39 protein-coding genes, 1 tRNA gene and 1 other RNA gene are annotated in these 40,460 nt (G+C 48.7%); 18 read left to right on the forward strand and 23 right to left on the reverse strand.

Annotation, left to right across the window (positions count from 1 at the left end):
* Window positions 1-6 precede the first annotated feature (6 nt).
* Window positions 7-82, forward strand: a tRNA-Lys gene (locus M988_RS13455).
* A 46-nt stretch (window positions 83-128) separates the two neighbouring features.
* Window positions 129-252: non-coding RNA, RtT sRNA (locus M988_RS13460), on the forward strand.
* Between the two features lie 100 nt (window positions 253-352).
* Here the strand turns inward: M988_RS13460 and M988_RS13465 are convergent.
* Both M988_RS13465 and M988_RS13470 read right to left on the reverse strand, forming a co-directional pair.
* Entirely contained in the window at window positions 353-1,024 is a 672-nt protein-coding gene (locus M988_RS13465) for a hypothetical protein (RefSeq protein ID WP_064574554.1), read from the reverse strand.
* A 267-nt stretch (window positions 1,025-1,291) separates the two neighbouring features.
* On the reverse strand, window positions 1,292-2,008 hold the full coding sequence (locus M988_RS13470) for a winged helix-turn-helix domain-containing protein (protein WP_008812860.1): 717 nt from the start codon (window positions 2,006-2,008) through the stop codon (window positions 1,292-1,294).
* Between the two features lie 479 nt (window positions 2,009-2,487).
* Here M988_RS13470 and pgaA point away from each other — a divergent pair, with 479 nt between their 5' ends.
* From pgaA to M988_RS13490, 4 genes are read left to right on the forward strand one after another with little or no spacing between them, the layout of a single operon-like run.
* A complete protein-coding gene (gene pgaA / locus M988_RS13475; RefSeq protein ID WP_064574556.1) occupies window positions 2,488-4,425 on the forward strand; it encodes a poly-beta-1,6 N-acetyl-D-glucosamine export porin PgaA in 1,938 nt (645 codons plus the stop codon).
* Entirely contained in the window at window positions 4,422-6,536 is a 2,115-nt protein-coding gene (gene pgaB / locus M988_RS13480; protein WP_064574558.1) for a poly-beta-1,6-N-acetyl-D-glucosamine N-deacetylase PgaB, read from the forward strand. The genes pgaA and pgaB overlap by 4 nt, the downstream gene beginning before the upstream one ends.
* Window positions 6,533-7,810 (forward strand): poly-beta-1,6-N-acetyl-D-glucosamine synthase, encoded by a 1,278-nt coding sequence (gene pgaC / locus M988_RS13485; RefSeq protein ID WP_064574560.1) that lies wholly within the window; start codon window positions 6,533-6,535, stop codon window positions 7,808-7,810. The genes pgaB and pgaC overlap by 4 nt, the downstream gene beginning before the upstream one ends.
* Entirely contained in the window at window positions 7,791-8,195 is a 405-nt protein-coding gene (locus M988_RS13490; protein WP_004096175.1) for a hypothetical protein, read from the forward strand. Before pgaC ends, M988_RS13490 begins: the two co-directional genes overlap by 20 nt.
* Window positions 8,196-8,235: 40 nt before the next feature.
* Here the strand turns inward: M988_RS13490 and M988_RS13495 are convergent, their stop codons facing one another.
* From M988_RS13495 to zipA, 3 genes are all read right to left on the reverse strand, one after another.
* A complete protein-coding gene (locus tag M988_RS13495) occupies window positions 8,236-8,457 on the reverse strand; it encodes a DUF3820 family protein (protein WP_008812854.1) in 222 nt (73 codons plus the stop codon).
* Window positions 8,458-8,525: 68 nt separating this feature from the next.
* The gene (gene ligA, locus M988_RS13500; protein ID WP_064574562.1) at window positions 8,526-10,562 is read right to left on the reverse strand and encodes an NAD-dependent DNA ligase LigA; all 2,037 of its coding nucleotides are present in this window, start codon (window positions 10,560-10,562) and stop codon (window positions 8,526-8,528) included.
* A 78-nt stretch (window positions 10,563-10,640) separates the two neighbouring features.
* Entirely contained in the window at window positions 10,641-11,663 is a 1,023-nt protein-coding gene (gene zipA, locus M988_RS13505) for a cell division protein ZipA (RefSeq protein ID WP_039189513.1), read from the reverse strand.
* A 231-nt stretch (window positions 11,664-11,894) separates the two neighbouring features.
* Here zipA and cysZ point away from each other — a divergent pair, with 231 nt between their 5' ends.
* From cysZ to M988_RS13535, 6 genes are all read left to right on the forward strand, one after another.
* Window positions 11,895-12,680: a sulfate transporter CysZ gene (gene cysZ / locus M988_RS13510; protein WP_082919461.1), complete on the forward strand. Its 786-nt coding sequence runs from the start codon at window positions 11,895-11,897 to the stop codon at window positions 12,678-12,680.
* A 188-nt stretch (window positions 12,681-12,868) separates the two neighbouring features.
* Window positions 12,869-13,837 carry a cysteine synthase A gene (cysK, locus tag M988_RS13515; protein WP_008812850.1) on the forward strand — a complete coding sequence of 323 codons (969 nt, stop codon included), beginning with the start codon at window positions 12,869-12,871 and terminating at the stop codon, window positions 13,835-13,837.
* A gap of 400 nt (window positions 13,838-14,237) precedes the next feature.
* On the forward strand, window positions 14,238-14,495 hold the full coding sequence (gene ptsH, locus M988_RS13520) for a phosphocarrier protein Hpr (RefSeq protein WP_000487600.1): 258 nt from the start codon (window positions 14,238-14,240) through the stop codon (window positions 14,493-14,495).
* Between the two features lie 50 nt (window positions 14,496-14,545).
* Complete coding sequence (ptsI, locus tag M988_RS13525; RefSeq protein ID WP_004096190.1) at window positions 14,546-16,273, forward strand: phosphoenolpyruvate-protein phosphotransferase PtsI; 1,728 nt, start codon at window positions 14,546-14,548, stop codon at window positions 16,271-16,273.
* Between the two features lie 46 nt (window positions 16,274-16,319).
* Window positions 16,320-16,829 (forward strand): PTS glucose transporter subunit IIA, encoded by a 510-nt coding sequence (gene crr / locus M988_RS13530; RefSeq protein WP_004096191.1) that lies wholly within the window; start codon window positions 16,320-16,322, stop codon window positions 16,827-16,829.
* Window positions 16,830-17,032: 203 nt separating this feature from the next.
* Window positions 17,033-17,602: a hypothetical protein gene (locus tag M988_RS13535; RefSeq protein ID WP_008812849.1), complete on the forward strand. Its 570-nt coding sequence runs from the start codon at window positions 17,033-17,035 to the stop codon at window positions 17,600-17,602.
* A gap of 121 nt (window positions 17,603-17,723) precedes the next feature.
* On the opposite strand, the gene cysM is transcribed toward M988_RS13535, so the two are convergent.
* The 11 genes from cysM to M988_RS13590 form a co-directional block, all read right to left on the reverse strand.
* Complete coding sequence (cysM, locus tag M988_RS13540; RefSeq protein WP_064574565.1) at window positions 17,724-18,605, reverse strand: cysteine synthase CysM; 882 nt, start codon at window positions 18,603-18,605, stop codon at window positions 17,724-17,726.
* Between the two features lie 120 nt (window positions 18,606-18,725).
* Entirely contained in the window at window positions 18,726-19,820 is a 1,095-nt protein-coding gene (cysA, locus tag M988_RS13545; RefSeq protein WP_008812847.1) for a sulfate/thiosulfate ABC transporter ATP-binding protein CysA, read from the reverse strand.
* On the reverse strand, window positions 19,817-20,695 hold the full coding sequence (gene cysW, locus M988_RS13550; protein WP_008812846.1) for a sulfate/thiosulfate ABC transporter permease CysW: 879 nt from the start codon (window positions 20,693-20,695) through the stop codon (window positions 19,817-19,819). Before cysW ends, cysA begins: the two co-directional genes overlap by 4 nt.
* Window positions 20,695-21,534, reverse strand: a complete 840-nt coding sequence (gene cysT, locus M988_RS13555) for a sulfate/thiosulfate ABC transporter permease CysT (protein ID WP_004096198.1) — start codon at window positions 21,532-21,534, stop codon at window positions 20,695-20,697. Before cysT ends, cysW begins: the two co-directional genes overlap by 1 nt.
* Window positions 21,534-22,538 (reverse strand): sulfate ABC transporter substrate-binding protein, encoded by a 1,005-nt coding sequence (locus M988_RS13560; RefSeq protein ID WP_064574567.1) that lies wholly within the window; start codon window positions 22,536-22,538, stop codon window positions 21,534-21,536. The genes cysT and M988_RS13560 overlap by 1 nt, the downstream gene beginning before the upstream one ends.
* 217 nt (window positions 22,539-22,755) lie before the next feature.
* On the reverse strand, window positions 22,756-22,959 hold the full coding sequence (locus M988_RS13565; protein ID WP_064574569.1) for a hypothetical protein: 204 nt from the start codon (window positions 22,957-22,959) through the stop codon (window positions 22,756-22,758).
* Window positions 22,960-23,111: 152 nt separating this feature from the next.
* On the reverse strand, window positions 23,112-24,011 hold the full coding sequence (locus M988_RS13570; protein WP_039189500.1) for a Dyp-type peroxidase: 900 nt from the start codon (window positions 24,009-24,011) through the stop codon (window positions 23,112-23,114).
* Window positions 24,012-24,262: 251 nt separating this feature from the next.
* Window positions 24,263-24,847 carry an RpoE-regulated lipoprotein gene (locus M988_RS13575; protein ID WP_008812843.1) on the reverse strand — a complete coding sequence of 195 codons (585 nt, stop codon included), beginning with the start codon at window positions 24,845-24,847 and terminating at the stop codon, window positions 24,263-24,265.
* A 124-nt stretch (window positions 24,848-24,971) separates the two neighbouring features.
* Window positions 24,972-25,421 carry a DUF2919 domain-containing protein gene (locus M988_RS13580; RefSeq protein ID WP_008812842.1) on the reverse strand — a complete coding sequence of 150 codons (450 nt, stop codon included), beginning with the start codon at window positions 25,419-25,421 and terminating at the stop codon, window positions 24,972-24,974.
* A gap of 77 nt (window positions 25,422-25,498) precedes the next feature.
* A complete protein-coding gene (locus M988_RS13585) occupies window positions 25,499-25,924 on the reverse strand; it encodes a GNAT family acetyltransferase (protein WP_004096212.1) in 426 nt (141 codons plus the stop codon).
* Between the two features lie 72 nt (window positions 25,925-25,996).
* The gene (locus M988_RS13590; protein ID WP_064574573.1) at window positions 25,997-29,143 is read right to left on the reverse strand and encodes a beta-galactosidase; all 3,147 of its coding nucleotides are present in this window, start codon (window positions 29,141-29,143) and stop codon (window positions 25,997-25,999) included.
* A 288-nt stretch (window positions 29,144-29,431) separates the two neighbouring features.
* Between M988_RS13590 and amiA the strand changes: the two genes are divergently transcribed.
* The 3 genes from amiA (at window position 29,432) to M988_RS13605 (ending at window position 31,799) form a co-directional block, all read left to right on the forward strand.
* Window positions 29,432-30,304 (forward strand): N-acetylmuramoyl-L-alanine amidase AmiA, encoded by an 873-nt coding sequence (amiA, locus tag M988_RS13595; protein ID WP_004096216.1) that lies wholly within the window; start codon window positions 29,432-29,434, stop codon window positions 30,302-30,304.
* Window positions 30,305-30,426: 122 nt separating this feature from the next.
* Complete coding sequence (hemF, locus tag M988_RS13600) at window positions 30,427-31,344, forward strand: oxygen-dependent coproporphyrinogen oxidase (protein WP_008812840.1); 918 nt, start codon at window positions 30,427-30,429, stop codon at window positions 31,342-31,344.
* The gene (locus M988_RS13605) at window positions 31,344-31,799 is read left to right on the forward strand and encodes a YaiI/YqxD family protein (protein ID WP_004096220.1); all 456 of its coding nucleotides are present in this window, start codon (window positions 31,344-31,346) and stop codon (window positions 31,797-31,799) included. The genes hemF and M988_RS13605 overlap by 1 nt, the downstream gene beginning before the upstream one ends.
* A 12-nt stretch (window positions 31,800-31,811) precedes the next feature.
* On the opposite strand, the gene M988_RS13610 is transcribed toward M988_RS13605, so the two are convergent.
* From M988_RS13610 to M988_RS13635, 6 genes are all read right to left on the reverse strand, one after another.
* On the reverse strand, window positions 31,812-32,603 hold the full coding sequence (locus M988_RS13610) for a phosphate/phosphite/phosphonate ABC transporter substrate-binding protein (protein WP_064574575.1): 792 nt from the start codon (window positions 32,601-32,603) through the stop codon (window positions 31,812-31,814).
* Window positions 32,604-32,606: 3 nt separating this feature from the next.
* The gene (locus M988_RS13615) at window positions 32,607-33,389 is read right to left on the reverse strand and encodes an ABC transporter permease (RefSeq protein ID WP_064574576.1); all 783 of its coding nucleotides are present in this window, start codon (window positions 33,387-33,389) and stop codon (window positions 32,607-32,609) included.
* Complete coding sequence (locus tag M988_RS13620; protein WP_064574578.1) at window positions 33,389-34,324, reverse strand: ABC transporter ATP-binding protein; 936 nt, start codon at window positions 34,322-34,324, stop codon at window positions 33,389-33,391. The genes M988_RS13615 and M988_RS13620 overlap by 1 nt, the downstream gene beginning before the upstream one ends.
* Window positions 34,321-35,502: an ABC transporter permease gene (locus tag M988_RS13625; RefSeq protein ID WP_064574584.1), complete on the reverse strand. Its 1,182-nt coding sequence runs from the start codon at window positions 35,500-35,502 to the stop codon at window positions 34,321-34,323. Before M988_RS13625 ends, M988_RS13620 begins: the two co-directional genes overlap by 4 nt.
* Window positions 35,503-35,565: 63 nt before the next feature.
* Window positions 35,566-36,498 (reverse strand): glycine betaine ABC transporter substrate-binding protein OsmF, encoded by a 933-nt coding sequence (gene osmF, locus M988_RS13630; protein WP_008812835.1) that lies wholly within the window; start codon window positions 36,496-36,498, stop codon window positions 35,566-35,568.
* On the reverse strand, window positions 36,447-37,532 hold the full coding sequence (locus M988_RS13635; RefSeq protein WP_064574580.1) for a fatty acid desaturase: 1,086 nt from the start codon (window positions 37,530-37,532) through the stop codon (window positions 36,447-36,449). Before M988_RS13635 ends, osmF begins: the two co-directional genes overlap by 52 nt.
* A gap of 372 nt (window positions 37,533-37,904) precedes the next feature.
* Between M988_RS13635 and yajD the strand changes: the two genes are divergently transcribed.
* Window positions 37,905-38,249, forward strand: a complete 345-nt coding sequence (gene yajD / locus M988_RS13640) for an HNH nuclease YajD (RefSeq protein ID WP_004096236.1) — start codon at window positions 37,905-37,907, stop codon at window positions 38,247-38,249.
* Window positions 38,250-38,411: 162 nt separating this feature from the next.
* Here the strand turns inward: yajD and M988_RS13645 are convergent, their stop codons facing one another.
* On the reverse strand, window positions 38,412-39,002 hold the full coding sequence (locus tag M988_RS13645; protein ID WP_008812832.1) for a Yip1 family protein: 591 nt from the start codon (window positions 39,000-39,002) through the stop codon (window positions 38,412-38,414).
* 267 nt (window positions 39,003-39,269) lie between these two features.
* Here M988_RS13645 and nlpA point away from each other — a divergent pair, with 267 nt between their 5' ends.
* The gene (gene nlpA, locus M988_RS13650) at window positions 39,270-40,082 is read left to right on the forward strand and encodes a lipoprotein NlpA (RefSeq protein ID WP_008812831.1); all 813 of its coding nucleotides are present in this window, start codon (window positions 39,270-39,272) and stop codon (window positions 40,080-40,082) included.
* Window positions 40,083-40,176: 94 nt separating this feature from the next.
* Window positions 40,177-40,260, forward strand: a complete 84-nt coding sequence (locus M988_RS23420) for a small membrane protein YohP (RefSeq protein ID WP_087944350.1) — start codon at window positions 40,177-40,179, stop codon at window positions 40,258-40,260.
* Window positions 40,261-40,460: the final 200 nt, after the last annotated feature.

Below are 40,460 nucleotides of genomic sequence, written 5' to 3' on the forward strand. Positions count from 1 at the left end.
TTCTGCGGGTCGTTAGCTCAGTTGGTAGAGCAGTTGACTTTTAATCAATTGGTCGCAGGTTCGAATCCCGCACGACCCACCATTCAGATAAAACAATAAGCGCCGAGAGGCGTTTTTTTGTTTTTGTACCCTGTGCAAAATCGTGAGGAATGAGAACCTGGAGCAGGTTCGAGTCGAACGAAGTAAGACAACGTTGCGTTAGCAACGGCCCGAAGGGCGAGGCACAGCCGAGTCATCCCGCACGACCCACCATTCAGATAAAACATTAAGCGCCGAGAGGCGTTTTTTTGTTTTTGTACATAGCCCTCTCCCGCCAATATGACATCTTCGACACACTCAATTCTATTTATCACTACCAGGCCCAAAGCACCATCCCCAACAAAATCATAACTCCCACAAATACCACCCATCCAGAAGAGCGAACGGGGATTCGCATACTTTTAGGCACCCACCCCTGCGGAATGAGTCCAAAGAGAGGCTTAGGGTCTGTTACTGAGGTGATTTTATTCTCTGTCTCATCAGGTTTCACATTCACCACAGGATTCTGAGCGGCAACAGCCAAATAATTCTCCAACGGGGATCGCACTACATTAGACGCCTGCGAACTAGGACTTAGGCCACCTAGCGCTTTATCCAACCCCTGATTAACCTGTAAAGCATGCTGAATTTCACTTTTACTCATCAGCGCCTTGGCGGTATCTCCAATCACCACAGGTTGAGTACTCTGCATATCAGCCGCTACCGTACGCGTAGCTGCTGTGCCCTCAGGGCGGTTACTCTGTATCAGAGAGGAAGGTTGGGAAGGTTTGGCTCCGGTATTAAGTTGGCGCAGCAGGGTTCTTTCCTGCTGTAACGAAGTCAACGCACGAATCAATGTTTCACGTTGCTGAGGAGAGATGTCCTTTCTATCAAGCAAGTTAAGCAGCTGATCGATTTTAACCGTCAACATGTCTGCCGTAAGCTTCTCGCCATGTAACGTGGATAAAGCATCTGGCCGCGCATTTACCGGAGGTATGATGTTCATAATGCCTACTTGAGATATCAGCTACCGTGTTCTAGAGAAAGACTAGGCTATCCTAGATGGATTTTACAGTCCCTTTCGTACTGTTTCATATACCTATATACGGCAAAAACCACGTATAACTTTAATAATATTATCGATTGCTAAATTAACGTCTTCAGATGAAACATAAAATATAAACTTTACAGATTATAAACTTATAATTTCACATATATTGAGAGGAATCTTATTGCAAATAATATAAATGTTAAAATTAAAAATAAATAGTCACTATTTTTCTACAGTTTCATTTTCAGATAATTTGACCTTAGTACATACAAGTGAAAATTGCTCTTCGCCATGCCATGAATACTTACAAACAAATCTATAATCATCAGAGATGATTGCACTATCTCCCCCTTGTTTGGCTGTAGAGATTAACGAATTCGGAATATCATCGCGTGCTTTACTTTTTAGTAAAATGGGCAATGTTGATGTCCCACCATGCCACAACACTCCACAGATAAAACATAATATCCCAATAGTTACACTTCCACTCCAGCGTTTTATTCCATAGACATCGTTATTAACTTGGCGAATATTTTGCGTTTTAGGCTTATTGACTTCCGATGAAAAGGTACTCTGTTGTTTCTTCTCCGAAACGCTATTCTCTTGATGGGTAGGATCATTATTTACTATCGGCTCCAAAGAGAAAAGTTCTGGATGTTCGATTTGATACCCCATGCGGGGTATCGTTTGAATCAACGTGAAATCCTTATCTCCCAGCTTACGTCGAATTGATTTCATCGTTTGATTAATCGTCGCATCAGCGCTGTAAGTCCCGCTCCAAACATGTGAAATGATCTCACGACGAGTGACACAGAGAGGTGCTCGTTCTAAAAGCAGACATAGCATTTGATATTCTTTACTGCGTAATGTGTGTTCCTCTCCATCTACAGTAACAATTTTATGCGTTAGCGTACTAATCGTTATTTTCCCTTGTTTCATCTAAAGCTCCTACCTGGAAAATCCCTCACATTATCAATATTCACACATGCGAGATAATTCCTATTCATGATGAAGAAAATTTCGTGATTATTTTATTGAAAATGTCATATGAAAATAAAAATACATCCCATTGCCTACATCCATTTTCACCTTCAACTTTCCATTATTATTTTACGCAGATACCGCCTTATAACAAGAGAGCAAAGCATCGCTGAACATTAACATCACAGGATTATACTTTTTTTCACTCCACTATTAATTCGGTGCATGAAATCATTACTAGGATTCTCTCGTTATAGAACAATTGGCTACAAATGAAGTTAAGGGAATTTTCTTAGGTAATTAGTCCATATGCATATATGCACCTAATTCATTAAAGCTAAGATTTTATTTACCACAAATAGCCTAATGAGAAATCATGTACTTTATTTCTGCCTTCACCGCACCGTAATCCAGTAACAACAGAAAAGGTATCGTTTGTGAGTTATTTAAACCCTCGTTGGGAAAACGTGGCGTTTGCGGCCTTCCTGATATTACCCACTGTTCCATATCCAGTCTGCGCAGCTATCGTGGAAGAGCCTTCAGTTTCTGAGCTAATGGCGTTAGGCGCGCCAACGCTGGCCTGGGACAAAATCCAAAAGAAACCACAGCTGAACCAAAAACTTCAAGCAGAAGAAATCGCTCAGCATAGACTGAGCCTTTACCTGCGTTGGGGGTTGGACGAAAGTCGCAATGATAATGGCCCGCAGCGTCTCATCTCTCTCAATGAGACCGTTAATAACGAGCAAGAATTTCTTACGACTTATACACGTAAAAACGCTTCGGCATACCTTCAGGTTCTAGGCGATCAAATCGTCGCATTGAGTGCCAAAGGCGATGCTCGTATGGCTATCGTTCGTGCGGATGAACTCGAGAAACTCACAGCGTTGCCTGCCTACGTCAGCGTCGCTCGCGGCGATGCATTTATGCAGTTGGAACAGCCCGAGAAAGCCGTGGCTAGTTATGAATATGCTTTAACTCACGCTTTACCTGGAGAGATCGACCCGATTCCCACACAAGAAATGCTGTTCTATGCCCTATTAGACTGTGGTCGTTATGAGCAAGCTGAAAAGCTGTTGTCCGATCTTGAGCCTAATACACCGCAATGGGTCAGACTCAGCGCCGCACCTGGCCTCGTAAATCCAGACTACGCTACGGTCAAGAAAATGCGGGCGCAATATACGCTGTACAGCGGAAACATCACGCTGGGCCAACGGCAAATTGACAACTTGGTTCACTCTGCGCCAATGAATGATGACCTGCTTACCACACAGGCTCAAGCCTATCTGCTACGAGACTTACCGACACACTCAGCCCAGGCCTATCGTATTGCACTGAATCAAACGCCAGACAGCCTAGAGGCACGTGCCGGACTTGGCGAAGCCTCTCTGGCACGCCGTGATTTTGAGCTTAGCCAAACCATTTATCAGCAATTATCTCATGGTTTTGAAGATAACCATTCGGTTACCCAGTTTGTTGATCACTATCAGCATGAGCAACTGCCCTATTTTACTTCCGACGCGAGCGGCGGACGTGGTAACGGCACACTGAGCGATTATGACTGGCAAATAGATAGCCACTTATATTCGGCGCCGATTCAGCAAAACTGGCGGCTGTTTGCACATCAATTTACCGGCCGAGGGAAAACAGAAGAAGGCACACCGCTACGCGTACGTAACGGTGCTGGTATAGATTTTCGAGCTACTCAGTGGCTGAATACTTTAGAAATCAACCGTAGCAATGGTAGCGCTGCGAAAACTGGGGTCGCGACCCAACTTAGCTATTTGCCTTCCGACCATTGGCAATTCGATGTTGGATACGATAACAACAGCAATGAACTCGCATGGAAAGCCTACGATAACGGTATCAGCAGCAAGCAAACTACCGCCGCCGTACATTATCAAACCGACAGCACCCGTTCTGCCGAGCTTAGCTATCAAAACCAGCGCTTAAGCGACGGCAATCTTAGCCAGACGTGGCAGGCCTCTGCAACACAGATGGTATGGACGAAACCACGCCATCGACTGGATGCCTCGCTGGCGCTTTCCACCAGCAGCAACCGCTTATCTGATGCTGAATATTTCAGCCCTGAACGCGACTATTCGGCCGGAGTCACCCTGTTACATCAATGGACGCCCTTGCAATCCTCGCGGCGCCATTTTACCCAGCGTACCTACCTCACCGCAGGTGAATATCAGCAGCGTCATTTTGGCAATAGCCTGTTTGCCGAACTCAGACTCGAGCATCAGTGGGCACTCACTGCCTATTCAGAACTCACCTATGGCATCGGAATTAATACTCATCGCTACGACGAATCGCGCGAAAACAGAACCCTTTTTTATCTGTCACTGACACTACCTCTAGGAAGCGCGCTATGACGTCTATTATTCGTTTAATTACCGCTCTTATCTTGAGCATCATGTTGTTTCAAGGCGCTTTTGCCGCTGAACAATTGCCTCCGATTGATATTCAGCCGCCGGCCGATCCCGACGACGGCGTCACCTTTCGCGTATTAGCGTTTCATGACGTGCGAGATAATCTACGTGCCAGCTTTGAAACCTATCCGGATGCCACCGCCATAGATACAAAAACACTGGCCTCGGTGTTTGCATGGCTAAAAGAAAATGATTATCACATGATATCCGTTGACCAAATCATTGCAGCGCGCCAAGGAAAAAAGAAGTTGCCACCGCGCTCGGTGCTGCTTAGCTTCGACGATGGGTATCGCAGTTTTTATACTCACGTATTTCCACTGCTGAAAGCCTACGGATACCCTGCAGTTCAAGCGTTGATTACCGATTGGGTAAATCATCCCGCTGATGAAAAAATCAAAATCAGCGCCACGGTGACTTTACCTGGCGACTATTTTCTCAACTGGGCCGAAGTCGCTGAGATGCAGCGTTCTGGACTGGTCGAGTTCGCCTCTCACACTCACAATCTACACCACGGAATGCTGGCAAACCCTCAGGGTAATGAATTACCTGCCGCTACCGCATTACGCTATTTAAGCGATGAAAAACGCTATGAAACCGAGAATGAATATACCCAAAGGGTCAGAGACGATCTGGCTACCAGCGCTCATCTAATTCAGCAATATACGGGTAAAGCCCCGCGTATCATGGTCTGGCCCTATGGCGCGTATCATCAACCGGTGCAGGCAATTGCTCGTAGTTTGGGCATGCCGATTATGTTTACTCTGGATTCTGGCGCAAATTCCCCTTCCGTTCCGCTAGATAAAATTACGCGCATTCTGATCGGCTATGACACCACCACATCATTGCTCAAGCAGGAACTCAGAGCACCAGCCAAATATAACGGTAATATCTATCCCGTTGAACGTGTCGTGCATGTCGATTTAGATTATGTCTATGACCCCGATCCACGCCAGCAGGATAAAAACTTATCCTGTCTGCTGGATCGTATTAAGGATTTAGCGCCAACCAGTGTTTATCTTCAGGCTTTTGCCGATCCTGACGGCAGCGGCCTGATCAAAGAAGTTTACTTCCCTAACAGCGTCTTGCCTATGCGAGCCGACCTCTTCAGCCGCGTATCGTGGCAGTTACAGACGCGTACTCACGTCAATGTTTTCGCGTGGATGCCAGTGCTCAGCTTTGCTCTGCCGAAAAGCAATCCCGCCGCGGATAAATGGGTAACCTCTACCCACAGCCAGACGCGCGCGAGTATGTCACCCTACCCGCGGCTCAGCCCATTTGAGCCAGACGTCCGCGCGACCATCACGCAGCTTTATCATGATCTAGCACGCTACACGCCATTTCAGGGAATTCTGTTCCATGATGACGCCGCGCTCAGCGATGATGAAGACACTCGTCCTGCCGCGCTAGCCCAATACCGAGCATGGGGGCTACCTGATGACATTAGCAAGATCAAAGCAGATCCCACGCTAATACGCATATGGACAGATAAAAAGACCGATTTCTTGATTAGTTTTACGCAGCAGCTTGCCGGTGAAGCGCAAAAGAATCAGTTCGCCAGTGCCAACATGATGACCGCCCGCAATCTATATGCGCAGCCAGTGATGGAGGAAACGGCTGAACACTGGTATGCCCAAAGCCTGCCAAAGTTCTTGGCTAGCTACGATTACACCGCGCTAATGGCAATGCCTTTTATGGAGTCTTCTGCAACACCCGATCGTTGGTTAACTCAGCTGTATCAGAAGGTCGCTGCGCAGCCTCTGGGTATCCAAAAAACTGTTTTTGAGCTGCAAAGTCACGATTGGAGAAAGAAACAGCCTATTGATAGCCATGTTCTGTTGCACCAACTCACGCTATTACGCGCACTTGGAGCACGGCATCTCGGTTATTACCCAGACGATTTCCTCAACAATCAGCCGAATACTGAAATAATTCGCCCATTGATGTCGGCACAAAGTGACGTCATTGAGCGTAAACCGCTACCCAAATGCCACAGCCAGATAGTGCAAGAGGGAGTTAAAAAGCCAAGCATCAAACAGTGGAGAACGGCACCATGAGCCACTTTTTCACATCCGATATTCCAACGTTACTGTTTGGCTTTGTTTTCTATTATCCCTTTTTCATGGCTTGGCTATGGATGCTAGGCGGGCTGATCTATTTCGTGGCTTACGAGCGGCACGATGATTTCACTCATCCTGATTTCTCTGAAGCAGTCACCCCACGCATCTCGATCATTGTGCCCTGCTATAACGAAGAGCAAAACGTACGTGAAGTCATCAGCCACTTGCAGACTCTCAACTATCCAGACTATGAAGTGCTGGCAGTCAATGATGGAAGCAAAGATCGCACCGGTGAGATCCTCAATGAATTAGTCGCGCAATTTCCAACTTTAGTGGCTATTCATCAGGATAAAAACCAAGGAAAAGCCGTAGGACTGAATACGGCTGCGCAGCTCGCTACCGGGGATTTTATTCTCTGCATGGATGGCGATGCGTTACTTGACGCGAACGCACTGCACTTTTTAGTTCGTCATTTCGTTAAGCATCCGCGCATGGGGGCAGTCACGGGGAATCCACGCATTCGCAATCGCACCTCATTGCTGGGACGCATGCAGGTAGGTGAATTCTCCTCAACGGTCGGACTCATCAAGCGCTGTCAGCAAGTGTTTGGCCGCCTGTTTACGGTATCTGGCGTTATCGCCCTATTCCGTAAAAGTGCTCTTGAAGAAGTCGGTTACTGGAGCGTGGATATGCTGACAGAAGATATTGATATCAGTTGGAAATTACAGACTCATGGCTGGGAAATCAGCTATGAGCCACGAGCACTGACATGGATATTAACCCCCGAAACCCTCATGGGTCTTTATCGGCAACGCCTGCGCTGGTCAAAAGGCGGCGTACAAACCGTATTTAAATATTTTCCTGCCATGTTTACACCGCGTAACCGCATGATGCTGCCGCTGTTTTGCGAGTATGTAGTGAGTATTTTTTGGGCCTACTGCATGGCATTTGCATTCCTGCTGATGTTTGCCGATGTCTTTTTTCTATTGCCAACCAAATGGCAGATCTCGGTCGTACCGGTCTGGAACGGAATGGTGCTTGGGGTGACCTGTCTGCTGCAACTGCTGGTGAGTTGCCTAATCGACCGCCGTTACGATCGCGGAATTTTGAAGTGCTATCTATGGACGATTTGGTATCCATTAATCTTTTGGTTAATCAACGTGGTAACCAGTTTGGTTGCCGTTCCCTCCGTGCTGTTTCGCCGCCAAGGTGCGCGAGCAGTGTGGGTTAGTCCTGACAGGGGTATTCAACATGGAAAATCCGATCATTGAAGTATCAGCCAAAAGCTTTCTCACGGCTTCCAAGGTGAACAAACGCCAGAGAATGCTGCTATATATTTGGTTTGGTTTTGGACAGCCGCTGTTGATTATTGGCGTTTGGCTTGCCATTGTCTTCTTTCTCTACAGCTATCTGCTCAACAGCCACGATTTGCTCAGCAACCTGAACCGGCTGGGTGATTACAGCCTCATTATTATATCGATGGGGATAATTCTGGCGCTGTGGTTTGCGCTGCGCTATCTATGGAAAGTATTGATAATGATGCGTAACCATGAACTACAGCAACGCATTGGTGAAACTCATCCGCAGCAGGCGCACCGTATTGTTAAAGTCATGCATGATGAGGCTGGCAACATTACCCATATCCAGCCACAGTAAAAATCCAAGGTAAAAATAAGGGCAGTTTTCACTGCCCTTCTTAATTTCGCTGACGCTTAAGCGGCTTAACCAATCCTTCTAGCCCTTCAATCTTGATGGCTAACGTAATCTGCATCAATTCACCAAGCTTCCCCTGTGGAAACTCGTCTTTGCGCGCAAACCACAACAGATATTCTTCCGGTAAATCGATCAGCACACGGCCTTTATATTTACCAAAAGGCATCACCATATTGGCGATCTCGATAAGGTTTTCTTTTTCCATGTTTAACCTATTCATCCCCTTTAACTAACCTCCCCTGCTAAAAGGGGGAGGTTATGTATAAGAGATAATTACAGCCCTAACAGCCGAATCATTTCCGCTTCATCAATCACCGGAATACCGAGCTCTTGAGCCTTAGCTAATTTAGATCCTGCCGCTTCGCCTGCAATAACCATATCGGTTTTCTTGGATACGCTGCCACTGACTTTAGCGCCTAACGCAGCCAGACGATCTTTAGCTTCATCACGCGGCATCAGGCTCAGCGAGCCGGTTAATACCACGGTTTTGCCTGCAAATGGGCTATCAATCTCTTCAGCCACAATGACCTGCGGTGCAGGCCAATGGATACCAATCTCGTCGCTGATCAGCTCATCGATCACTTTCTGATTATGCTCTTCACCGAGAAAATGGCGCACATGCTTAGCCACGACTTCACCCACGTCCTGTACGCTTTTCAGCGCTTCAACATCAGCTTCACGCAAAGCCTCGAGTGAGCCAAAGTGTGCAGCCAAATTCGCCGCGGTGGCTTCGCCTACTTCGCGAATACCTAATGCATATAGGAATCTTGCTAACGTCGTTTCTTTCGATTTCGCTAAGGCATTAACCAGATTCGTCGCAGACTTCGGTCCCATGCGATCAAGCCCCGTGAGGATCCCCGCCGTCAGGCGATAGAGATCGGCCGGTGTTTTCACATACTCTTTTTCGACCAATTGTTCGATGATTTTGTCGCCCATACCATCAACGTCCATCGCGCGGCGTGAAACGAAGTGCTTCAGAGACTCTTTGCGCTGCGCACCGCAGATCAACCCACCGGTACAGCGAGCCACCGCCTCGCCTTCCACACGCTCAACGTCAGAACCGCATACTGGGCAATGCTGCGGAAAAACGATCTCCTGTGCATTCTCAGGACGCTGCGCTTCAACGACGCCAACTACCTGTGGTATCACGTCACCGGCACGACGAACAATAACGGTGTCACCAATTCGCAGGCCAAGACGGTCAATTTCATCAGCGTTATGTAGCGTGGCGTTACTCACAATAACGCCTGCGACCAAAACGGGCTCTAGACGAGCCACGGGCGTGATTGCCCCTGTACGGCCAACCTGAAATTCAACGCCGTTAACCACCGTCATTTGTTCCTGAGCGGGGAACTTAAACGCCGTCGCCCAGCGAGGTGCTCGCGCGACAAAGCCGAGCTGTTCCTGAATCTCAATGCTATCAACTTTGATGACGACACCGTCGATATCAAAACCTAGCGTTGGACGATCCAGCTCAACCTGACGATAAAACTTCAGCACCTCATCGCTGCCAGTACACCGTTTTACGCGATCGCTCACCGGTAAACCCCAGGCTTTAAACTGCTGTAAACGCGCATAGTGGCTGGCTGGCAGTTCACCACCGTCCATCAAACCAACGCCATAGCAGAAGAATGTCAGCGGACGTTTAGCCGTGATCCGCGGATCGAGCTGGCGCAGCGATCCCGCTGCGGCGTTTCGCGGATTGGCGAAAACTTTGCCGTCTTTGCGACGCGCTTCTTCATTCATGGCTTCAAAACCGGCTAGCGGCATAAAAACTTCGCCACGAACTTCCACACGCCGAGGGATATTATCGCCTTGCAATCGCAGAGGGATCGCACGGATCGTTTTCACATTAGCCGTTATATCTTCACCGGTCGTGCCGTCGCCGCGAGTCGCTCCTCGAACCAAGACACCATCTTCATAGAGTAGGCTAACGGCCAAACCATCAAGTTTAAGCTCGCAGCAAAAAGTTAATGGCTCTGCGGTTTTCAATCGGTCGTGAACACGCTTGTCAAAGGCTAAATAGCTTTCATCATCGAAAACGTTATCCAGCGAAAGCATAGGCACTTCATGGCGCACTTGGCTAAATGCAGACAACGGCGCGGCACCCACTCGTTGGGTGGGAGAATCAGGCGTGATAAGTTCAGGGTGTTGCTCTTCCAACGCACGCAGCTCACGCATCAAACGATCATATTCGGCGTCGGGGATTTCTGGGGCATCTAGCACATGATACTGATACTCATGATGGCGCAACGCAGTTCTCAGCTGGTCGAGTTGCTGTTGAAGTTGTTGTCCGGTCGTAGAAGTCATAATCCACCATCATTTATTAATGATAAAAAACCCCCGATATACGGGGGTTTCAGTTTACTTGATTATATCGCTTTAGCGTTATTTCGCTGTGTTATCCAACACTTCACGGATACGCGCTTTGTAAATCTCTAGCTTCTGCGGCGTCATCATGCGGCGCTCATCATCGAGCACCACACCACCCACATCGTCAGCGATGCGCTGTGCTGATTGCAGCATCAGCTTAAAGTTCTGGTTAGCGTCACCGTAGGAAGGCACCATCATAAAGAAGGAGATCCCCGGCGTACTGAAATCAGACATATTGTCAGGGTCGAAGTTACCTGGTTTCACCATGTTCGCCATGCTAAACAGCACTGGACCGCTGCCCGCTGGGTTCAGGTGGCGATGGAAAATATTCATCGCGCCAAACTGGAAGCCCGACTGCAATACGCTTTGCAGCAACACTTCCCCCCCGATCACGCTACCATGATGTGCGGCGACGTGAAGAACCAAAACGGTTTCTGTCACTTTTTCCGGTTCAGCTGGCGCTACAGGCTCAGCCTGAGGCGCCTCATCCTCGTACTCTTCATCATCATAAGATGCTGAAACACGAGGTGCGGAAATTTCATCATCGTCTTCAGCATGGTGAGCTGGCTCGTGGCGATGAAGTGAAGGTTCTGCCGGTTGTGAATGACGAATCGGCTTCTGCACTGGCTGGCGATAATCATTGTCATCATCGTCACCAAACAAAGCGTCACCCAACAAAGGATCGCTTGGTTCGTGCTGTTCTCGAACGACAGAGCTTGGCTGCGCAGTGGGACGTGAAGGCGCACGCACCGAATCCAAAGGATCGGGACGGTCATCTTGCGTCTCACTGAACTGGCCAAAAGCAGGCTCTACCGGCTTCTGCACAGGCTTGCTGGAACGCTGAACCCGAACTTCACCGACGCCTTCATCTACTTCAGCCAGTGACTGTTCGTCACGCTGTTTTTTTGTTCGTTTCGCTGGACGATCGCGAAATAGCGAAGAACGTTCTTTACGACTGGTCCACAAGCCGTGCAGTAACAACGCTATAATGGCGACCGCACCAACAACAATTAATATCAGACGCAAATCCTGCATCATCGCAATCTCTGTTGTTTTAATACTATTGCCATAATGGCAAACCCTTAACGCATAACTCTATTTGGCTGTTGATACAAGTGCAAGTCTCGACTGAAATTTACCTTAAGAAAGATGACTTTTCGCACTTTTTTGCTGATTTTTCGGTCGATTCTGAACTGGAAACCCATTTCACTCATAGTTATGATAGCTGAGATTTTTTTTAATATAACTAATACAACTGAAAGAGTAGTTATGAAAAACACCCCAACCGGGTCAATGCAAAGAAATATCCCAAAAAGAACCAGCGGCATACATTACTTTTCGGAAGGCTGGCGGCTTGTTCGGCTACCCGGAATCAAACGCTACGTAGTGATGCCTTTGTTGGTCAACATCGTCTTGATGGGACTCGCATTTTGGTGGCTTTTTCTCCAGTTAGGGGCATGGATACCTAGCCTAATGAGTCATGTCCCCGAATGGTTGCAATGGCTAAGCTATTTGTTATGGCCGCTTGCCGTTATCTCTATTGTTTTAGTTTTCAGCTACCTATTTAGCACAATAGCTAACTGGATAGCCGCGCCATTCAACGGACTATTAGCCGAGCAACTTGAAGGGGTTCTAACAGGGAAACCCTTGCCGGACACCAGCATTTGGAGTGTGGTAAAAGACGTACCACGAATTATGGCCCGTGAATGGAAAAAGCTGGCGTACTACCTGCCACGCGCGATCGTCTTACTAATCCTTTATTTTATTCCTGGAGTCGGTCAAACCGTCGCGCCCGTCCTGTGGTTCCTATTCAGTGCATGGATGATGTCGATTCAATATTGCGACTACCCGTTCGATAACCATAAGGTGAGCTTCCCTGATATGCGTAATGCATTACGTCGCAACAAGGTCGACAACTTGCAATTTGGTGCACTCACCAGCTTATTCACCATGATCCCAATCCTTAATCTGGTGATTATGCCTGTTGCCGTATGCGGAGCCACAGCGATGTGGGTTGATCGTTATCGCGCTGAGTACTCCCGCATTCAACCATAATCCCCTATGACGTTCTCTCTGAGCAGCTTCGGCTGCTCTACTACTGACTTTTTGTTGTCGCTCTCCTCTTCCGCTAAACCTAATCCCTTATTGACATAAGCATATGCGATTTCTTTACTTCCCTACGGGAGGTAATCGCGTATGCTCAAGTAATGTTCCCTGAATTTCATAGAGTTAAAGGACGTGCTATGAGCAAGATTTTTGAAGACAACTCCCTGACAATCGGTCATTCGCCGCTTGTTCGTCTGAATCGTATCGGCAATGGTCGTATTTTGGCGAAAGTGGAATCACGTAACCCAAGTTTTAGCGTTAAAGACCGTATCGGCGCCAACATGATTTGGGATGCCGAAAAACGTGGCATTTTGAAACCTGGCATTGAGTTGGTGGAACCAACCAGCGGAAATACCGGTATTGCGTTAGCCTTCGTCGCCGCGGCTCGTGGCTACAAACTCACGTTGACCATGCCAGAAACCATGAGTCTTGAGCGCCGCAAGTTGCTTAAAGCACTCGGTGCCAATCTGGTGCTGACCGAAGGCGCTAAAGGCATGAAAGGCGCTATTGCCAAGGCTGAAGAGATTGTCGCCTCCGACCCGAAACGCTTTGTTCTGCTGCAACAGTTCAGCAACCCTGCCAACCCAGAAATTCATGAGAAAACCACGGGGCCAGAAATTTGGGAAGACACCGATGGCGAAGTGGACGTATTAATCTCCGGCGTTGGCACTGGCGGAACCCTAACAGGCACGACGCGTTATCTGAAAAAAACCAAAGGTAAACAAATTATTACCGTTGCCGTTGAGCCAGAAACGTCGCCGGTCATCACTCAGGCCCTCGCTGGCGAAGAGATTAAACCCGGCCCACATAAAATTCAGGGTATCGGCGCAGGCTTCATTCCAGATAACCTCGATTTAGAGCTGGTTGACCGCGTGGAACTGGTTGGCAACGATGAAGCCATCGCAATGGCGCGACGCCTGATGGAAGAAGAAGGTATCTTAGCGGGGATCTCATCGGGCGCAGCAGTTGTTGCAGCGGTAAAACTTGCTAACGATCCAGACTTTACTGACAAAACAATTGTGGTTATTCTTCCATCCTCGGGTGAACGATATTTAAGCACGGCATTGTTCGCAGATCTGTTCACAGAGCAAGAGCTGCAACAGTGATGCTGATGTTCTAAACATGCTAAAAAAGCACCCAACTGGGTGCTTTTTTGTGGTGCAGTTCAAAGTTTTTACCTGCCCAATCTTGCTTTTCCCGCCCGGGTCTAGTATTTAACCAAGCAATTATTTTGAAGCGCGAAATAAAGCACCCGTGCTGTGTCAAGTCGGCTGAATCGATTTACTGATTTGTCCTGAGCGGCACGAAAGCGGCATAATGGGTTGGTAGTGAGAAAACGATTGGGGGCAGTTCCTGCTGTAAATGAACTCTCCTCACTCATTTTCTACAACGCTCAGATTTGCCACTGCTCCACGAGTGAAGCGCTAACTGAAAACAGGCTAAAGTCGAGTCTTTAAGCTAAACTTTAGCCCCACAACATTAATTCAAAAATAGTTGGGGAAACCTATGTTCCAGCAAGAAGTTACGATTACCGCTCCGAATGGTCTGCACACCCGCCCTGCTGCTCAGTTCGTTAAAGAAGCAAAAGGCTTCACCTCAGAAATCACTGTGACTTCTAACGGCAAAAGCGCAAGCGCTAAGAGCCTGTTCAAGCTGCAAACTCTGGGTCTGACCCAAGGTACCGTAGTCACTATCTCCGCTGAAGGCGAAGACGAACAGAAAGCCGTTGAACACTTGGTAAAACTGATGGCAGAACTTGAGTAATTCTCAAGTCCAATCCATTTAGTTTAACCAGTCAACAGTAAGGTAGGGTTATGATTTCAGGTATCTTAGTATCGCCGGGCATTGCTTTTGGTAAAGCACTTTTACTGAAAGAAGATGAGATTATCATCAACCGGAAAAAAATCGCTGCTGAAGAAGTGGAGCAGGAAATCGCTCGTTTTAAAGCTGGTCGTGATAAAGCATCTGAACAGCTGGAAACCATCAGAGTTAAAGCGAGCGAGACCTTTGGCGAAGAGAAAGCCGCCATCTTCGAAGGCCACATCATGTTGTTGGAAGACGAAGAGCTTGAGCAGGAAATCATAGCCCTCATTAAAGACAGCAAAATGACCGCTGACGCTGCGGCTCACGAAGTTGTCGAAGGTCAGGCCAAAGCTCTGGAAGAGCTGGACGATGAATATCTGAAAGAGCGTGCAGCTGACGTACGCGATATCGGTAAACGTCTGCTGATGAACATTCTCGGCATGACCATCGTTGATTTAAGTGCAATTCAAGAAGAAGTTATTCTGGTTGCAACCGATCTGACTCCGTCAGAAACCGCACAGCTAAACCTAAACAAAGTTTTGGGCTTCATTACCGATCTGGGCGGACGTACATCCCACACCTCTATCATGGCGCGTTCTCTGGAACTGCCTGCGATCGTGGGTACTTCTGATGTGACCAAACAAGTCAAAAACGGCGATTTCCTCATTCTGGATGCCGTAAACAACAAAATCTACGTCAATCCGACGGCAGAAATCGTTGAAGAATTGAAAGCGGTACAAAACCAGTACGTTTCTGAAAAGAACGAACTCGTGAAATTGAAAGATCTGCCAGCGATTACGCTGGACGGTCATCAGGTTGAAGTTTGTGCCAATATCGGTACCGTGCGTGATATCGCCGGCGCTGAACGTAACGGTGCAGAAGGCGTTGGTCTGTATCGTACTGAATTCCTGTTCATGGATCGCGATGCGTTCCCAACGGAAGAAGAGCAGTTCCAAGCCTACAAAGCCGTTGCTGAAGGCATGGGTTCTCAGGCCGTTATCGTCCGTACTATGGACATCGGTGGCGACAAAGATCTGCCGTATATGGATCTGCCAAAAGAAGAAAACCCATTCTTGGGCTGGCGTGCCATTCGCATCTGTTTAGATCGCAAAGAAATCCTGCACGCTCAGCTACGCGCTATTCTGCGTGCATCAGCATTCGGTAAGCTGCGTATCATGTTCCCAATGGTGATTTCCGTTGAGGAAGTTCGTGAGCTGAAAGGTGAATTAGAACTGCTTAAAGCCCAACTGCGCGAAGAAGGCAAAGCCTTTGACGAAACGATTGAAGTCGGCGTAATGGTTGAAACACCAGCAGCCGCAACTATCGCTCGCCATTTAGCGAAGGAAGTTGACTTCTTTAGTATTGGGACAAATGACTTAACCCAGTATACTCTAGCGGTAGATCGCGGAAACGAGCTGATTTCTCATCTCTACAACCCTATGTCTCCGTCAGTGTTGACCCTAATCAAACAGGTCATTGACGCGTCTCACGCGGAAGGTAAGTGGACCGGTATGTGCGGCGAGCTTGCTGGTGATGAACGTGCTACACTGCTTCTTTTGGGCATGGGGCTGGATGAGTTCAGCATGAGTTCTATCTCTATCCCTCGCATCAAAAAAATCATTCGTAATTCGAATTTTGAAGATGTGAAGGCACTGGCAGATGAAGCTCTGAACCAGCCAACGGCAGAAGATTTAATGAACGTGGTCAACAAGTTCATTGAAGAAAAAACTCTCTGCTGATTCATGCGCTGGGCGCCGCCCAACATTACTTGCTTAGGAGAAGATCATGGGTTTGTTTGATAAACTGAAATCGCTGGTTTCAGACGACAAAAAAGACACTAGCAGCATTGAGATTTTTGCTCCGCTGTCTGGTGAAATTGTCAACATTGAAGATGTGCCGGACGTTGTATTTGCAGAGAAGATTGTTGGTGATGGTATTGCTATCAAACCAACAGGCAACAAAATGGTTGCACCCGTTGATGGCACCATTGGCAAAATCTTTGAAACAAACCATGCATTCTCAATCGAGTCAGACAGCGGCATTGAGCTGTTCGTCCACTTCGGTATCGACACCGTTGAACTGAAAGGCGAAGGCTTCAAACGCATCGCTGAAGAAGGCCAGCGCGTTAAGAAAGGCGACGTTGTGATCGAATTCGATCTGGCGTTGCTGGAAGAAAAAGCCAAGTCGACCCTGACTCCGGTTGTTATCTCTAACATGGACGAAATCAAAGAGCTGACTAAGCTTTCTGGTACCGTCATTGTTGGCGAAACCCCAGTTATCCGCATCAAAAAGTAAGTTGAATACATCAAGAATGGCGCCTTTGGGCGCCATTTTTTTTGGAACTTTCCTTCTGGGAATCGCTCTTACAAAACAAGGCTCCACCGAACCAATAGCAGAGATCTAATCGCTAAGATCGTTCTGCTCTTCTTTCCGCAGGCATTAATTTTTATGCCTAACGGCGTATATAAAGTAAAAAGTACAGTGATGGAATACTAAAAATGATCAAAAAAACAATGCTAGCCGCACTCGTTCCAGCCATGCTGGTCATGGGCGGCTGTGATGACGCATCAAAAGAAAAGGCGGCTCCGGTAGCCGATCAGTCCAACGAACAGAGCGCAGCAACGCAACCAAACGCTAAGAAAGACCAAGAAACTAATGATGTAGATAAGAAACTAAAAGCAATACAAGATCAATCTACGCCAGAAAAAATTGAACAGTTCAATAAATTACAAGACAACGATACCCAGAAATTTCAACAAGCTGTTGTTTTGGAAATAAAGAAAAAACTGCCGCTCTTAGTAGACGAGGCGACGTTGATGTCTGATGTTTCAGCAGAAAACAATGCATTCACATACAAATACATAGTGAAAGGGATTCCAATCAACGTGATTGAAAGCCACGAATGGCAAGAAACGATGAAAAAGACCATAACCAGTAGTTACTGCTCTGACGACGCAAGGGTTACGGTATTTAGGAATTTATTTCCTGAAGGGGTCATTTACAACTACTACGTAAGCGAAAAATTAATATACACCTACAAAGCGCTTCCATCAGTGTGTGGCAAATAAATGTCTATCACACCTGAGGTAGCCTCCACCGGAATCTACCTCAGGACATTTCTATTCCCCTGATGCGTTGTATTATTCTCTGTAACCTTACTCAGGTTCATGTACTGGGTGCTTACATCCGTTAATCAAATACGCCAGTTGAGAGGTAACGATCGCCACGATCGCAAATAATCGCTACAACGACGCTTCCCGGAAACTCCTCAGCCACACGCAACGCCCCTGCAACAGCACCGCCAGAGCTCACTCCACAAAACAGTCCTTCCTCTCGTGCCAAACGCCGCATGGTCTCTTCCGCGAGCAACTGGGACATATCCAGCACCCGATCCACCAGATCAGGACGATAAATCCCCGGCAAATACGCCGGCGGCCAGCGACGGATACCGGGAATACTTGCCCCCTCTGACGGCTGTAAACCGACGATCTGAACCGTATCACTCTGTTGCTTTAAGAAACGCCCCACGCCGGTAATCGTCCCCGTCGTCCCCATACTAGAGACAAAGTGCGTAACCTTACCCTGCGTTTGCTGCCAAATCTCAGGCCCAGTGGTCGTGAAATGTGCCAAAGGATTATCGGCATTATTAAACTGATCCAAAATCAGCCCTTCGCCACGGTCGGCCATCTGCTGTGCGAGATCACGCGCACCTTCAATGCCCTGCTCGCGGCTAACTAAAATCAGCTCTGCGCCATAGGCGCGCATCGAAGCCTGACGCTCTTTACTCATGTTTTCTGGCATCAGCAATTTCATGCGATAACCTTTCATCGCGGCAATCATCGCCAACGCAATACCCGTATTACCGCTAGTTGCTTCAATCAAGGTATCGCCGGGTTTTATCTCACCACGCAGCTCAGCCTGCTGAATCATAGATAACGCCGCGCGATCCTTAACCGAGCCCGCTGGGTTATTTCCTTCCAGTTTAACCCAGACTTCACTCCCTAAGCCGCTAGCCATACGCTGTAGCTGCACCAAAGGCGTGTTTCCAATACAAGATTCCAGAGAACTCACGAGCGGTTACCTATTAAGCAAAAAGATGAAAAGTTTAGTGTAATGCAAAAGCGGAAATGTTGAAGAGGCACTCTCTAAATCCCCGCCCTCAGAGAAAAGAACGGGGAACGATCAACAAAATTAGGCACTTTTCGCCAAAGCTACAGGTTGCAAGGGCGTATCTCCCGCATACAAACGTGCGTTCAATCCACCAACAAAGTAGTGACCACCGCGTTTAGGAGCTTGTGTTCCGTTACCTTCCAACATCACTACGCTGATCGGCTCTGGATGCCAGCCCTGAGGCTGAACAGTGAGCTGCCAGTAATGCCCACGCGGACTCACTTCCAACACCTGAACTGGAAGCGGGCAACGGGCGTTGGCCTGTAGGCTCACTTCCATCTCCCAAGGGCGTAGGAACATATCCACTTTACCCTGATGCAGCGGAGAGAAAGCCAGCGGCCAATGATGCTCGCCAATATAAATGTGTGAACCACGAATTTCGCCATCCACCTTATTCACCTCTCCCAAAAACTCCAGCACAAAGCGGCTAGCAGGCTCGCGCCAGACGTCATCAGGAGTACCAATTTGTTCAATATTGCCCTGACTCATCACCACAATTTGATCGGCAACTTCCATTGCCTCTTCCTGATCATGAGTCACGAAAACGCTAGTGAATTTTAATTCTTCATGTAGCTGACGCAGCCAACGACGTAGCTCTTTACGCACCTGTGCGTCCAAAGCGCCAAACGGCTCATCTAACAATAAAATCTCTGGCTCTACGGCCAACGCGCGTGCCAGAGCGACGCGCTGTTTCTGTCCACCCGATAGCTGGGAAGGAAAACGGTCAGCCAAATGTGCCAACTGAACCATTTCAAGCAACTGTTCGACTTTCTGCTTAATCGCCGCTGTCGATGGACGCTCGCGGCGCGGTAGTACGGTTAAGCCAAAGGCCACATTGTCAAAAACGCTCATGTGGCGAAACAGGGCGTAGTGCTGAAAAACAAACCCTACGCGGCGATCGCGCGCATGCAGGCGGCTAACATCATGGCCATTGAAACTTAGCTGCCCGCCACTCTGCCCTTCTAGTCCTGCGATAATACGCAGTAACGTCGTTTTACCTGAGCCGGACGGGCCAAGCAGAGCCACCATCTGGCCAGACGGAATGGTCAGTGAAATATCGTTCAGGACTTTGGTACGGCCAAAGTACTTGTTGACCTGTTTAATCTCAATGCTCATTTCGCGCCCTCCCGCTCGGCGTGAACCACTTGGCGGTTCAATCGCCACTGCAGCATATTTTTCAAAAACAACGTGACTATTGCCATCAAGGTCAGAAGCGCTGCGGCGGTAAATGCGCCGGCGGTATTGTAATCCTGATGCAACAACTCAACCTGTAACGGCAGCGTATAGGTTTCACCACGAATAGAGCCAGAAACCACCGACACCGCACCAAATTCTCCAATCGCTCGTGCATTGGTTAGCACCACGCCATACAGCAATGCCCAGCGAATATTCGGCAGCGTTACGCGACGAAACATCTGCCAACCAGAAGCCCCGAGTAACACGGCAGCCTCATCTTCATGGCTTCCTTGGCTCATCATCACCGGCACCAATTCTCGGACCACAAATGGACAAGTCACAAACACCGTGACCATCACCATGCCCGGCCACGAGAACATCAATTGGATATCATGCGCATCCAACCATCCGCCCAGAGGACCATTCGAACCATAGAACAGCAGATACAACAGTCCCGCCACCACGGGCGAAACGGCAAAAGGAATATCAATCAGGGTGAGCAACAACTGGCGCCCAGGAAACACAAAGCGCGTACACAGCCACGCCAACAAGGTACCGAAGATCAGGTTAACCGGTACCGTAATCAGCGCCACCAGCACCGTGAGCCATATGGCATGCAGCATGTCTGGATCGCTAAGATTCTTCCACACCACGCCCGCGCCTTCAGAAAATGCGATGGCAAAAATTGAAATCATCGGCACCAACAACAGCAATACGGAAAGCAACACACCGCTGCCAATCAGAAACCATTTCAACCAATCCGTTTTCGGCCGGAGTTGCTGGGCATTGCCCTGCCATGCAGATAAATCAGCCATTAATGCCCCCCAATACGCTTGCCGAAACGGCTCTGTAACGTGTTGATGCTAAATAACAGCAGCAGTGACGCCGCTAAGATAACCGAGGCAATGGCGCTAGCCGCGGGATAATCAAACTCCTGCAGACGAATAAAGATCATCAGCGAAGTCACTTCCGTCTTCCAGGCAATGTTGCCTGCAATAAAAATAACCGCGCCAAACTCACCCAAGCTGCGCGTGAACGAAAGCGCTGTTCCGGCTAATAGCGCCGGGGCAACTTCAGGAAATACCACTTTACGGAAACTCTGCCAACGCGAGGCACCCAGCGTCTGCGCCGCCTCTTCGTACTCAGGACCGAGTTCTTCTAATACAGGCTGAACCGTGCGTACCACAAAGGGAATGCTCGTAAATGCCATCGCCACGGCAATGCCCAACCACGTAAAGGCCACTTTGATATCAATCAGCGCCAGCCACTGCCCATACCAACCCGTAGTCGAAAACAGCCCCGCCAGGGTTAGCCCCGCCACCGCGGTCGGCAACGCAAATGGCAAATCCATCAGACCATCCAACAGCGTTTTTCCGGGGAATTCGTAACGCGTCAGGATCCACGCCATCAGCATGCCAAACACGGCGTTGAACACGCTGGCTACCCCCGCCGCCAGCAGCGTCACTTTATAAGCGGCGACCACCTGCGGATTAGTAATCACGTCCCAATACTGCTGCCATGTCATCTGTGCCAGTTGCATGACCAGCGCACTTAACGGCAGCAACAAAATCAGACAGGTATACAGCAGGCTACTGCCCAGACTCAGGGTAAAGCCGGGCAACACCCTTTTCGGCGCAGCGCGAGACAGCAACATTATCGATGTCCTTCCGCTAACAGCTGATCCAACTCTCCGCCCGTAGCGAAGTGCGTTGTCATCACCTGCGGCCAACTCCCGAACTGCTCTTCAACGCGGAACAGTTTGGTTTCAGGGAACTGCTCTTTTGCTGCAGCCATCGCCTGCTTGTCATAAACACGATAGTTAAAGCTGGTGATGATCTTCTGCGCCTCTGGCGAATAGAGGTAATTCAAATAAGCTTTAGCCGCTTTTTCTGTCCCATTCCGTTCGACGTTTTTATCCACCCATGCCACAGGAAACTCCGCCAGAATATCAACCGGAGGAACAATCACTTCGTAACCCGCATCGCCATATTGCTTCTGAATATTTTTCACTTCCGACTCAAAGCTGATCAACACATCGCCCAGATTACGTTCCACGAATGTGGTGGTCGCACCGCGACCGCCGGTATCAAATACCTCAACGTTACCGAGGAAACGCTTCATCCATTCGCGACTTTTAGCTTGATCGCCACCGTCTTGAAGATTCGCCGCTCCCCAAGCCGCCAGATAGGTATAACGACCGTTACCCGAGGTTTTAGGATTTGGAAAAATCAGTTTCACATCGCTACGGACCAAATCATTCCAGCCGTGGATCTGTTTTGGGTTTCCTTTGCGAACTAAAAACGCCATGGTGGAGTAAAACGGTGAGCTATTGTTTGGCAGACGGGCTTGCCAATCTGCGGGAATAAGGTTGCCGCGATCGTGCAGAATCTGCACATCCGTTACCTGATTGTAGGTCACGACGTCGGCACGCAGCCCCTGTAAAATCGCCAATGCCTGTTTGGAAGAACCCGCATGAGACTGTTTGATCGTCAGCGCCGGATTCCCCTCTTTCTGCCACTGGGTTTCGAAAGCCGGGTTAAGCGCGGCGAAAAGCTCGCGAGAAACATCATAAGAACTGTTCAACAGTTCAGCCGCCGACGCGCTACCAGAAATCAGCAGCGTTGCCAGTGTCCATCCTTTGAGCTTGTTCAGTTTCATCGTTCACCTTCAGTCAGTCTGTGAAAACGACAACTCATGTCGTCTTTATGACTGTTAGTGTATTTATAACTGGAGGCTAACCTGTAACGGTTTTATATATCGTTTAGGACTCAGAAAGCATCAAACGCTATAAGGGGAAGTGTTGGATAGATACAGCGATAACGTTTGCAACCACATGATATTTTTTCCGCGGTTGCAAACGTTGTTAGGGGAGCAGCTAATTCGCGTAAGTATCTGTCGTTTCAGGAAAATAATGACTCAAAAACTTAATCGATTTCACTCTGTCTTTTTGATCAACACAAAATGACAGGCGCTGATCAAAATAAAAGTAGCCAAAGCACTGGTCGCTGATTTGTTCGTATCCCGTACCATATCGCCGTACTACTTCAGCCACATCATCGCCAACACCAATCGCCAGCAACCAGCGGTTCTCCGGTATAGGCTGTTGCGTTAGGTGAATCGATGAATTCGCGCAGACTTGACGATTTCATCCACTCTGGTATCCAATCCTTTGAATTCTAACGTTCAACATACCCCGAACATCATGTCCGAGATATGTTGAGAATAGTACCACTACAGCGACATTAAACGTTCCAAAGATGGCGCAAAGTAGTAGCTACCGGTAACCGCTTTACTGAAGCGCAATAGCTGATCGCGTTTGCCGTCCAAATCACCAAACATGCTCAACAGCTGTTTCTCAATATTGTGCAAGCGGCCACAATAAGCGACAAACATCAGACCATGAGCACCACTTGCTGTGCCATAAGGCAGACTTTGGCGCAGAATTTTCAGCCCTTTCCCCTCTTCGCTCAGGTCAACGCGGCTGACGTGTGAAGTCTCTGGGCGAGATTCTGGGTCTAGCTCTTCGCTATCATGCTTGGTGCGTCCGATAATTTGCTCTTGCTGCTCGGTGCTGAAACGGCCCCATTGCTTGAGGTTATGTTCCCAACGCTGAACAAACACGTAGCTCCCCCCCGCATCAGCGTCATCATTGCCAACCACACCAACGATTGGACGTTGCTCGTCTTTCGGATTTTCAGTGCCGTCAATGAAACCGCTCAGATCACGCTCTTCAACCCAGCGAAAACCATGAATTTCTTCTTCAACCTTAATGGTATTGCCGAACGCAGCTAGCGCTGCCTGAGCCAACGAGAAATTGATATCATGACGCAAAGATTGGATATGGATAAACAGATCGCGCTGAGTTGCAGGTGCTAGCCCCTTACCCAACGGCGTGAACGGTTTTAAATCTGGAGCGCCTACACCGGCGGAAATGTCGCGCCATACGTCGTTACCAAACGCGATAACGGCTCCCAAACGATCCTGTGGGTACTGTTTTTGCAGCGCTTGCAGACTATTTACGAAGGTTTTGCATCCCTGACGCACCGCATCAAGATCGCCTTGCACCAAGGCTTCAATGAAAATACCAAAACGACAATGCTCTAATAAAATACCGCTTTGTGGCTGTGACATTAAAACGTCATCTCCCTTTTTGACTGGTTGCCGCGCTCGCAGACGCGATTTAATTGCGCGTAGTTTACGTGATGCGTGAAGTGTTGCCTTGCTAAAAAACAAGAATTGGAAACAAAAAAGAGGCCATTGAAAAGAGTGAAAACCGGCTTTCAAAGTGAAAGCCGGTTGATTGACGCCGATACACCAAAACTTGCCGCTGCACGAAAGCGGCAAATTTGCCTATTCCTAGCAACACACTTAAGTGGGGTTAGTTAGATTGCATTAGCATGCCAAACAATCTGGCTAATTTTCCAATCTTTCAACGTATCGTCAGACGGCATTAAACCTTCTGGGCCGCGCCATTCGCCGCTAAACAAATAGCTGACGTGGCGACTCTCTTTGGAAACACATTCGACATCGTTGGCATTATCGCCCTGACCTTTCTGACATACACCGTACGCTTTTTCATACAAATCACTAAACGGTGTACCGATTTTCACGCCCCACGCGGTTTTGATTGCATCACTCTCAACATTCACGCGCTTCACTTTGCCGTTATCATCGCCGCTAATCGTCATCACCACGGTGTCACCATCAAGCGCCTGATAAAACGATGTGACGGTGCCATTACGCGTTCCCATTCCAGAACGCAGACGATAATTATCGTCCAGAGCCTTATTAATCGCAGCCTCATTCAACGGCGTCGACGCATTAATGCCGGCAATCCCCATATCGCTCACTTCAACTGAGCTACCAAACCAGTTCAGCGGCGACATGCTTGACCATGACAGATTACTCATCGTAGAGCAGCCCGTTAATAGCAACGGAACTACCAGCAACAGAGGGCGAAAATTCATGCAAATGCTCCTTGGGATCGGGCGGCGATTAGCCCCCGAAAAAGTTTATCTGGCAGGTTGGAGTTCGCCTGAGAGAAAAAGTGCCGAAACTTTTCAATTTATTCAGCAAAACTCTACATCAAAACTACTCGCTTACGTTGAAGCTATCAATCAAACGCGAGTTGAACAGCAGATAAGCTAACGCAATCAGATCCAGCAACAAGATAGCCAATGACAGCAGGGTCACATCACCACCGTCTGTCCAGAAAGGCACCGCTTGCAACCCCATTTGAACTAAGGTTGTCGCGATCAATACCCAACGCCACACTTTCCAAATACCTTTCCATAAATGGCGGCGGCCGCTCAGTAAAAAACCCAGCGCGGCGGGAAGCCCTGCCAGCATTCCACTCCAGAAGAGTCCCCGGTCAGGATAAAACAGCGTCAGCAAATCCGCTCCCTGTTGACGCGAAGAACCCGCGATAACAAACAGAAACCAGGTTTTAGCCTGTAAGACAAGCACTAGCCAAAACGCCCACGGCAAACTCAGCATGCCGTGGTTGTTAAAATCGTCAGGGGAGTAGCTACGATGAGACATAAAAAACTCGCGGGAATATCGCCATTACCGGCTCGTTATCGGTTAAAACACCCAATAACGAGCCAACAGCGAAAAATTTAATACTCGTGATCTTCGATTAGCCTTTTACTCATGCACAGCGTGTCCTGAGTCTCATAGTCGAGCTTCTCATACATGCCGATCACGGCGTCATTCTCTTCACCGACTAAGATTTGGATCTTCGGGCAACCGCGCGCGATAAGCTTTTTCTCAAGACGGCTAATTAACGCATTTGCGATGCCACGGCCACGAAAATCAGGATGAACGCCCAGATAATACGCCGTACCGCGATGGCCGTCATAGCCGCCCATGACAGTACCAACCACTTCACCGCCAACTTCTGCCACCAAAAACAGATCGGCGTCGTGATTCAACTTACGCTCGATATCTGTCTCGGGATCGTTCCATGGGCGCAACAGGTCGCAACGCTCCCACAGCGTAGTAACTTCTTCAAAATCAGCTTGTTTAAAAACGCGGATTTCCATGATTCTGACCGTAATTATTTGTATTAATACTTAATTATCGCCGGAATCCTTCGATACGCAACGAAAAAGTTATCATGCTGTTTCTATGGGCTTCTCTGAACACATCTGCCAGATCAGCGAATACGCATAATGCGTGGCGCTTAACAAAAATTCAGGGCTCACGCTAGGGCTCCACGAATCATCGCCGCCAACCCCCATATGGAAGCCATCAATGTTGACCCAAACCCCCTGTTCTTCGCGCAGTAAATGATGATGCGAGGTTTCAGTCAATTGTTGCTGGCTATAGCGACTAAGTCCAAAGTGAAAATTACCCTGCCACGCCCAGTCTGCAAAATTGAGCTGGCGTGTATAACAGCGTAATCCGTTTTCAGTCGGGAAAATATACGGCGTATGCAGCTCAGAAAGCGGTAGCGTCCAACGCCCATGCTGAGCGGAAAGCAGACGATCAGGGTAATTTTCGTGGGGGCCTAATCCCAACCACGAGGCATATTCCGCCACGTCGGTTAACTGGCAGCTCAACCCAATACGCGCAGGGGCAGGGATCCCATATGTGACATCAACGTTCACATCAATATGTAGCCGACCCTGTCGGTCAATCAAATAGGTCTTACGGCTAATAAATAGTGGGCGACGTTGATAGGTATAAACATGGGTAGTGCAGATTTGCACGCCGCGAGAAATCAAATCAGCCTCGCATTGCTGTAGATGTGTCTCCAGCGCATACATCCCCGCCTTCTTCCAGCGTTCGACCCAAGCATTAGGATCGATACGTGTCACCTCACTTACACCGATATCATTATCCAAGGGTGCTCGTGTGAAGTTGTCGCAAAGCGGAGTCAGTAAAGAAGCATGCTCATGCCGCCACCATTGTTCAAGCAGCCCCGTCTGCCGACTAAATTGCCAGCGTTGGCTACCCCACTCAATGCTGAATAAATCATCGAACGTATTCAGCGTGGGCAATTCATCCTGAGCATCGCTGACATCTTCTGAATGATCAGCAGGCAACGCTTGTGGCCGCGCTACACGCCATTGCTCCCAAGCACAACGATGATTCGCCTCAGACCAGGTAGTCCTTTTGATTTGACGAATCTCCACATTTAACCACAGCTCGCCATCGCCACAGCGGCTCAGCTCAGGTATCTCTCCCAGAACAATGTGCTGCGACCCTTGCGGCGGTAATAAAATCTCAATGTCCCCCTGCGCAATAAGTTTTCCATCTAAAGCGAGATTCCAGCAAAGTCGCTCGTTGTCGCTGCTACGAAAGAGATACTCGCTGTTCACTTCTATCGTTAACGGATGCTGGCTAAGTAAATGGAACTGGAAAAACTGCTGCGCACGCTGGGCTTCATAAAGCGCGGGATGAGGCGTGCGATCGGGGAAAACTAAACCATTCATGCAGAATTGGCGATCGTTAGGCCTATCGCCAAAATCGCCCCCGTAAGCCCAATGCGGTTCGCCGTTTTCATCTTTTTGGCTCAACGCCTGATCGACCCAATCCCAAACAAAACCGCCCTGTAAGCGCGGATGTTTACGAAACGCTTGCCAATAACGATCAAAGCCACCAAAGCTATTGCCCATTGCATGGGCGTATTCACACAAGATCAACGGTCGCGCTTCATCTGGCATGCCAATCCATTTTTTAATCGACCATTTTGGCACAGTAGGATGCGGCTGATCTTGCTCTACGCGTGCATACATTGGGCACAGAATATCCGTGGCGGCGGTATTAGCGCCCCCTCCCTCATACTGAACCGGACGCGTTGGATCGTTGGTTTTAATCCAGCGATAAAGCGCATCATGGTTACAACCATGACCGGATTCATTTCCCAACGACCAGATAATGATACAAGGATGGTTACGGTCACGTTGCACCATGCGAGTCACTCGCTCGCTCATCGCATTAAACCACACAGGATCGTCGCTCAGACGATTCATCGGCACCATGCCATGTGTTTCAATATTGGCCTCATCCACCACGTATAAACCATATTGATCACACAGTTGATACCATCGCGGATGATTTGGATAATGCGAACAGCGTACCGCATTAAAATTATGCTGTTTCATCAGCATAATATCGCGGCGCATGGTTTCCTCATCCATCGCCTGCCCGTTTTCTGGATGATGTTCATGGCGGTTAGTGCCACGGATCAGCAACGGTTTTCCATTCAGCTTTAGCTGACCGTGACTGATTTCCACCTGCCGGAACCCAACGTCATAAGCCTCAACGTCAACCATCTTGCCCTGTTCATCCAGCAATGAAATGACCGCACGATAAAGATGAGGCTCTTCAGCACTCCACAGCAGCGGTTTATCCACCTGCAAACGTAGCGTAGTGCGATCGTCATATGCGCCACGCTCATCAATCGTTTCGCTGCAAATAGCCTGTTTCCGCTCTGCCACAAGCTTGTGCCCTCGCCATAACGCAACGCGTGCGCAATAGCCCCCAGCGGATTGATTGACATGGATCTGAGCTTCTAATTCAGCGCAATGAAATCCCGCAGCCAAATGGGTACGCAGCTGGATATCATGGAGATGAACACGTGGCTTATGCAGCAAAGTCACATCGCGGAATATACCGCTCATGCGCCACATATCCTGATCTTCCAAGTAACTGCCATCGCTCCAACGTAGCACCATCACGGCGATTCGATTTTTGCCTTTGCGAAGAGCGTGGCTGAGGTCAAATTCGGCTGGTAATCGGCTGTCCTGAGAATAGCCAATCCATTCGCCGTTACACCAAAGATAAAAAGCAGAGTTCACGCCATCAAAAATAATACGGGTTTGCCCTCCCTGCTCTAGCCACTCATCGTCCACGCTAAAGCTAAGTGAATAACATCCAGTCGGATTTTCTTTAGGTACAAAAGGAGGGTTTACGGGAAAGGGATAAGTCACGTTGGTATAAATCGGCGCGTCATAGCCTGCCATTTGCCAATTAGAAGGCACCTGTAGTTCATCAGCATTATCTAGGTCATGCTGCAACCATGCTTCAGGTACTCGCTCTGGCTGGCTAAAATAGCTAAATGCCCAAGCCCCGTTTAATGAAATCAGTTGGTCTGAAGCCTGGCCATCGCGAGCCTCTTGCTCGCTGCGCCAACTGCAAAAAGGCGGATGTGCCGCTAAACGACGATATTGAGTACAAGCAGGATTTTCCCAATCACGACGGAAAAGCACAGCGGACAACGAGCTAAAAGAATTATCAATTTGAACAGATGTCATTATTGAGGTCCTATTAACGATCAATATCATTAACTATCAATACCGCGTAAGTCACCAACATGAATAACAAACGAATGGCTGTAAAGCAGTAAAGATCGGTTAACCGACTGGCTTAACAAAGTCCGTGACATCTGGGCATATCAAACACAGCACAAATTCGCTAACGCTTTGTCATGCTTGATAATAAAAGAAACAAATCGAAATAGTAATCAACTCGATTATTACACTCCCCCCACGCTACTATTCATCACCTGTTTTATCATTAATGGCTAATGAAACATTCATCACATGAAGAATTTCTCACATTTCCGCCTGTTACCTAAATATACGTCTCGTCGCCAGTTTCTGCTGTCTGGATTAGCAGCAATAGCGCTGACAGGAAGTAAAATCGGGGATGCGTCTGCCAACAGCACTGCACTGACCGCAAAACCGGTGAGAAAAGAACCCGGTGCACGCAAGGTGATCATGCTTGATCCCGGTCATGGGGGCATTGACCCTGGAGCAGTGGGGCATCAGGGGGCGAAAGAGAAACATGTGGTGTTGGAAATTGCGCACTATATTCGCGATTACCTGCACAAAAACAGTAACATTGACGTTAAAATGACGCGTGAAGATGATTTCTTTATCCCACTTTATAAACGGGTAGAAATCGCCCACCAGCATCAGGCGGATCTGTTTGTCTCGATTCATGCCGATGGATTCACCAGCCCTACCGCGTCTGGCGCCTCAGTATTTGCGCTATCCAACCGCGGTGCGAGCAGCACAATGGCAAAATATCTCTCTCAGCGTGAAAACGACGCTGACAAAGTTGCGGGAGCCAAATACGCGGACGAAGATAACAACTATCTACAGCAGGTGTTATTCGATCTGGTACAAACCGACACCATCAAAAATAGCCTAACGCTAGGACGTCATCTGCTAGATCACATCAAACCGGTACACCATCTGCACAGCCAACACACCGAACAGGCCGCTTTTGCGGTTCTGAAATCCCCCTCTATTCCATCAGTGTTGGTGGAAACGTCATTTATTACCAATCATCAAGAAGAACAGTTGCTAACGTCAGTTGCATTCCGCCAGAAAATCTCACAGGCCATCGCCACGGGTATCGTAAAATATCTGGATTATTTCGACGCTCACGAACGCCGCCGCCCAAGCTAATACAGAAAGTTAATCCCACAAGAAAGCGATGTTTTCCGCTATACTGTTGCCCTTATTTGCATCACGAGATGCACTTTTCGCAATATTTTTGCCAATCAATGTAGCTGTGAGCGGAAAACGTCATGAGCAAGCCTTCTTCAGCGCAGGTGAAAGCTTTTTTGCTAAACCTGCAGGACTCCCTGTGCCAACAGATTGCCGCAGCCGATGGTCAATCCACATTTCGTGAAGACAATTGGCAGCGTGAGGCTGGCGGCGGTGGTCGCAGTCGCGTGCTCACTCAGGGCGCCGTTTTTGAACAGGCCGGCGTTAATTTCTCGCACGTTACCGGTGGACAACTCCCCGCTTCCGCCACGGCTCATCGCCCTGAACTCGCGGGTCGTAGCTTCGAAGCCATGGGTGTATCACTGGTCATTCATCCACAAAATCCTTACGTACCCACCAGCCACGCCAACGTGCGTTTCTTTATCGCTGAAAAAGAAGGCGAGGAACCGGTTTGGTGGTTTGGCGGTGGCTTTGACCTCACGCCGTTTTATCCGTTTAAAGACGATGTGCTGCATTGGCACCGCACCGCGCGCAATCTGTGCCTGCCTTTTGGTGAAGATGTTTACCCGCGCTATAAAAAATGGTGTGACGAATATTTCTACATCAAGCACCGTCAGGAGTCTCGCGGCGTAGGGGGGCTGTTCTTTGACGATTTAAATACGCCAGACTTTGATCACTGCTTCGCTTTCATGCAAGCAGTGGGCGCTGGTTTTAGCGACGCCTATTTACCTATCGTCGCCAAACGCAAAGATATGCCATTCAGCGATCGTGAACGTCAATTTCAGTTATATCGCCGTGGGCGCTACGTTGAATTTAATCTGGTCTGGGATCGCGGAACACTATTTGGTTTGCAAACCGGTGGTCGAACTGAGTCGATTCTCATGTCGATGCCGCCGTTGGTTCGCTGGGAGTATGACTTCCACCCCGAACCGGACTCACCGGAAGCCGCACTGGAGCGTGATTTTTTACCCGTGCAAGACTGGCTGGGAGAAGAATAATGTCAGAAGCCAAACAAATCTGGGTCGATGCTGACGCCTGCCCTAACGTTATCAAAGAAGTGCTGTTTCGTGCCGCCGATCGCGTGGGCATTTTTGTCACGCTGGTTGCCAACCAAACGATCCGAACTCCGCCTTCGCGCTTTATTCGAAGCCTACGCGTCGAGGCGGGTTTTGACGTCGCCGATAACGAAATTGTGCGCCGCGTTAATCCCGGTGACTTAGTTATCACCGCCGATATTCCTTTAGCCGCCGAGGTATTGGAGAAAGGAGGCGTCGCGCTTAACCCTCGTGGGGAGCTTTACACCGAGGCCAATATCAAAGAACGCCTCAACATGCGTGATTTCATGGATACAATGCGTTCCAGCGGTATCCAAACCGGGGGGCCCGCCGCACTGCACCAGCGCGATCGACAAGAATTTGCTAACCAGCTCGATCGCTGGCTGCAAAAACGCTAATCAGCGTACGCATTACAGCCGCGTGACACCTAGCGCGGCTGCTCTTAATTTCATCTCGGTACAACGCTGATATTCACTCGCCGCTATGGTGCTAAACCCGCCAATAAATAGACGCGAGCGCACCGCAGACATAGACGGATCCGCTACCATCTTTTTTAGCGCATGACGTAAACGGAGCAAACGTGCGTCATCTCCTGCTGCAGTGATCAGCGGCAGCGCAGGTGCCGCCGGCGTTTCTCCGATAATTTTTAACCCATTCATGCATTGCGGGTCGGCCTTTTGCAATAATGCCAGCGTCACGCAATCAATAGCCGCAATATCCGCATCACCTTGCCTGATCGCCAATAGAGAAGCACGGTGTGAACCGGTCTGTAAGGTATTGGCAAAAAAACGTCCACGACTCGCCAATGGGGCAATTACCGAGCGCAGCGCGTTATAGCCTGACTGGGAGTCCTCGCTGTTATAGGCGGCTTTGCGACCATAAAAAGCGCTAATATCCGCGCCAGCATCCTTCTTTCTGGCAACTAAAAAGCTACGGTAATCATTGCCTTCACAACCCGGAACCCGATAGCGAAACACGCCAACGACTGCGACGTTTTGCTGGAGCGCCTCCTGTAACGGGTAACCGCAAGTCTGGCTGAGTAATAAATCCGGCTGTTGCCAATGGTCATAAAGATCGTCAGGCCAGCACAAAGCCGCGGGCAAATTCGTTTCCCCTTCCTGCGCTAACCAACGGGATAAGCCTTGCCATAACAACTCAACATCCGCTCGATTCACCGCATACATCGGCAACGATACCCGCATGTTTTATGATCCTTCTATGAATAGTGCCCCACTGCGCCAGCGCGTGAGATAACTCACCCAACGCTCGAAGACCGCATCGGTAATCATTGCCAATAAGGCGACAAGCAACGCGCCCTGAATCACGTAAGCCGTATTAAACCCGCTTAGCCCTATAATAATAGGTGAGCCCAGCGTTTTTACCCCAACCGTTGAGGCAATCGCCGCCGTACCAATATTAATGATGACCGACGTGCGCACGCCCGCCAAAATCACAGGTGCCGCTAAGGGGATCTCCGCTCGCCATAATATCTGCCAGCGACTCATACCTGCGCCGCGAGCAGTTTCACGGACTGCTGCGGGAACGGATTCAATGCCGCTGATCGTCCCCTGTAAAATCGGCAGTAGACCATACAATACCAGCGCGATCACCGCAGGCTCGGGGCTGAACCCCATTAGCGGCACCGCCACCGCCAGCACAGCGACCGGTGGAAATGTTTGTCCGACAGCGGTGACGGTTTCCACCAACGAACGGAACTCACGCCCACCGCGATGCGTAACTAATAACCCCGCGCTCACTCCCAACACCACGGCAATCAAACTTGAGATCCCCACCAGCGTAACGTGTGCGATAGTCAGCGACCAAAAGCTATCTTGCTGATAAACAGGCCGTGTCAGATCAGGGAATAACGCACTAAACAGCCTTCCCATATGAGGCATACCGCTATTTAAACCGATTAGCAGCAGTACTCCCCAAAGCAGAGGATCTCGGTACCAGCGCCATGTGAACGAAGGACGTTTTTCTGACATTACGCCTCCGCTTTTTTGACGAGATCGGAAAAGTAGAGAACGCCAACGGGTTGCCCTGCTTCATCGATCACCGGTAGACGATCGACCTGTCGATAGATGAACAGCGACATGGCATCGCGCAAATTGATATCGCTGCGGATCGGCTCCCCCTGTAAAATCTCACCGCGCCGCACGCGAGAAGCCACCACGTCCAGACCTAAAAGCTTAATCCCGACGTCGCTATGACCAAAAAACTGACGCACAAAGTCATTGACAGGATGGTTGAGCAATTCCTGCGGCGTGCCCTGCTGTATAACTTTTCCCGCATCCATCAATACAATGCGGTCGGCCAGACTCAATGCTTCATCGATATCATGCGTCACCAGAACGATCGTGCGTCCCAGCAAAGTGTGAATACGCGCAATCTCTTGCTGAAGCGTGGTTCGCGTCACTGGGTCCAATGCACCGAAAGGCTCATCCATCAGCAATACTTCAGGGTCAGCCGCCAGTGCGCGAGCGACACCAACCCGCTGCTGCTGACCACCGGAGAGCTGGTGCGGATAACGATGACGAAACTCTGCGACATCAAGACTGAGCATCTCCATCAGCTCGGTCACCCGCTCGCGGATACGTGCCGTAGGCCATTTCAACAGCTGAGGTACGGTGGCAATATTCTGTTCAACCGTCCAATGGGGAAATAAGCCAATGGATTGAATCGCATACCCCATGCGTCTCCTCAATGCCTCTGGCTCAAAGCTGCTGATATTTTGCCCAGCAAAAGTCAGCTCACCGCTATCGTGATCGATGAGGCGGTTGATCATCTTCAGTGTGGTCGATTTTCCAGAACCCGACGTGCCAATCAGCACGGTGAATTCCCCCTCTGCGATATGCAAAGAGAGATCCTCCACCGCCGGACGTCCAGCAAAAGACTTGTTAACATGTTTAAAATGAATCATTGTCGCGCCGCTTCAATTCGAGAAACCAAAAATTTAAATAGGGTATCAACCGTCACTGCCATCACGACGACCGGAATAACGCCGAGCAGCACTAAATCCAGCGCGCTGCTGAGCAATCCCTGAAAGACTATTGCGCCGAAACCACCCGCACCGATCAGCGCCGCAATCACCGCCATGCCTACCGTTTGAACCGCCACGATACGCGCTCCGCTCAATACCACCGGCAACGCTAATGGAAGCTCGACTTTGCGTAAAATTTGCGCTCGCGTCATTCCTACTCCGCGCGCAGCCTCGATAACCGGTGACGGCACTTGTTCCAACCCCGCGACCACGCTGCGCACCAGCGGCAGTAACGCATACAGCACCAAAGCAATCAGCGCTGGGGCAACGCCAATACCGCTAATGCCCAGTTCGCCTAACCATGGCCATGCCTGCGCTAACCCCGCTAATGGCGCAATCAGTAAACCAAACAGGGCGATAGAAGGAATGGTCTGAATAATATTCAGAACAGAAAACATCGGTTTTCTCCATGACTCCCGCCTAGCCGCTAATATTCCCAGCGGGATGCCTATGATCAAAGCGAATGACAGCGTGCTCAATAGCAGAGCCAAATGCTGACCAAGAGCCTGATTAAACACATCATCGCGGTTGGCATACTCCTTCATCAAAGAGAGCGTATCGAGCGCACCGCTGAGCAGCAAAATAGGCACAGGTGCGAGGATCAACAACGCCGCTAGAATACGTAGCCCGCTGCTTTTGGTGAGTCGGCTGACGGCATCTGCTCCACATAGCAGAGCCAAAGCGCCAATGAGCCAAAATGCACCGCCCAAAGAAACGCGCACTAAGCTATCTTCATCACCCGCTAAAAGATGGGACTGCCAAGCAATCAACAGCATTAACCCAGCAAACAGCGCACCGCTGATCAAATAAATCAGCCACAGTGAGCTTCGGTTTTGCGGGCAAAAACACAGAAGGAATAACACAGGAAACGGCAGAATCAATATCCATGCGTAACCATGAATAATCTCTCCCAGCGGTACACCGCTACCAGACACCAAACGGTTTGCAGCCTGAGTGAGCAGCGGCATTTGCCATAAAGCCAGCATCATCAGCAGCCAGAGTGTGAGAACAACTCTGTTTTTTACCAAAACAAGATTCCCTATAGTTTTATCTCTCATCATCAGAGAGTGAGGCAAAGCAAATATCTCCCGCCGTTAAACGGGAGATGAGAGATAGTTAACTCAAGACTTAACAAAACCCTTATCTTTCAGATATTTTGCAGCGACTTTTTTCGCATCTTGACCATCAACCGCAATTTTGGCATTCAATTTTTGCAGAGTTGGTCCATCCAGAGATTCAAACACGGGCTTCAGCACAGTAGCAATTTCAGGATGAGCTTTCAGCGTCGCTTCGCGCACGATTGGCGTTGGTGCATAAATAGGCTGCACGCCTTTAGGATCGCTCAAGGTTTTCAAACCCAGCGCGGCCACTGGTCCGTCGGTGCCATACGCCATTGCACCATTCACGCCCGATGTTTGTTCTGCCGCAGCCTTAATCGTCACCGCTGTATCACCGCCCGCCAAGGACAACAGCTGATCTTGATCCAGTTTGAAGCCATAGGCGTTTTCAAACGCAGGCAGCGCATCTGGGCGTTCGATAAACTCAGCGGAAGCCGCCAGTTTAAATTTACCGCCCTGTTTTAACCATTTCCCCAAATCTTCTAACGATTCCAAATGGTTTTGCTGTGCGATATCGTTGCGCACCGCGATACTCCATGTATTGTTAGCCGGAGCGGGCGTAAGCCACACGATCTGGTTTTTCGCCAAATCCAACTGCTTCACTTTGTCATACCCCTGCTGCGCATTTTTCCATGCTGGATCATTTTCATCGGCAAAGAAGAAAGCGCCGTTACCGGTATATTCTGGATAGATATCAATTTCACCGGCGGTAATTGCGCCGCGCAGCACTTTAGTCGTACCAAGCTGGGTTTTATTCACCGTTTTGATCCCGTTGGCATCCAGCGTTTGCACAATGAGGTTGCCAAGTAAGGAACCCTCAGTGTCAATCTTAGAGCCCACGGTGACCGCATCCGCGGCCTGTGCAGCGCAGATAGAAGCCCCCATCAACGCCAAAGATGCCAGAATCTTGCGTCCCATAGATAAATTTCCTGCCATAACGGTTCCTCATCATTATTATTGCGGTCGCCAGAGCCTAGGTGCTCCGGTGACTCATCGCGGGTCAAAGCCATTAACGGATGTTGCGTGACATTTATCGAACGCCATGCATATTGCCGCCACCACTGTGAATATCCCTGAACCACAAATCCCTGATTCCTTTGCCGATACTCCATGCGATAAGCCAAATAGACCTTGCGCAATCCATACCACGGCAAGCTGGGTAAATCATGGTGCACAATGTGGTAATTCAAATTTAAAAACAGCAGCCGCCACGGCCACGCCGCCTCATTAATAATAGAACGGGCTGAGGGATCGTCCACCGCTCGGTGTTCGTAAAACGAGCGAACCATCGCCAAACCTAAGGCCGGATAGCTAATCGCCAGTAGATACCACCACGCTGACATCCCCGCCAACTGTACGATCCACAGAATCAAACCGAGTAATGACAAATGGGTCAGCCACATGGCAATTTTTTTGCTCTCGCCCTGCATAATATCGCCGAGTTCCCCCTTAACCAACGCACCAATCCCCAGTGCAGGTCCAATAATCATGCGGCCAAAAAAGGTATTCCGCAGCCAAATCACCCTACGCCACATTGCCGATGAATTCTTCCATCGACACTCACTGAAATAGTACGATTCAGGATCTTCCAACGGATGAGTCAGCGACGCATCGCGGTGATGGGCCAGATGCGAATCACGATAAATGCCAAAGGGATACCAGACCGCCAGCGGCATTAATCCTAAGAGCTGATTAACACGTGGCCAACGGGTAGGATGACCGTGGATGAGCTCGTGCTGAAGCGACATATACCAACAGGCTAACAACACCAACAGCGGCGTCCCTAGCCATTTCCCCAGTTGTTCCCAGTGGTAAACCACCAACGCCCAGCCAGCATATATGGCAATCAGGACACACCATGTTGGGAGCTCACTGCGCCAGACCCACTGGCGTTTCCACGCACCAATACGGCTTTGCTGCTCGGCATGTAAGTAATGTGATGACCGCATACCGCGAATTGCTTTTTTCATCAATGAGTCACTCCCTAAATCAGGTGAGGCTCAGTATTTCTGAAATCTATAATTCCATTAAATACTTAATAATTTATTTTTATTACTTAAATGAATATAAACCACAACAGAAAAGTGACTTGAATGTTACAAAATGGTTAGAGCAGAGGGCGTCGGCAGGGTATAATCGCCGCAATCGTATTGAGGAGAAGAATCATGCTGAAAAAAGCAATTATCGCCGGAATGGCATTGCTGACTTTGGGCGGCGTCGGCGGCGTTATTCTGGCCGGGATTATTATCTATGTTCGTTCATAAATCAGGCAAAGATTGGAGTGCGATGTAAATTCACCTAATATAGGTGAATATTCCCCAGTCTTGTTAAGGTCTGTCCTCATGGCAATCATCCCTAAGAACTACGCCCGTCTAGAAACTGGCTATCGTGAAAAAGCACTTAAAATTTATCCATGGGTGTGTGGCCGCTGTTCACGCGAGTTTGTGTACTCAAACCTGCGCGAGCTCACCGTACATCATATCGATCACGACCACACCAATAACCCAGAAGACGGCAGCAATTGGGAACTATTGTGCTTGTACTGCCACGATCATGAACATTCGAAATATACCGAAGCCGACCAGTATGGTTCCACCGTGATTGCGGGTGAAGATGCGCAGAAAGACGTCGGCGAAGCCACCTATAACCCGTTTGCCGATCTCAAAGCGATGCTGAATAAGAAATAGTGCGCCTATTTTTCCGCAAATAATTCGAGTGGCGGAACAAAAAAGCGTGAGCCTTTTTGACCAGCGTAATGGCGTGAAAAAGGCGCTGAAGGTAAACTCCAGCGCCTGCTAGGTTATAATCAACAAAACGTTTTCACTTCTACTGCGTTGAACACCGCAGGGCTAGAAAATATGCGAACCATAGCCCCACATGATAACGGTAATCCCCAATAGTAACTCGAGTACCAACACACCGATTGCGAAGGTCGATCCAGAGAAAATAAAACCTTGATCTTCAGTGATACCGAGAAAATTCGGAATACCGCGATACAACAAATAACCGCTATAACATACCCCCACGATAACCGCGAGCATGCACAGCCATACCATCGGATAGATTGATACGATACTGCTTAGAAACATGGGCGTACCGACATAGCCCGCAAACACGATACAACGATTTAAACTCGGGCAGTTTTCATATTCCCGAGCCATCCAGCGAATGACCATACCAACAAAACCCACCGCGGCTAGCATTAGCCCGTAAAATACAACGGCAATGGCTAATGCCGTCATCGGCAACACTTTAAAAACGCGATCACCGCCGAAATCCCAGCCAAACTGGGTAGTACCAATAAAAGAGCAGACAACAGGAATAGCAGCCATCAGCAGCACATGGTGAGTATAGATATGCGATACCGACTCATTTTCCTGCCGTATTTGCCGGAACTCCTGTGCCGGATGCGATAACAGTCCCCAAACATGGTTACTCATGACACACCCCCTGACGTCTGATGCGGGATAAACGTTTATCAACATTTTTCCCTCACTTTCAGTATAGAACGCTTACATAAAAACAAAGGTAAATAGCAAATCTTTTATAGTCTCAAAAAGTTTTTATTAATGCTATTTAGTTATAACATTGAATAAATAGATTGTTGTTTTTAGTCTAGGTTAGACTCACATTATAAGACCGCCTATACGCGGATAAACATTTAATAAATTAGTATTATTTTCGCTTATTTTATAAGGATGGTTAATATGAAATTTCGTTTATCGGCCATATTACTGGCGACTGCGCTAGGAGCGTTGTTTCTGACCGGTTGCGATAACAAAGCTGACCAAGCAAATCATATAAAAGTCGGCGTGATTAACGGTGCCGAGCAAGATGTGGCTGAAGTTGCGCAGAAAGTGGCGAAAGAGAAATACGGATTAGACGTTGAGCTCGTGGGGTTCAGTGGTTCTCTGCTGCCTAACGATGCCACCGATAAAGGTGAGCTGGATGCTAACGTATTCCAACACCGACCTTATCTTGCTGAACAGAATAAGGCACATGGTTATAAATTAGTGGCCGTAGGCAATACCTTTGTTTTCCCAATGGCGGGTTACTCCGACAAAATCAAAAATGTTTCAGAGTTAAAAAAAGGCGACACTATTGCAATCCCCAATGACCCGACCAATTTAGGCCGCGCATTACTGTTATTACAAAAAGAAAAGCTGATAACGGTTAATCAGGATAAAGGCTTACTGCCAACATCCATTGATATCACCTCTAATCCGTTAAATCTGAACATTATGGAGCTAGAAGGTGCACAGCTCCCGCACGTATTAAAAGACCCGAAAGTCACCGTGGCTATTATCAGCACTACCTATCTGCAACAGACAGGGTTATCACCGGTGAAAGACAGTGTATTTATTGAGGATAAGGAATCTCCTTATGTAAACATTATTGTCACTCGAGAAGATAATAAAGATGCCGCTAACGTACGCGATTTTGTTAAGTCTTATGAATCACCGGAAGTTGCTGCCGCGGCTGAGAAAATCTTTAACGGTGGCGCGGTTCAGGGCTGGTAATAACCGATAACCCGCACATTTGCTTATCTTTATCTATACTCATATGACTAGCGCCCATTACGGGCGTTTTTTATCAGCAAATAAGGAGCAGCAAATGAAAATATTATTATGGGTTATTGCGATTATATTTATTGTGGGGCTGCTGACGATTACTGGGGTGTTTAAGTTAATTTTCTAAGGGGTTTTAACTTCGGCGGCTTATATGCCGCCTAGATTTTCTGTGCTTGAACGGTTAAAGGTTTTGTATGCATGAGTTTGTGGAGTAGGTTTTGTATGCATAAGTTTGTAGCGTAGGTTTCGTATGCATAAGTTTATGAAGTAGATTTCGTACGCCTAATGCACCGAAACCGACATGAACTCCGTGCAGGCGTCCGAGTC

It is taken from the genome of Hafnia paralvei ATCC 29927, assembly GCF_001655005.1.
In the GTDB taxonomy this organism is placed as follows: Bacteria; Pseudomonadota; Gammaproteobacteria; order Enterobacterales; family Enterobacteriaceae; genus Hafnia; species Hafnia paralvei.

Bases quoted from the DNA above. Each gene is read 5' to 3' on its own strand.
- M988_RS13465 (WP_064574554.1), bottom strand. From the start codon at position 1,024: ATGAACATCATACCTCCGGTAAATGCGCGGCCAGATGCTTTATCCACG.
- M988_RS13470 (WP_008812860.1), bottom strand. From the start codon at position 2,008: ATGAAACAAGGGAAAATAACGATTAGTACGCTAACGCATAAAATTGTT.
- pgaB (WP_064574558.1), top strand. From the start codon at position 4,422: ATGACGTCTATTATTCGTTTAATTACCGCTCTTATCTTGAGCATCATG.
- pgaC (WP_064574560.1), top strand. From the start codon at position 6,533: ATGAGCCACTTTTTCACATCCGATATTCCAACGTTACTGTTTGGCTTT.
- M988_RS13490 (WP_004096175.1), top strand. From the start codon at position 7,791: ATGGAAAATCCGATCATTGAAGTATCAGCCAAAAGCTTTCTCACGGCT.
- M988_RS13495 (WP_008812854.1), bottom strand. From the start codon at position 8,457: ATGGAAAAAGAAAACCTTATCGAGATCGCCAATATGGTGATGCCTTTT.
- ligA (WP_064574562.1), bottom strand. From the start codon at position 10,562: ATGACTTCTACGACCGGACAACAACTTCAACAGCAACTCGACCAGCTG.
- zipA (WP_039189513.1), bottom strand. From the start codon at position 11,663: ATGATGCAGGATTTGCGTCTGATATTAATTGTTGTTGGTGCGGTCGCC.
- cysZ (WP_082919461.1), top strand. From the start codon at position 11,895: ATGAAAAACACCCCAACCGGGTCAATGCAAAGAAATATCCCAAAAAGA.
- cysK (WP_008812850.1), top strand. From the start codon at position 12,869: ATGAGCAAGATTTTTGAAGACAACTCCCTGACAATCGGTCATTCGCCG.
- ptsH (WP_000487600.1), top strand. From the start codon at position 14,238: ATGTTCCAGCAAGAAGTTACGATTACCGCTCCGAATGGTCTGCACACC.
- ptsI (WP_004096190.1), top strand. From the start codon at position 14,546: ATGATTTCAGGTATCTTAGTATCGCCGGGCATTGCTTTTGGTAAAGCA.
- crr (WP_004096191.1), top strand. From the start codon at position 16,320: ATGGGTTTGTTTGATAAACTGAAATCGCTGGTTTCAGACGACAAAAAA.
- M988_RS13535 (WP_008812849.1), top strand. From the start codon at position 17,033: ATGATCAAAAAAACAATGCTAGCCGCACTCGTTCCAGCCATGCTGGTC.
- cysA (WP_008812847.1), bottom strand. From the start codon at position 19,820: ATGAGCATTGAGATTAAACAGGTCAACAAGTACTTTGGCCGTACCAAA.
- cysW (WP_008812846.1), bottom strand. From the start codon at position 20,695: ATGGCTGATTTATCTGCATGGCAGGGCAATGCCCAGCAACTCCGGCCG.
- cysT (WP_004096198.1), bottom strand. From the start codon at position 21,534: ATGTTGCTGTCTCGCGCTGCGCCGAAAAGGGTGTTGCCCGGCTTTACC.
- M988_RS13560 (WP_064574567.1), bottom strand. From the start codon at position 22,538: ATGAAACTGAACAAGCTCAAAGGATGGACACTGGCAACGCTGCTGATT.
- M988_RS13570 (WP_039189500.1), bottom strand. From the start codon at position 24,011: ATGTCACAGCCACAAAGCGGTATTTTATTAGAGCATTGTCGTTTTGGT.
- M988_RS13575 (WP_008812843.1), bottom strand. From the start codon at position 24,847: ATGAATTTTCGCCCTCTGTTGCTGGTAGTTCCGTTGCTATTAACGGGC.
- M988_RS13580 (WP_008812842.1), bottom strand. From the start codon at position 25,421: ATGTCTCATCGTAGCTACTCCCCTGACGATTTTAACAACCACGGCATG.
- M988_RS13585 (WP_004096212.1), bottom strand. From the start codon at position 25,924: ATGGAAATCCGCGTTTTTAAACAAGCTGATTTTGAAGAAGTTACTACG.
- M988_RS13590 (WP_064574573.1), bottom strand. From the start codon at position 29,143: ATGACATCTGTTCAAATTGATAATTCTTTTAGCTCGTTGTCCGCTGTG.
- amiA (WP_004096216.1), top strand. From the start codon at position 29,432: ATGAAGAATTTCTCACATTTCCGCCTGTTACCTAAATATACGTCTCGT.
- hemF (WP_008812840.1), top strand. From the start codon at position 30,427: ATGAGCAAGCCTTCTTCAGCGCAGGTGAAAGCTTTTTTGCTAAACCTG.
- M988_RS13605 (WP_004096220.1), top strand. From the start codon at position 31,344: ATGTCAGAAGCCAAACAAATCTGGGTCGATGCTGACGCCTGCCCTAAC.
- M988_RS13610 (WP_064574575.1), bottom strand. From the start codon at position 32,603: ATGCGGGTATCGTTGCCGATGTATGCGGTGAATCGAGCGGATGTTGAG.
- M988_RS13615 (WP_064574576.1), bottom strand. From the start codon at position 33,389: ATGTCAGAAAAACGTCCTTCGTTCACATGGCGCTGGTACCGAGATCCT.
- M988_RS13620 (WP_064574578.1), bottom strand. From the start codon at position 34,324: ATGATTCATTTTAAACATGTTAACAAGTCTTTTGCTGGACGTCCGGCG.
- M988_RS13625 (WP_064574584.1), bottom strand. From the start codon at position 35,502: ATGAGAGATAAAACTATAGGGAATCTTGTTTTGGTAAAAAACAGAGTT.
- osmF (WP_008812835.1), bottom strand. From the start codon at position 36,498: ATGGCAGGAAATTTATCTATGGGACGCAAGATTCTGGCATCTTTGGCG.
- M988_RS13635 (WP_064574580.1), bottom strand. From the start codon at position 37,532: ATGAAAAAAGCAATTCGCGGTATGCGGTCATCACATTACTTACATGCC.
- yajD (WP_004096236.1), top strand. From the start codon at position 37,905: ATGGCAATCATCCCTAAGAACTACGCCCGTCTAGAAACTGGCTATCGT.
- M988_RS13645 (WP_008812832.1), bottom strand. From the start codon at position 39,002: ATGAGTAACCATGTTTGGGGACTGTTATCGCATCCGGCACAGGAGTTC.
- nlpA (WP_008812831.1), top strand. From the start codon at position 39,270: ATGAAATTTCGTTTATCGGCCATATTACTGGCGACTGCGCTAGGAGCG.
- M988_RS23420 (WP_087944350.1), top strand. From the start codon at position 40,177: ATGAAAATATTATTATGGGTTATTGCGATTATATTTATTGTGGGGCTG.